Origin of the sequence: Sphingomonas arenae (assembly GCF_016924655.1) — a bacterium.
GTDB classification, from domain to species: domain Bacteria; phylum Pseudomonadota; class Alphaproteobacteria; order Sphingomonadales; family Sphingomonadaceae; genus Sphingomicrobium; species Sphingomicrobium arenae.
This window is the reverse complement of record NZ_JAFFJU010000001.1, coordinates 946453-1002232: the sequence shown is the minus strand read 5'-3', so window position 1 is coordinate 1002232 and position 55780 is coordinate 946453. Positions and strand designations below refer to the sequence as shown.

Here is a 55780-nt window from a genome sequence, read left to right as displayed (position 1 = left end):
CGCCATCACTCGGCGCACCACGGCCGCGGCGGCTTCTTCGCGCCCTTCCGGCACTTCGAACACGAGCTCGTCATGGACCTGCAGCAGCATACGGACGTCGCTGAGGTCCGCATCGCGCAGGGCGCCGTCCATGCGGGCCATGGCACGCTTGATGATGTCCGCGCTGGTGCCCTGGATCGGGGCGTTGATCGCGGCCCTTTCCGACCCCGCCCGATGGCTGGGGTTGGAGGCGCGGATGTTGGGGAAGTGCGTCTTGCGCCCGAACAAAGTCTCGCTGAAGCCGTGCTCGCGGACGAACGAAAGCGTGTTCTCAATGTAGCCGCGGATGCCCGGGAACCGCTCGAAATAGCGGTCGATGATCGCCTTGCCCTCTTCCTTGGAAATGCCGAGCCGCCCGGCCAGGCCCCAGGACGAGATGCCGTACAGGATGGCGAAGTTGACGGTCTTGGCCTTGTTGCGGGTGTCGCGGTCGACGTGCCCGAACAGCTCCTCGGCCGTCATGCTGTGGATGTCCTCGCGTGCCGCAAAGGCCTCCTTGAGCTGGGGTACGTCGGCCATGTGAGCGGCCAGGCGCAGCTCGATCTGGCTGTAGTCGGCGCTCATCAGGACATGGCCGGGCTCGGCGACGAAGGCGTCGCGGATCTTGCGGCCGATCTCGGTGCGGATCGGAATGTTCTGGAGGTTGGGGTCGGTCGAGGACAGCCGCCCCGTCTGCGCCACCGCCAGGCTGAAGCTGGTGTGGACCCGGCCCGTGTCCGGGTTGATCTGGGCCTGCAAGGCGTCGGTGTAGGTGGTCTTGAGCTTGGTCAGCTGACGCCAGTCGAGCACGAGCCGGGCGCAGGCCACGCCTTCGCCCGCCAGCCGTTCGAGCTCGTTGACATCGGTGGAATAGGCCCCGCTCTTGCCCTTGCGCCCGCCTTTCAGCCCAAGCCGTTCGTACAGCACCTGCCCCAACTGCTGCGTGGAGCCGATCTGGAACGGGCCGCACGCCGCCTCGTAGACGCGCTCCTCCAGGCTGGCGATCTCCGTCGCGAAGTCGCGCGACAGCTGCGCCAGATAGTCGCGGTCGACCTTGACCCCGTGCCGCTCCATGCAGGCGATGACCGGCACCAGCGGCTTGTCCACCGTCTCGTAGACGCGGGCGACGTTCTCGACCGCAATGCGCGGCTTCAGCCGCTGCCACAGCCGCAGGGTGATGTCGGCGTCCTCCGCGGCATATTCCGTGGCCTGGGCCAGCGGGACCTTGTCGAAGGTGATCTGGTTCTTGCCGGTGCCGCAGACCGCCTTGAAGCTCAGGCACTCATGCTCGAAGTGCTGCTTGGCGAGTTCGTCGAGGCCGTGCCCGCCAACTCCGCGTCCGGCATCCAGGGCGAAGCTCATCAGCATCGTGTCGTCCAGCGGCGCGACGCTGATCCCGTGCTTGAAGAAGATCGTCTGGTCGTATTTCAGGTTATGGCCGATCTTGAGAACGGCCGGATCCTCGAGCAGACCCTGCAGCAGGGGCAGCACCACGGAGGGCGGAAGCTGGTCCGGCGCCTCGCTGTAAAGGTCCGCGCCCGAATGACCGACGGGGATGTAGCAGGCGCGGTTCGGCCCCGTCGCGAGACTGATGCCGGCGAGCTTCGCCACCACGCAGTCGATGCAGTCCGTTTCGGTGTCGACCGCGACATACCCCTGAGCCTCGGCCTCTTCGATCCAGCGCTGCAGCGCCTTCACGCTGGTGACGGTCTCATACTTCGAGCGATCGACCGTGATAGCTTCGGCCGGTGCCGGTCCCTTGGGAGCGGCTGACGTCATGCCGCCGCTTCCGGTGTTGCTCGCCGGGCTTGTGCCGCCGCCGACCATCCGGTTCATCAGGGTCTTGAAACCCTGGTCCTCCAGGAACTCGCGCAGCGGCTCCTTGGGAATGCCGGTCAGAGCCAGCGCATCGAGCGGCTCGGGCAGCTTGGCGTCGCACACCAGCCGCACCAGCTCGCGTGACAGGCGGGCGGCGTCCGCATGGTCGATGAGCGACTGGCGCAGCTTGGGCTTGGTGATCTGCTCGGCAGAGGCCAGCACGGTCGGAAGGTCGCCGAACTGCTGGATCAGCTGGGTGGCCGTCTTGGGGCCGATGCCCGGCACGCCGGGAACGTTGTCGACGCTGTCACCCATGAGGGCGAGCACGTCGCCGACCTTCTCCGGTCCGACGCCGAACTTCTCGTTCACCTCCGCTTCGGTGATCCGCCGGTCGTTCATCGTGTCGAGCATGTCGACCGAGCCGTCCTTGACCAGCTGCATCAGGTCCTTGTCGGAACTGACGATCGTGACCTTCCAGCCGGCTTCCGTGGCGGCCGTGACGTAGCAGGCGATGATGTCGTCGGCTTCCAGCCCGTCCTGCTCGATGCAGGGGATGGAGAAGGCCCGGGTCGCCGTTCGGATCATCGGGAACTGGGGCACCAGATCCTCTGGCGGCGGCGGGCGATGCGCCTTGTAGCCGTCGTACATCTGGTTGCGGTGGGTGGATTCGGAGGCGTCCAGGATCACCGCCATGTGCGTCGGTCCGTCGGCCTTGTTCAGCCCGTCGGCCAGCTTCCACAGCATGGCGGTATAGCCATAGACGGCTCCGGCGGGCTGCCCATGACGGTTCGTCAGGGGTGGCAGCCGGTGATAGGCGCGGAAGATGTAGCTGGACCCGTCGACGAGGTAGAGGTGGTTCTGGTCGGCCATGAACGGGCGGGTTTAGCAGGGTGGGGCCCAGAGGGAAGCCGCAACTCCGTACATCTCCCTAGGCGTCCGTTGATCCAGATCAAACGCGCGGTCGAGTCGCCGGCGTAGCTCCGCTCCATCAATTCAAAGGAGCAATTCGATGACCGCCCGCATCGACCAACTGGAACTTCTCGCCCGCCAGGAGATCGTCACCGCGCCCGTCCTGCCCGCGCCGATCAGCGAAGGCTGCAAGGACCGGACGTTTGAACTGCCGACAGGCCTGCTGCTCGCCGTTTTCGGCCTGTTCGCGGCCTACCTGGCCGTCATGAGCATCGGGTTCGCCGACGCCGGGCTGGTAGTCCCGATGGCGGTCAACTTCATCTTCGTCGCCGCCTTTGCGGTGGTGCCGATGCTCTGGGCGCGGATGAAGCCGGCCAAGGATGCCAAGGCGCTCAGCTTCGATCGGTTCCTTGCTCGGGGGATCCGGACGGAAACAGGGACTTGCGGCGCCGGCTCGGCATCGATCCAGGTGCTGATGCTCCCGGCGTTCATCTTCCTCTGGGGCATTGCCGTGACCACGATCGCCGCGCTGGTCTGACCGTCCCGACCAAACACGACCAGCGTGAGCCCAAGCGGCGCCGGACCCCTGACCGGCGCCGCTTCCTTTTATCGGCCTCTCGGCGCGACGTGGTCGATGGCGGCCAGCAGATCGTTGAAGGAGCCGGACTCGGGCAGCGGAAAGGCGCGCTTCAGAGCGCCTGCGATCTGCTGTCGTGGCTCGGACAAGCCCTTGTTCCGTGGGCGTTCCTTCAACGAATCGTGCATCAAGAGGCGTTAGCCGAGTTCCTCGAGCGATAGGGGGAACATGAACCAGGCGCACCGTTGAAGCGTGCCCGAACAGCGATGAACGGAAAAAGCTGCGGATCAGGGCGCCAGCACGGTATCCTTCGCTTCCGGGAGCTGCCGGAGATGGTCCAGCGTATAGTGGAGGCCGCGGCTCTCCCTGCGGCTCAAGGCCGAGCGGATGATGAGGTCGGACACCTCCACGAGATTGCGGAGTTCGATGAGGTCGGGCGTCACCCGGAAGTGGCGGTAATATTCGGAGACTTCCTGACGGAGCATGTCGATCCGGCGCTTGGCCCGCTCCAGCCGCTTGGTGGTGCGGACGATCCCGACATAGTTCCACATGAAGCGGCGGATCTCGCCCCAGGTCTGGGCGATGACCACTTCCTCGTCGCTGTTGGTGACGCGACTTTCGTCCCATTCCCGCACTGGCGGAACGGCGGGAATGTCGTTCCAATGACCGAGGATATGCTTGGCGGCCGCTTCCCCGAAGACGAGGCATTCGAGCAGGGAGTTGGAGGCCAGCCGGTTCGCGCCGTGGAGGCCGCTTTCCGTGCACTCGCCGGCGGCATAGAGGCCCGGGGCATCGGTGCGACCATCCAGGTCGACCACGATCCCGCCGCAGGTGTAATGCTGTGCCGGCACCACGGGGATCGGTTCCCGCGTGATATCGATGCCGAGGCCGAGCAGCTTCTCGTAGATGGTCGGGAAGTGGCTGCGCACGAAGTCCGGTTCACGATGGCTGATGTCCAGGTGGACGTAGTCGAGGCCGAGGCGCTTGATCTCGAAGTCGATCGCCCGCGCCACCACGTCGCGTGGAGCGAGCTCGGCCCGCTCGTCGAAGCGCGGCATGAAGCGCTCGCCGGTGGTCGGCAGCTTGAGGTGCCCACCTTCCCCACGCACGGCCTCGGTGATGAGGAAGTTCTTGACCTCGAGATGGTAGAGGCAGGTCGGGTGGAACTGCATCATCTCCATGTTGGATACCCGGCACCCCGCCCGCCACGCCATGGCGATGCCGTCGCCGGTCGCCCCGCGTGGAGCGGTGGAGAACAGGTAGGTCCGCCCCGCGCCACCCGTCGCCAGGACCGTTGCGCGCGCAGTCAGCGTCTCCACCCGGCGCCTCTTCCGGTTGTAGGCATAAAGGCCGTGGATCGCGCCTTCGGTGGAGAAGCGCTCCCCATGCCGTCCGGTGATCAGGTCCACGGCGACCATGTCGGGCAGCAGGGTGATGTTGGGGTTGGCCGCCGCGGCCTTTTCGAGGGCTCGCTGCACGGCCGCGCCGGTCGCGTCGGCAACGTGGACGATCCGGCGATGGCTGTGCCCGCCCTCGCGGGTGAGGTGAAAGGTGTCGCCTTCCGTCGCGAACGGCACGCCGAGTTCCACGAGCCGAGCAATCGCGGACGGAGCGGCGCTGACCACATGCTCGACCACCGCCCGGTCGTTGAGGCCCGCGCCGGCGATCACCGTGTCCTCGACATGGCTTTCGAAGCTGTCCCCGGCCTCCAGCACCGCGGCGATGCCGCCTTGCGCCCAGCCCGTCGCGCCTTCGCCCAGGGCGCCCTTGGCGATCACCGCCACCTTGCGCTGCTCGGCGAGGTTGAGCGCGGCGGTCAGCCCCGCGGCGCCCGAGCCGACCACCAGGACGTCGAACGCCTGCGCCACTAGGCCGCCCCGCTCCGGGTGAGCTGGAGGAACACGTCCTCAAGATCCGGATCGCGGGTGGACACGTCGACGATGCCGAGGCCAGCGCCCTGCAGCGCGGCGAGCACGTCACCGGCGTTGACCCGGTCCTTGCGGTACATGATCTCCAGCGTTCGCTCTCCCGTCATGGCGATCCGGTCGAAGCAGGGCGCCTGCGGGGCCGCGGTCAGGTCGCGGTCCACCGTCACCAGCACCGCCTTCTCCTGCGCCCGGCCGACCAGTTCGCGCGTGGGCTCGTCAGCCACGACCCTGCCATGGTTGATGATTGCGATCCGGTCGCACAGCTGCTCGGCTTCCTCCAGGTAATGGGTGGTCAGGACCACGGTCACGCCAAGGCCATTGAGCTCCCTGACGTACGCCCAGAGCTGCTGCCGAAGCTCGATGTCGACCCCGGCCGTGGGTTCGTCCAGGACCAGGATGGGGGGCGAGTGGACCATGGCCTTTGCGACCAGCAGCCGGCGCTTCATCCCGCCTGACAGCGTACGGCTGTAGGCATGGGCCTTGTCCGTGAGGTGCATGGCGGCAAGCAGCGCGTCGCTCCGTCGCTCCGCGGGAGGTACGCCGTACAGGCCGGCGGTGATCTCCAGGGTTTCGCGCGGGGTGAAGAAGGGATCGAAGATGATTTCCTGCGGAACGACGCCGATCGACAGCTTGGCGTTGCGCGGATGCTGGTCGATGTCGAAGCCCCAGATCTCCACCTGGCCGCCGGTCTTCACGACCATGCCCGCGAGGATGTTGATCAGCGTGGATTTGCCCGCGCCATTGGGTCCGAGCAGCCCGAAGATCTGGCCGCGCGGCACGTCGAAGCTCACGCCGTCCAGCGCACGCTTGCCCCCGGCATAGGTCTTCCCAAGGTCGCGGATGCGGATCGCGGCTTCGCTGTCATTCATGGTTCAGCCGCATAGCCGCGCCCCGGCGCGGGCGGAAGCGCTGCCGGTAAAGAGCGCGTTTACCTTACTCGCTAGAGTGGATTTCAGATTAACCCTGTAGCGGCATGAACCATCGTGCCGTTCTCTCGCTTCCCCTTGCTCGCGGGCCTCGCGCTGTTGCTTGCCACCGGCGCTCCGGCCGAAGCAGTACCGATTGCCGCATCGCCCAAAGCGAAGGCGAGAGCATCGCTGATCTTCCCGCTCACCGTGGTTCGGAAGAACGACATGGATTTCGGCTACCTGGCGGTGACCACCGCCGGGACCGCCGTGATCAACCCGAACACGGGTGCGCTGACCACCACCGGCGGAGTGGTGAGCGTGGGCGGAACGCCGATGCCGGCGACCTTTATCGGCGCGGCCCGCAGCTCGGCGGTGGTAAACATCAAGGTGCCCAACCAGCCACTCACCATCACCCGGGTCGGCGGCACGGAGACCATGACCGTTCGAGATTTCACGCTGCAGGGCTCGGACAAGCGCACGCTGGCCCGGCTGGAGGCGTTCGAGTTCAACGTCGGGGCGACGCTGGTGGTCGGCGCCAACCAGGTGGAAGGCCTGTATACGGGGACCTTCGACATCATCATCCAATACCCTTGAGTCCTGACGAACAGGGTTAAGCCGCTCTGCACCCTTCCTGTTGAACCCGCGGTAGTGCGGCATCCCTACCTTGCGGTTCATCACGGACCAAAGTGGGGTGGACACGTGCGACGGATCTGCGCGCTTGCGGCATTGGCAGGCATGACATGGACGGTGCCAGCGGCGGCGGCGCCGGTTGGCGCCGTTCCTGCGGCAAAGGCGCGGGCGCTGCTGTTGACGCCGCTGACGATCACGCGGGTCCAGGACCTGGATTTCGGGACGGTGATGACGTCCAGCACGGCGGGCATGGTTGCGATCAATGCAACAAGCGGGGCCCGCACCACCTCCGGCGGCGTGACAGGACTATCTTCGGCGCTGGGGCAGCGTGCCCGCTTCGCCGGAGCGGGGACGCCCGGGCAGCAGGTGTTCGTTCTGCTCGTGCCCCCGCCCGTGCTCACGAACGGCACCGGCGACACCATTGACGTCCTCGCGATGAGCCTCGATGGTTCTCCCATTCGCACCATCGACAGCAGCCGTGCCTTTTTCGTGGGGGTCGGCGGCGTGCTATCCGTGGCTGCCGACCAGGCGGAGGGTCTCTACTCCGCCGAGTTCGAGATCTACGCCGATTATCAATAGGTGCGTCGGTTGAAGCGAGCGAAGGGGGTTGCTACCTCCTTCCCATGTCAGAAACCATTCCGCCGCCCGAGGTCATCCGGGTCAAGACGAACAGCGTGAAGTGCGACGGTTCGGGCCAGATCGACCCGTCCCTCGGCCATCCACGCGTGTTCCTTCGCATCGATGAGAAGGGCTTCGTCGATTGCGGCTATTGCGACCGCCGCTTCATCCTGGAGGGCGGGCCGGCGGACGCGGCGGCGGCGTGACCCTGCATGACCCGAGGCGCTTCATCTACCGTGAGGCGCTGGACCCCGACGAGGCGAAGCGCCTGGCCGCGCGCCACCTCGGCGGCTGCGAGGATGGCGAGCTGTTCCTCCAATATCGCGCGTCGGAGGCGTTCGGCTTCGACGACGGTCGGCTGAAGACGGCCGACTACAACACCGGCACCGGTTTCGGCCTGCGCGGCGTCACGGGCGAAACGACAGCCTTCGCCCATGCCAACGAGATCAGCGTCGCCGCGATCGAACGGGCGGCGGCGACCTTGCAGCTGCTCGACCCGGCCAAGGGTTCGCACGCCGCGCCGCCGCCGCGCACCAACCAGGCGATGTATGGCGCGGACGATCCGCTCAGCCTCATCCCGTTCGCCGACAAGGTCGCGCTCTGCCAGCAGATCGACGCCGCCGCCCGCGCCCGCGATCCGCGGGTCGCCCAGGTCAGTGTTGGCCTCCAGGCGAGCTGGAGCGTGGTCGAGATCGTGCGGGCGGACGGCTTCGTCGCGACGGACGTCCGGCCACTCGTGCGCCTGAACGTCTCGATCGTCGCCAAGCAAGGCGATCGGCGCGAGATGGGCTTCCATGGCCTGGGCGGGCGCTACCTCTACGACCGCCTGTTCGACCCGGCGACCTGGAACCGCGCCATCGACATCGCACTGGCGCAGGCGCTGGTGAACCTCGAGGCGGTGGACGCCCCCGCCGGGGAGATGACCGTGGTCTGCGGCCCCGGCTGGCCGGGCGTGCTGCTGCACGAGGCGGTCGGCCACACGCTGGAAGGCGATTTCAACCGCAAGGGCACCAGCACCTTCTCGGGTCGGATCGGCGAGCGCATCGCCGCACCGGGGGTGACGGTGGTGGACGACGGCGCCATGGGCGAGCGCCGCGGCTCGCTGACCATCGACGACGAGGGGACGCCGACGGGGCGCACGACGCTGATCGAGGACGGGATCCTCAAGGGCTACCTCCAGGACCGGCTCAATGCCCGGCTGATGGGCGTGGCGCCCACCGGCAACGGCCGCCGGGAAAGCTTCGCTCACGCCCCCATGCCGCGCATGACCAATACCTTCATGCTCGGCGGGCAGGACGACCCGCAGGAGCTGCTCGGCCGGGTGAAGAACGGCATTTACGCCAAGAGCTTTGGTGGCGGTCAGGTGGATATCACGTCGGGCAAGTTCGTCTTCTCCTGCACCGAAGCCTACAGGATCGAGAACGGCAGGCTCGGCGCGCCGATCAAGGGCGCGACGCTGATCGGCGACGGCCCTACGGTCCTCACCCGGGTCAAGGGCATCGGCAACGACCTGGCGCTGGACGAGGGCGTCGGCATCTGCGGCAAGGGCGGCCAGTCGGTCCCGGCCGGCGTGGGTCAGCCGACTTTGCTGATCGACGGCCTGACGGTCGGCGGGACTGCCGCCTGACCACTCGTCCGGCCTCGGGACAGGTGGACTGGCGCGGGGAGGTGCTGGGCTTCTGGTTCGGCCTTCCCGACGAGCGCTGGTGGAAGGCGGACGCCGCCTTCGACGTGGAGGTCCGCGACCGTTTCGAGGAGCTGTACGAGGAACAGCGGCAGTATCCGGCCGAAACCTTCCTCACGGATCCGCGCGCGGCGCTCGCCGCCGTGGTGCTGTTCGACCAGTTCCCGCGGAACATGTACCGGGGCCATGCCGACCAGTTCGCGACCGACCTGCTGGCGCTCGCCATCGCAAAAGGGGCGGTCGCGCGCGAGTACGACGGGCAGCTCTCCCCACGCGAGCGCGGCATGCTCTACATGCCCTTCCAACATAGTGAAGAGCTGGACGATCAGCGCCAGTCGCTGCTGCTGTTCACCGCGCTAGGCGACGACTACCAGCTCGGCTTTGCGCGGAAGCACCACGACGTCATCGCCCGCTTCGGCCGATTCCCGCATCGCAACGCCATGCTCGGCCGGCAGCCTCGGCCGGAAGAGCTTGCGGCGGGCGACGTGACCCCGTTCTAGTGTCGTCACCCCGGGCTCGACCCGGGGTCTGCCTTCCCTCGCGCACCCCAAGGGAGAGGCGGATCCCGGCTCAGGGCCGGGATGACGGCTTACAGCAAGTGCCTGACGGGCCCGAGATCATACCCCGCCTGTCCGGCGCAGCGTTGCAGTTCCTCCGGGTCGGCTCCGTCCTGCCGCTTGGCCACGGCCCACGCATAGGTGGAGCGGGTTCCGGTTCGGCAGAAAGCCAGCAGTTTGCCATCACCTGCGGCGTGGATCGCGTCGCGCATGGCGTCGACGTCCGCTGGCCCGATGCCGCGCGAGATCGGGATACTCCGATACTCCAGGCCTGCCGCTTCTGCGGCCTGCTGGATCTGGGCGGACAGGGGTTGACCCGGCTCTTCGCCGTCGGGACGGTTGTTGACGATCAGGGTGACGCCATGACGCTGCGCCTCCTCGAGCTGGTCCGGCCGGAGCTGGCCGCAAACAAGGGTCTTGTCGTCAAGCTGCTTGAACATGGTCGGCTCCCCGCTGGACTCCGGTGGGCTCTGACGCGCTACCCCCAGGCTGCTGCTGGCGCCAGCGCTCCCGGATCATTTCGCTCGTCTCGCGGCTGCCGTCGTGACTCCAGCCGGGCTCGCGCAGGAGGTAGCCGAGCTTGTGCCGCCACGGCGCGGACCACAGGTCGCGGGCGATGCCGGCCCACTCGTGCAGGGCCGCCCACAGGATGTTGAAGGAGCCGAGCGGCTTGACGATGCCATAGTTCGGCCGGTCTTCGTCCCGCTCGGGCTCGAAGGTGCCGAACATGCGGTCCCAGACGATGAACACGCCGGCATAATTGCGGTCGAGATAGCGTGGGTTCACCGCATGGTGGACGCGGTGGTGCGAGGGCGTGTTCATCACCGCCTCGAACCAGCGCGGACAGCGTCCGATCACCTCCGTGTGGATCCAGAACTGGTAGACCAGGTTCACGCCGGCGCAGAACAGCACCATCGCCGGCGGGAAGCCGAGGAGGAACAGCGGCATTCGGAACAGGAAGGCGAGGCTGAAGAAGCCCGTCCAGGTCTGCCGCAGCGCCGTGCTGAGGTTATAGCGCTGGCTGGAATGATGGACGACATGGCTTGCCCAGAACCAGCGTACCCGATGCGCGGAACGGTGGAAGACGTAATAGGCGAGGTCATCGAGGACGAAGCACAGGACGAACGCCCACCAGGTCCACGGCACGTTCACCAGCCGAAATTGCCACACCCACGTCGCCAGCGCGAACACCAGACCGCCCAGAAGCAGGCCCGCAACCACGCTGCCGGTGCCCAGCCCGAGCGAGGTGAGCGTGTCCTTGCCGTGGAACAGGGCCTGCCGCCGGGAGCGCGCCACCAGCATCTCCGCCAGCAGAAGCAGGACGAAGCCCGGGATCGCCCAATGCACCGGGTCGGGCAGGTTCATGGCCTCTGCTTACACGAGCCGGGCGGCACTGTCAGGCGGCGTGCGCCCGCACCGCCTCCAGGAAGGCGTCGCCGTAGCGCTGCAGCTTGGTCTCGCCGACGCCCTGCACCCGGCCGAGCTCCGCCAGCGTGCGCGGGCGGGCGGCGGCGATCTCCCTGAGCGTGCTGTCGTGGAAGACGACGTACGGCGGCACCCCCGCGTCCTGCGCCAGCACCCGGCGCACGTCGCGCAGGAGGTCGAACAGCGGATCGGCCGGCCCGTCGTCCGCCCGCCGCCGCTTGCGCCGCGCGGGTGGTACGGCGATCACCACCGGCTCCTCACCCTTGAGGATCGGCTTGGCGCCCGGCCCGAAGCTCAGTCCGCCGTAATCGTCCGCCCGCAGCGCATCGCGCGCCACCAGCGCCCGCGCGACCGGCTTGACCAGCTTCAGCTCCTCTTCCGTGCAGATGCCGAACACGGACAGGCGGTGGTGCCCGAAGCTGTGCACCTTGTCCGTCTCCTTGCCGCCCAGCACGTCGGCCAGGTGAGTGACCCCGAACCGCATCTCCGTCCGGAAGGCGGCGGAGAGGAACTTGCGCGCGACCTCCGTCACGTCAATTGTCGCTGGCGGCTCGAGGCAGTTGTCGCAATTGCCGCAGCTTGCCGGCGGCTCCTCCCCGAAGTGGCGCAGCAGCACCGCGCGGCGGCAGCCCGGCGTTTCCACCAGCGCCGCCAGCGCGTTGAGCTTGTCGAGCTCGAACGCGCGCCGGTCGGGCGGCACCTCCTCGGCGATCCGCTGCCGGGCGAGGGTAAAGTCCTTCGCGGCCCAGAACAGCCACGCCTCCGCTGGCTCCCCGTCGCGCCCGGCGCGGCCGGTCTCCTGATAATAGGCCTCGATCGACTTGGGCGTCGCGGCATGCGCCACAGTCCTCACGTCCGGCTTGTCGATGCCCATGCCGAAGGCGATGGTCGCGGCCATCACCATCTCTTCCGAATTGACGAAGGCGGCCTGGTTGCGCGCGCGGACCTCCGGTGGAAGCCCGGCATGATAGGGTAGCGCGGGCCGACCCGTGTCGCCCAGCTCCGCCGCCAGCTTCTCCGTCTCCTTGCGGCTCGGCGCATAGACGATCGCCGGGCCGGGCCGCTCCGCCAGCAATTGCTTGAGCTGCTTGCCGGTCTGCTCGCGCTGGCGGATGACGTAGCGGATGTTCGGCCGGTCGAAGCCCGCGACGATCAGCCCGTCTTCCGCGATCCCGAGCTGCATCAGGATATCGGTCCGCGTCCGCCGGTCGGCGGTGGCGGTCAGGGCGAGCCGAGGCACCTCCGCATGCTCCTCCAGCAAGCGCCGCAGCTGGCGATAGTCGGGCCGGAAATCATGCCCCCACTCGCTGACGCAATGCGCCTCGTCGATGGCGATCAGCGACAGGTGCACCCGGTCCAGCATCCGCCGGAAGCCTTCGCCCGTCGCCCGCTCCGGCGCCACGTACAGCAGGTCCAGCTCGCCCGACAGGAAGCGCTTCGCCACCGCCTCGCGGTCATCGGCCGAGGTCAGCGATGCCGCCCGGATACCCAGCGCATCCGCCGCCCGGATCTGGTCGTGCATCAGCGCGATCAGCGGCGACACGACCAATGCCGTCCCTTCGCGCGCCAGCGCCGGCAGCTGGTAGCAGAGCGACTTGCCCGCCCCCGTCGGCATCACCGCCAGCGTATGCTGTCCGGCCAGCACGCGCCCCACCACCTGCTCCTGCACGCCGCGGAAGCCATTGAAGCCAAAGGTGGAACGCAGGATGTGGTGCGGGTCGGTCACAGCGGCCCCTTTCGGGCGGCGCCGCGCCGGGCGCAAGCTTGTAAGCGGCCCGTCAGCCGTCCAAACGGCGTGGCAATGACGGTAAGCGTGGACATGGGGCAGGACGGCCACGGCAAGGCCGTCACGATCGATCTTGAGGAGCTGCTGGCGACGCGGCTGCTGGTGCAGGGCAACAGCGGCTCGGGCAAGTCGCACCTGCTGCGGCGCCTGCTGGAGAAGAGCGCCGGCCAGGTGCAGCAGGTGGTGATCGATCCCGAGGGCGATTTCGTCACGCTGGCCGACCGCTACGGCCATGTCGCGGTGGAGGCCGCCGACCTGCACGAGAAGGATATCGCCCGCCTCGCAGGCCGCATTCGCGAGCATCGTGCGTCCGTGGTGCTGAGCCTCGAGGGGCTGGAGGCCGAAGGGCAGATGCGCTGCGCCGCTGCTTTCCTGTCCGGCCTGTTCGATGCCCCGCGCGAGCATTGGTATCCGGCGCTGGTGGTGGTTGACGAGGCCCAGTTGTTCGCCCCTGCCGGCGGCGGCGAGGTGGCGGAGGAGGTGCGGCGAGCCTCGCTGTCCGCGATGACCAACCTCATGTGTCGCGGCCGCAAGCGCGGGCTGGCCGGCGTCATTGCCACCCAGCGCCTGGCCAAGCTCGCCAAGAATGTCGCGGCCGAGGCCTCCAACTTCCTGATGGGCAGGACCTTCCTGGACATCGACATGGCCCGCGCCGCCGACCTGCTCGGCATGGAGCGCCGCCAGGCGGAGATCATCCGCGACCTGCCGCGCGGCACCTTCCTGGCGCTTGGCCCGGCCATCTGCCGACGACCCGTGTCGGTTGCGATCGGCGCGGTGGAGACGCAGGCGCGCTCGATGAGCCCGAAGCTCGTTCCGCTTCCCGAAGCGCCAGCGGAAGGGGAGATGCAGGGGCTCCTGTTCGCTCCCGGCGACGACGCCCCTCCCGTCACGCCGGCCCTGAACCGGGGTTCGCCTGCCCCCTTGCCGTCCGAAGCACTCCTCCAGTCACTGGCCGCCAGCGCCCCCACTCGCGCGGACGCGACCCCGGACAAGACCGACGAGGAAACCGCCACCGTGGTCGCCGACGTCCTGCGCGCCCTCGTCGCCGATCCGGACAGCGGCGGCCGCTCGTCTTCCGTCCTCTACCAGGACTTCACCATTCGCTGCCGCATGGCGGGGGTGATGCGCGCACCGCTCGACCTGCCGGCCTTCACCCGCCGCCTGTCCATGGCCCGCGCCGGCATCTTCGACGCGGCCGACGAGAGCTGGGAGGAGGCACTCCAGGCCGCCGGCGAGCTCCCGGACGACATGCTCGGTCCCTTCCTGCTCCTCGCCCGCGCCGCCCGCGATCGCGAGCCCTGCCCCTCGGACGAGGCCATCGCCGCGAGCTACGGCACCGCCAGCCTGGGCCGCGTCCGGCGCCTTCTGCAATATATCGAAAGCCGCGAGCTGATCGTCACCCGCGTCGACCTGAGCGGCAAGCGCAGCATTGCAATCCCGAGGCTGGGGTGGGCGACCGCGGCGGCCTGAGCTCCGAACACCGGCCGCAGCGACCGAAGCTTTCGCTCTACTCCCTCTTGGAACTCGACTCCCGTCCCGATCGACAGCGATCATGCTCATGGGCGCACAATCAGGACGCAGCGTGGCCGTTCGGGAGTCAGCACTTGGAACTCGCAATCACCCGCCCTCGCATCAAGGCTCTCGCAAAGGGGGTGAAGCGCCGCTGGCGGGATGAGCCCCGGTTACGCGCCGCGGCCGCGCAGGCCGACGCCTTCCTGATCTCCTTCCCCAAGAGCGGACGCACCTGGCTGCGCTTCCTCTTGTCCAGCTATTATGCCGAAGCGGCCGGGCTCGGCTTCCAGCCGGACCTGACCACCACGTTCCGAGTGTTGCCAAACTTCGACTTCGATCCGGTGCGCGGCCTGGGTGCTTCCGTCGAAACTGCAGGCGGCGGGCGGTATCCGCGTGTGCTCGTCAGCCATCTGCCGTTCTCCGAGCGCATCTTCCTCGACCGGCCGATCGCCTTCCTGGTCCGCGACCCCCGAGACGTGCTCGTTTCGGCCTACTTCCATGCAACCCGGCACAAGCATGTCTTCGCTGGGGGAATCGACGAGTTCTTGGAGGACCGGACTTACGGGATCCAGGCCCTCTGTCGCTTCCTCAATGGCTGGGCGGATGCATTGCAGGAGCGCAGGCACCTGGTTCTCAGCTACGAGCAATTGCAGGCCAGCCCCGAGCTGGAGGTCGAGCGCCTGCTCAGGTTCCTCGGAACCGCGCCTGACCCCGAGGTGGTGCGGAGGGCCATCGCCGCATCCCGTTTCGATCGCATGCGCACGCTCGAGCGGGTCGGCGGCATTCCAGGCCACGACTATGATCGGCAAGACGATGCGAGCCTCAGGATGCGCAACGGGGAGGCGAGATCCTTCGGCAAGTGGCTGAATGCGGACCAGGCCGCCCGCGTGCTGGAGCGCTGCCGGGCCGACCTCAGTTCCGAGGCGTGGGCTCTGCTCGGGGCAACCGGCATCCACTAGAGGGGCGGCGGCAGCGCTCTACTCCGCCGCTTCCTGCATCTCCCGTTCGGAAGCCTGCCGCGCCCACAGCTCGGCGTAGAGGCCGCCCTTGCGCAGCAGCTCGGCGTGCGTTCCGCGCTCCGCGACCCGACCCTGGTCCAGCACCACGATCTGCTCGGCCCCGACGATGGTCGAAAGGCGGTGGGCGATGGTGATGGTGGTCCGGTTGCGGGCAACCTCGTTCAGCGTCGCCTGGATCGCTTCCTCCGTGCGGCTGTCGAGCGCGCTGGTGGCCTCGTCCAGGATCAGCACCGGCGGGTTCTTCAGCAGGGTGCGGGCGATCGCGACCCGCTGCTTCTCGCCGCCCGAGAGCTTCAGCCCGCGCTCTCCGACCATTGAGTCATAGCGGTCGGGAAGCGCCGCGATGAAAGTATCGATCGAGGCGCCGCGTGCGGCCGCCTCCACCTCGACCTGTGCCGCTCCGTCTCGCCCGTAGGCGATGTTGTAGCCGATCGTGTCGTTGAACAGCACGGTATCCTGCGGAACGATGCCGATCGCCGCGCGGAGCGAAGCCTGGGTCACGCCGGCAATGTCCTGCCCGTCGATGGTGATCCGTCCCGCATTGGGGTCGTAGAAGCGGTACAGCAGCCGCGCCAGCGTCGACTTGCCCGCCCCCGAGGGCCCAACCACCGCGCAGGTGGTACCCGGAGGCACGTCGAGCGTAATGCCCTTCAGGATCGGTCGCTCCGGGTCATAGCCGAAATGCACGTCCTCGAACCGGACATGACCGCGGCCGACGTGCAGCGTCTCGGCGCCCGGCCGGTCCACCACCTCCGCGGGCGTGTCGAGCAGCCGGAACATGGCATCCATGTCGGTCAGGCCCTGACGGATGGTGCGGTACACGGTCCCCAGCATGTCGAGTGGCCGGAAGAGCTGCATGAGGAGGGTGTTCACGACCACGACCTGCCCCGGCGAGAACTGCCCGCGGCTCCAGCCCCAGACGGTGTACCCCATGGCACCCGCCATCAGCAGGTTGGTGATGAAGCTCTGCCCGATGTTCATCCAGGCGAGCGAGGTTTCGACCTTGACGGTTGAACGGGCGAGCCGCTCGACTGCACGCCCGTACAGCTTCTGCTCGCGTTGCTCCGCGTTGAAGTATTTGACGGTTTCGAAGTTCAGCAGGCTGTCGACGGCGCGGGCCGTTGTTGCCGTATCCTCCTCCGTCCATTGCTCGCGGAGGCGAACCCGCCAGTCCGTGACCGTCTTGGTGAACCAGATGTAGGCGATCACCGCGAGGGCCGTCGCTCCGACCAGGCCTGGGCCGAACTCGGTCCAGAACAGCACGGCCACGATGCTCAGCTGCAGCACCGTGGGCGCCAGGTTGAACAGCAGGAAGTAGAGCATCATGTCGATGCTCTTCGATCCCCGCTCGATGATCTTGGTGACCGCCCCCGTGCGCCGTTCCAGGTGGAAGCGGAGGGACAGCTGGTGGAGGTGCGCGAAGGTCTGTTCGGACAGGTGGCGCGTGGCTTCCTGGCCCACCGTCTCGAAGATGGCGTTGCGCAGATTGTCGAGCAGCACACCCCCGAACCGGGCGGCGGCATAGGCGCAGACCAGCGCCACCGCGATCCCCGCGGCCGCCTCCCGACCGGCGGTCATCCGGTCGATGGCGGCGCCGAACGCCTTGGGCATCACCAGGGTAGTGAGGGTGATCGACAGCACGACCAGGGTGAAGGACCCCACCACCCGCAGCTTGAGCCCGGGTCGATTGTCCGGCCACAGGAACGGGAGGAAGCGCAGCAGGGTGCGAATTCCCGATCCTTCTCGTGCCTGCTGATCTGCGGTGGGCGCCATCTTCTGCTCAGGTAGGCACGAGGGGCCCGCCGGGCAATGCACACCGGGCCGTAACAACGGGAACAAGCCGCCGTGCTGCGCGGTTGACCCCGCAAGTTCGGATCATGAGGTTTCCCAATGGGCCCCGTAAGTTACGTCATCGCTATCCTGGGCTGTGCCGACGGTTCGGCAGCTTGCCAGCAGGTCGCTGTCGTCCCCGCTCGCTACGAAACTCAGGCAGCGTGCCAGGCCGCCACCGCCGACGCCCTGGCAACCAGCAGTGAGTTCGACTTCCCGACCATCGTCGCGCAGTGCCGCGCCGCCAAACCCCAGCCCGCCGCGATCAAGCGCGAGCCGCGCCGCGCGACTGCCGTTGCCCAGCGGCAGGGCTGAACCAACTTTCCGGAGCAGAGCCATGAGCAAGAGCCAGCATAACCCGAACGATGGGCAGTGGACCCAGAACCAGAACAACGAGATGTCGGACGACCCGGGCGACGGCAGCCGCAAGGCGTTCAAGCCTGGACCCACGGGAAGCACGCCGCTCGAAAAGGCTCCGCCGAACGACAGGCAGGACCAGTCCACCATCGAGGCGTTCGGTGAAGAAGGCGCGGGCATCGCGCCCAAGGAGTAGAGCCGGTGGCCGAGACGATCGACATGGTCAACGAGGACCAGCTGCCGGGGCATGAGAGCGAGCTCGAGCCCAAGCCGGACTGGACACCGCGCTATCCGGGCTCCGGCCGGCTGAAGGACAAGGTGGCCATCGTGACCGGGGCCGACAGCGGCATCGGCCGCGCGATTGCGGCGCTCTTCGCTCGGGAAGGCGCGGACGTCGCCATCCTCTACCTGTGCGAACATGACGATGCTCAAAAGACCAAGGCGATCGTCGAGGGCGAGGGTCGCCGGGCCATCGCCATCCCTGGCGACCTCGGCGACAAGCAGTTCTGCGAGCGGGCCGTTCAGCAGGTGGTGGATACGTTCGGCAGGCTCGACGTGCTGGTGAACAACGCGGGGGAGCAGCACCCCGACAAGGACATCCGGGACATCACCGACGAACAGCTGCGGCGAACCTTCCAGACCAACATCTTCTCGATGTTCTACATGGTCCAGGCAGCCCGACCCCATCTCAGATCGGGCGCGGCCATCGTCAACTGCACCTCCGTGACCATGTACAAGGGCGCCGAGATCCTGCTCGACTATTCCGCCACCAAGGGCGCGATCACGGCTTTCACGCGATCGTTGAGCCAGAACCTGATCAAGGACGGCATCCGGGTCAACGCGGTGGCTCCGGGTCCGATCTGGACTCCGCTCAACCCGTTCGGTGGGCAGCCCAAGGAGAAGATCCCGGAGTTCGGGAAAGACACGCCGATGGAGCGCCCCGGCCAACCCAACGAAGTCGCTCCGGCCTTCCTGTTCCTGGCTTGCGAGGATTCCAGCTACATGAGCGGCCAGGTGCTTCACCCCAACGGTGGCACGATCGTCAACGGCTAGTGGGATTTCTCACCAACTCGAGGTGCGAAATCCGCCACCCCGGTCACGATTAGTCTTTTCCGACACTGAAAAGTAAGCACTTTTTCAATTTGGCACGCTCCCTGCAACGAGGATGGCATGGACCCGGTGGTCGGGTCCGCCACGATCAAAGACAGGGAGTTCATCATGTTCGCTTCGACCTCTTCCACCGCTCGCGACATCGCCGTCAGCTTCGCCGGCGCGTTCATCACCGCCATGCTGTTCGTTTCCGCCGCCGTCGGCCCGCTGCCGCTGGCTTGAGAGCGCGGACGATGGACAAGCGCTTTCACCTCAATCGGCGGGACGCCAAGCTGATGGGCGTCGGTGCGGGTCTCGCCGATCACTTCAACATCGACCCGCTGCTCACACGCCTCGGACTGGTCGTCCTGGCCGTAGTCACCTTTCCGGTCGGCGTGCTGCTCTACATCCTGACCGGCTGGCTCGCTTCGGATCGCTGAAGCGAGCCACCCCGGCCCTTAGCGGCCGGCCTTCTCCGGCGAGCGGATGTGCTGGTTCACCTTGGCCGTCATCTGGAACATGCTCAGTCGGTTCTTGCCAACGATCGTTGCCAGGGTCTCGTCCGGCTCGATCTCTCGACCGTCATCCTCGGCCTGCAGCTTATTCTTGTGGATGTAGTCCCAGATCCGGGACGTCACTTCCCCTCGCGCCATGGGGCCTTCGCCGATGATCTCCGCCAGCTCGGGTGAGACATCGACCTCCTGATGCACCGCGTCGGGATTGGTGTCGTCGATCTCGACATGCTTGGACATGATTGTCGCTCCATCCTGTTCTCGGAGCCAACCGGCGGTCTGCGGGTCCGGTTCCTTTCCGTTCGCCGAACCGTTGCCCTTCGCCGCCGTTCGGCTAGGCTTGCCGCTCCGCCCTCGAATGGAGCCGAGTCATGCGCCGCTTCGTCCTTCTTGCCGCTCTGCTCGCCCTGCCCACCGCCGCGACGGCGGCCTTGCCGGTCGGTGCCAAGGCCCCCGACTTCCGCACCCGGGGCGCCCTCGCGGGCAAGCCCTTCACGGTCCACCTGGCCGAACAACTGCGGCATGGTCCGGTCGTGCTCTACTTCTACCCCAAGGCGTTCACCCAGGGCTGCACGCTGGAGACCAAGGCCTTCAGTGATGCCATGCCCGAGTTCCGCAAGGCCGGTGCCCGGGTCATTGGGATGAGCGCCGACGATCTTCCCACCCTGAAGAAGTTCAGCGTCGAGGCGTGCCGGGGCCGCTTCCCTGTCGCTACCGCCTCGCCGGCCGTGATCAAGGCTTATGACGTCAAGCTGCCGGTCGTCAGCATGACCAATCGCACCAGCTATGTGATCGCGCCCGATGGCCGAATCACCTTTGTCCACTCCGACCTGAGCTGGAAGGAGCATGTGCAGAAGACCCTCGCCGCGGTGCAGGCGCTGAAGCGATAGGCGAAGCTGCGCGTCCGCTTTCAAAGCGGCCTCGACAGGCGTATCCTGGCATTCCTTCCAGCAGGAGCAATGCCATGGAAGACCGCCACTACACGGAAGAGCAAGTCACCGGAGCGCGGCAGGAGCATGTCGTTCGCTGGATCCTGGGCGTGTCGCTGCTGCTGATCGTGATCGCCATGTCGCTGGTCTGGGTCATCCCGTCCCTCACGGAGTGAGGGGCCGGGGCGGCACCGGTCCCACGATCGCTCATGACGTCGGAACAGGACCGGTGTTCCGATCGTTCATGACGGAAGCGAAATCAAGATTGGACCCTGCGTGCACCAGACCGCCAACATCATCGAACGCGCCTTTCAGCTGGCGTCCGAAGCCGCCAGCGTCGACGAGATCCGCAAGCAGCTGCGCCAGGAGGGCTATTCCAACGTCGATGCCCATCTGGCGGGCGCGTCCATCCGGGCGGACCTGAAGAAGCGGTTCGCGCGCTAAGCCAGGCGGCAAGCCGAAGTCACTGCGCAAGCGAGCCTTCGGAACTATGCGCTCGTCCGGGCCGCTATACCCTCCTGCTTTCACCAGCAAAGGGCTGAACCATGCGCATCACCAGAACGATCATCGCCGCTGCCGGCTTCGCGGCACTGTCCGCCTGTGGCGGCGGCGGGAACACGGAAGAAAATAATGCGGCCGCAATGGACGCCAACATGATGGCGACCGATCCGATGATGTCCGACCCCAATATGATGGGCGGCGACATGAATGCCGGAATGGGGACCGACATGAACGCGGGGATGAACTCCGGCACGGATGCGGACCTGAACGCCGCCGGCGCCGCTGGAACGACCGGGAACGGCACCGGCACGGACACCGGCACCGGGAACACGGCGGGTAACAGCACGACGCCCCCCACCAACACGCTCTAGTTCCACGGCGAGAGCACGCCGCTTCAACGGGCGCCTGGCTTGCTTCAGGCGCCCCTTTTTTGCCTGAGGCCCAGGATCACGGACCCCTTCAACCTCCAGCGCTTCGTCGACGCGCAGCGCGGCGCATATGAGGGCGCGCTGGCCGAGCTTCATGCCGGTGCCAAGCGCGGGCACTGGATGTGGTTCGTCTTCCCGCAAGCGCGCGGGCTCGGGCGCAGCGCAATGGCGGAGCTTTACGGTATCACCGGGCTGGAGGAGGCACGCGCCTATCTTGCGCACCCCGTGCTCGGGCCACGGCTGCGCGAGAGCGTGGCCGCGGTGCTGGGCCACGCAGGCCAGCGGACCGCCGAGCAGATGTTGGGTCCCGTGGACGCCACCAAGCTGCGATCGTGCCTGACGCTGTTCGAGGCCGCGGGCGGGGGCGAGCCTTTCCCGCAGGCGCTGAGCTTGCTGTTCGCGGGGGAACGCGATCCTGCTACGCTCGTCCTGGTCGCTTGAGGTTGGCGATCTACAGGAGGGTATCATGGCCAAGGGTCAGGTGAAGTCGAACAAGGAAGCGCGCAAGCCCAAGGCGAAGAAGGAGAAGACCATCGCCGCCAATCCGTCTACCAAGGGCACCGTGAAGCGGGACGATTGAGCGCTGCCTTGCCGTCCGGCGCGCGCGCCTTACCTTGAAGCGAACGGATCGGCGCGCCGGCCCGCGGTGAGGAGACAGTCGCATGCAATGTCCGGTGGACGGAACCACGCTGCAGATGAGCGAGCGTTCGGGGATCGAGATCGACTATTGCCCGCAATGCCGGGGCGTGTGGCTGGATCGCGGCGAGCTGGACAAGATCATTGCCCGGAACGCCGAGGCGGAGATGCCGGCCGCGCCCGCCGCGCCGCAGGCTCCCCCGCCGCCGCAGCAACCGGGCGGCCCATGGAGCCAGCCCGGCTATCCGCCGCAGCAGGGCTATGATCCGCGGTATGGGCACAAGCCGTACAAGCGGAAGAAGAGCTTCCTGGAGCAGATCTTCGACTAGGGCGCGTTGCCCGTGAGCGGCGAGCGCGTCCGCATCCTGGTCGACGCCGACGCCTGCCCGGTGAAGGAGGAGGTCTACCGCGTCGCGTGGCGGCGCGAGGTACCGGTGGTCGTGGTCAGCAATCAGCGGCTGCGCGTGCCGGACCATCCGCTGGTCAAGCGGGTGGTGGTCAGCGACAAGTTCGACGCCGCCGACGACTGGATCGCGGCCGAGGCGAACGCGCGGACGGTGGTGATCACCGGGGACATCCTGCTCGCGGACCGCTGCCTGAAGGCCGGCGCGACCGTGCTGGGGCACAACGGCAAGCCCTTCACTAGCGCCAGCATCGGTGGTGCCATCGCCACGCGAGCGATCATGGCCGGCCTGCGGGCGGGCGGAGATGTGGTGGGCGGGCCGGCGCCGTTCGCGAAGGCGGACCGCTCGCGGTTCCTGCAGGCGCTGGATGAGGCGTTGGTGCGGGTGGAGCGCGCCTAACAACGCGAATTCGGGCGGACGAGACTCGCGCCTCTCATGGTGAGAAGCTGAACGAATTCACCGTTTTGCCTCGACCGCGCCTGGTCCAGTCAGGGGCACTTGCATCGGCTCGCCGCTCGACGCGCCCCGGTCACCCCTTAACTTAACGGCGCCTAAACCGGGTCAAAATCCGTTCATCTGCGCGCAAGCTTGGCCTGAACAGTCGGCGCCCGAGCGGTTCAAGCGGGGGCTGCATCACGCAATCTTTCCAGCGAGATGGAAGACGCTCTGACCGCCCGACACGCCATGACCAAGAGGGCCGGACGAATAGTTGCGAACGCATCGGGCCGGCCCCTTTTTAAGGAGCAAGAACAGTGAAGACTTTCGGACGATCGACGATTCCATTGCTGTTGGCCGCGGCTGCGGTGCCAGCCTGGAGCAGCCTCTCTGCGCAGGTGCAGGAACAGGTCGGGGGCGCGGACGCCATTACCGTGACTGGCGAGCTGCCGGCCGATCTGACCGGGTTGCCCAAGGGACCTGAGGTGAAGGGCATCATCTCCGCGCGCAGGGGCGGTCAGATGCAGGTCACTGGCGCCGACGGCAGCAGCACGGCGATCCTTGTTTCGCAAGCCACCGACATCCGGTCCAGCGGAGGCTTTCTCGGCCTCGATCGCGACAAGCTTGGTGCCGACGCGCTGCTCAACGGGCTGCCGGTCACCGTCAAGACGGTGCAATATGGCGGCGGCCTGGTCGCGACCCAGGTGAGGCTCAAGAACAAGAACCTGGCGACCGCTTCGATGATCCGCAACGGAACGGCGCAGCGGTTCGGTGAGCACGACACGGCCATTGCGAAGAATGCGGCGGCGACCGAGGCGCTGCGCGGTCGCGTGGGCGACATCGACAAGTATAACGTCAAGGGTACGACCAACATCTACTTCGACACGGGCAAGTGGAACCTGTCGCGTGAGGAAGAGACCCAGCTTTGCGCGGCTGCGGAGCAGGCCAAGGCGATGGACAACGCGCTGCTGCTCGTTGTCGGCTATACCGATGCGGTCGGCGGCGAGGACTATAACCAGGTCCTCAGCGAGCGGCGCGCCGCCAAGGTCGTCAACTATCTGCAGCAGAAGTGCGGATGGGCGCCCTATCGCATGCTGAGCCCCACCGGCATGGCCGAAGCGGACCCGGCGGCGGACAACACAACCGCCGAAGGCAAGGCCCAGAACCGCCGCGTCGCGGTGAACATCCTGGTGAGCAAGGCCGTCGAAGGTCTCGAACAGCAGGGCGGTTGAGCTTAGCGCCACCGAGCACAAGCGCAGGATTGCCCCGCGATCCTGCGCTTGTGTCGTAGAGATGGCGCTAACCCGACGGCCCTGCCGCGAAGCGGACAGAACCGACGGCGCGGATTCACTCCGCACCGCAGCCCGCCTGACCCGCGAATGTTCACAATGTTCACGGTCGTGGCGAGTTTTCGGACTGTAAAAGTGTGAATGAATGCGAACGGGTCATCATGGGAGATGATCGAGCAAACGGGACCCTACTAGTCAATCGAGACTCGTTGCCGAACCAGAACAGCGATACCTTCACGTCGCAAGCATCGGCGGCGCGATAGGCAGTCGAAACATAATGACCGAGCTCCGCCCCCGTTACGTGGTGCCCGGACCAGCGCCCTTTGCATATGCGGATCCGGCGAAGTTCGCGCGTTGGTGCGGTTGAGGTGATTGGGCCTCGGTCGCAACGCAAACCCCAACTAAGCCAACTACGATCCTGCAGTTTAGCCGCACATGTTCTGAATAGACTTATAGTTTACCACTCCCCTATGAACAACATAGACCTCGGGAGGCGGCACGTGTTGCGTAACTCTGATGAGCTCGGAAGTGTTTGGGAGCAGGCTTCGGTTCCAGTCATTGTCCGACGCAGTAAGAAGGGGCAGTTGCACTGGGTGCGCCTGCCGTACTCGGAAACCAACCGATCTTGGTTACGCAATGGTCGTCGGAGTCGGCCCGACTGGGTGAGTCAAAGTAGACGTTGGGAGATCCCGAAAGCTTGGTTCAACGACTTCGTTGAGAGATCGCTTCGGAAGTTCGGCAGAGTTTTCATCATCCAGCCATTTCGTGAGCAGGAGAAGTGCGCCCCGGCTTGCATGAATGCCGAAGGGCACGAGTGTCAGTGCTCTTGCATGGGAGCAAACCATGGGGCGGGAAACGACGGCAGCTGGTTCGAGGTGAGCGAGGCCTTTGCCACACGTTGGAACCAAGAGGAGTGGGCCTGTCGCCTTCTGGTAGCTAAATGAAGACGGCCTCTCTCACGCCCGCCGAGAAGAGAATTGCCAAGAAGCTTCTCTCTGAAGGGCGAGCCTATCAAGACGTTCAGCAGCTAATAAACACCGGTAGAACCCCGACTATCAACCCCGGTCGGCTCGCCGGTTGGGCTGCTTGGGACGTCGAAGCTGCATCTGACGAGGAAGTTGCTCGTTACCGATACGAAAAGTCGTTAGTCGATCTGAAGAGCGGCCTTTCTCCGATAGATGACGAGCGTCTTTTTCGTGCCCGAGAGGCAATGATGTCGGCTGTACAAATTTTAACAGTCCCAATACCCTCTTTAAGGTTCACATCTTTCCTGTTCTTAGCCAGATAGCTTGGACATATCTGCTACATGAATACTACGAGCGAAAAGGTGTGGTGGTAACTAATGCCGACGGCAATTCGCTTCTGCTAAGCCAGATGCTCAATCGAGAGGACTGTCCGCTTTCGAGTGACGTTAAGAAGAACTTGGTTGCGCTCAAGACACTAAGAGATAGCGTGGAGCACAAGATGCTCTCATCAATCGGACGTTCGTATTGGCCGTTGTTCCAGGCGAATTGTCTAAACTTCGACCAAGCTATTAGGAAGTTGTTTGGTGATTCCCTAGGTTTAGAGAGCTCTCTTTCGCTGGCCCTTCAGTTCGGAAAAATGCAGCTCCAGCAGCTTGCGCAGCTACAAAAGTACGATCTGACCCCTCAAATCGAGGCGATCGATGCTCAGATTTCGGAGGCAGTAGGCCTTACAGGAGCAGAAGGTCCAAGCTACATGTTCAAAGTGAATTACACGTTTGAGAAAGCGACTAAGGGGGAGGCCCATATTGTCTTCACTGAAAACAACAAAGATGCAAATAAGATTTCGACTGTTCTTACCAAAAAAGTTGTAGGCGACGAGCTTTGGCCGTACAAACCTTCTGTCGTTGTCGAAAAGGTGCGGCAAGCCACTGGCGTGGACTTTAGCTCACATCACCATCAATTAGCCTGGAAAAAATATGGAGCCAGGCCTAGGGGAGGCGCAAAAAACCCCTCAGACTGCAAAAAAGACTTTTGTTACTACCACGCAGCGCATCGAGATTATACATACTCTGACAAGTGGGTGGAATTTCTGATAACAGCCGTGAACAACCAAGAAGAGTTTGCCGCCCTAAAGGCGTTCAAACCACAGAAGTAGCACTCCCCCAACCGACCGGGAGCGCCGTAGCGTCCTGATCCTTGCAGCCCCTCTCAATAGCGAGCGCCTCAGTCCGCGACGCGGACGTATATCTCGCCACCTTCGCGATACCGCTCGCTCATCTCTGCCATTCCAGCTTCGGCCTCCTCGACCGCAATGCTCTGCTCCAGCGGAGCATTCTGCTTCGCGGCGAACTCCCTCACCTCCTGCGTGATCTTCATCGAGCAGAACTTCGGGCCGCACATGGAGCAGAAGTGGGCGGTCTTGGCGCCTTCCGCCGGGAGCGTCTGGTCGTGGTAGGCTTCGGCGGTGTCGGGATCGAGGCTGAGGTTGAACTGGTCGCGCCAGCGGAACTCGAAGCGGGCGCGGCTGAGCGCGTCGTCGCGGAGCTTGGCGGCCGGGTGGCCCTTGGCGAGGTCGGCGGCGTGGGCGGCGAGCTTGTAGGTGACGACTCCGACCTTGACGTCGTCGCGGTCGGGGAGGCCGAGATGCTCCTTGGGCGTGACGTAGCAGAGCATGGCCGTGCCGAACCAGCCGATCATCGCCGCGCCGATGCCGCTGGTGATGTGGTCGTAGCCGGGCGCGATGTCGGTGGTGAGCGGCCCCAAGGTGTAGAAGGGTGCCTCGCCGCAGACGGCCAGCTGCTTGTCCATGTTCTCCTTGATCTTGTGCATCGGCACGTGGCCGGGGCCCTCGATCATCACCTGGCAGTCGTGCTCCCACGCCTTCTTCGTGAGCTCGCCGAGCGTATAAAGCTCCGCGAACTGCGCTTCGTCGTTGGCATCGGCGATGCTGCCGGGGCGGAGGCCGTCGCCTAGGCTGAAGCTGATGTCATAGGCCTTCATGATCTCGCAGATCTCGTCGAAGCGCTCGTAAAGGAAGCTCTCGCGATGGTGGGCGAGGCACCACTTGGCCATGATGGAGCCGCCCCGGCTGACGATGCCGGTGACGCGCTTGGCGGTGAGGGGCACGTAGGGCAGGCGGACGCCGGCGTGGATGGTGAAATAGTCGACGCCCTGCTCGGCCTGCTCGATCAGGGTGTCGCGGTAGATCTCCCAGGTGAGGTCCTCGGCGATGCCGCCGACCTTTTCCAGCGCCTGGTAGATGGGGACGGTGCCGATCGGCACGGGCGAGTTGCGGATGATCCATTCGCGCGTGTCGTGGATGTTGCGGCCGGTGCTGAGGTCCATGACCGTGTCCGCGCCCCAGCGGGTGGCCCAGACCATCTTGTCGACCTCGGCGGCGACGTCGGATGCGACGGCAGAGTTGCCGATGTTGGCGTTGATCTTGACCAGGAAGTTGCGGCCGATCGCCATCGGCTCCGACTCGGGGTGGTTGATGTTGGCCGGGATGATGGCGCGGCCGCGGGCGATCTCGTCGCGGACGAACTCCGGCGTGACATGGTCGGGGATGGCGGCGCCGAAGCTCTCACCATCACGCAAAGTCGTCTCGCGCAACTTCTCGCGGCCGAGGTTCTCGCGCACGGCGACATATTCCATTTCGGGCGTGATGATACCGCGGCGGGCGTAATGCATCTGGGTGACGTTGGCGCCCGGCTTTGCGCGGCGGACGCGCTTGCGGACGTTGGGGAAGGGCTGGACGCCCCCGCTGCGGTCGGGGCCGAGCTGGCCGTTGTCCTCTGGCCTTACCTCGCGCTGCGCGACTTCCTCCACGTCGCCGCGCGAGCGAATCCAGTCGCGGCGCAGCTCGGGGAGGCCGGCCATGATGTCGATGCGGGCGTTCGGGTCGGTGTAGGGGCCGGACGGATCGTAGACGGTGACTGGCGGCTCGCCGGAGGAGGGTTCGAGCATCACCTCGCGCATGGCGACCTTGAGCGGGCCGACGTGGATCTTGCGGCTGCCACGGATGGGGCCGGTGGTGACTTTGAGTTCGGTGCGCGCGGGGACGTCGGCCATGGGTGTTCCTCTCCAATGGAGGGAGCACGGGCGAGCCGCTCTCCCTCCCTACGCCGGTGTGAGCCGGATCAGGTTCAGCGGGTCGGACGGAGTTGCACCGCCCCTCTCAGCCGTACGGCTCCCCGGGGATGAGTCGGCTTAGAAAGGAAGGCGGATGCCGGATCAAGTCCGGCATGACGAAAAAGGGTATGCGTCTTCCCTTCGCGCGATGGGCAGGCCAGTAGACGCGCATGAGTTTGAGCCATCTCGACCGCCTCGAGGCCGAAAGCATCCACATCATGCGTGAGGTGGTGGCCGAGTGCGAGAAGCCGGTCTTCCTTTATTCGATCGGCAAGGACAGCAGCGTGATGCTGCACTTGGCGATCAAGGCCTTCTTCCCGTCGAGGCCGCCATTCCCTTTTCTGCATATCGCGTCGGGCTGGGACTTCCGGGCGATGCTGGAGCACCGCGACCGGATGGCGCGCGACCTAGGGATGGACCTCATCGTCTGGCACAATGAGGAGGCTGCGGCGGCGGGGGTGAACCCGTTCGACACGCCGACGCCGACCTACACGCGGCTGATGCTGACGGAGGCACTGACCGCGGCGCTGACGGCCGGCGGCTATGACGCGGCGTTCGGTGGCGGGCGGCGCGACGAGGAGAAGGCGCGGGCCAAGGAGCGCATTTTCTCCTTCCGCACGGCCCAGCATCGCTGGGACCCGAAGAACCAGCGGCCTGAGCTGTGGAACCTGTACAATGCGCGGAAGAACCGGGGCGAGAGCGTGCGGGTGTTTCCGCTGTCCAATTGGACCGAGCTCGATATCTGGCAGTATATCCAACGGGAGGGCATCCCGATCGTGCCGCTCTACCTCGCCGCTCCGCGCCCCACCGTGGTGCGCGACGGGACCATGCTGATGGTCGACGACGAGCGGATGCAGCTTCGGCCGGGGGAAGAGGTGATTGAGCGGGTGATCCGCTTCCGCACCATGGGCTGCTACCCCCTGACCGGGGCCACGGAGAGCGCCGCCACCACCCTGGATGACGTCATTGCGGAAATGGCGGCAGCGCGGACGTCGGAGCGCGAGGGCCGGGTGATCGACCGCGACCAGAGCGCGAGCATGGAGCGGAAGAAGCAGGAGGGCTATTTTTGAGCGTCTTCGTCACTCCCGCGGAGGCGGGAGTCCATCTCGTGTCATCGCCTCCCGGGTTGCAGGTTCGGGAGATGGATTCCCGCCTGCGCGGGAATGACGAGGGCTATTGATGGACCTCCTCCGCTTCATCACCTGCGGCAGCGTGGATGACGGCAAGTCGACGCTGATCGGGCGGCTGCTGTACGACAGCAAGCTGATCTTCGACGACCAATTGGCCGCGCTGGAGGCGGACAGCAGGCGGGTGGGCACGCAAGGCGAGGACATCGACTTCGCGCTGCTGGTGGACGGGCTGTCGGCCGAGCGCGAGCAGGGCATCACCATCGACGTCGCGTATCGCTTTTTCGCGACGCCGCACCGCAAGTTCATCGTCGCCGATACGCCGGGACACGAGCAATACACCCGCAACATGGTGACCGGCGCGTCCACGGCGGACGCGGCGGTGATCCTGGTCGATGCGCGCAAAGGCATGCTGACGCAGACGCGGCGGCACAGCTTTCTCGCCAAGCTGATCGGCATCCGCCACTTCGTGCTGGCGGTGAACAAGATGGACCTGGTCGACTATGACCGGCTCGCCTTCGACAGCATCGTCGCCGATTACATGGTGTTCGCGCGGGACGCCGGCGTGGCGGAGTTCACCGCCATTCCGCTGTCTGGCCTGAAGGGCGACAACGTCATGGAGCGCTCCGCCGCCCTGCCCTGGTACGAGGGGCCGAGCCTGCTGGAGCACCTCGAGCAGTTGCCGGTGGACGATGCGGCTGCGGCGCGCGGACCCTTCCGGCTGCCTGTGCAGTGGGTCAACCGCCCGAACCAGGGTTTCCGCGGCTTTTCAGGGCTGATCGCCGAAGGGATGGTGAAGCCGGGCGATTCGGTGCGGGTGCTGCCGTCGGGACGGACGACGCAGGTGTCGCGGGTGGTGACCTACGACGGCGACCTGGAAAGTGCGCAGGCGGGCCAATCGGTCACGCTGACGCTGGCGGACGAGGTCGACTGTTCGCGCGGGAGCGTGATCGCCGCCGCCGATTCACCGCCCGAAGCGGCCGACCAGTTCGAGGCGGACCTGGTGTGGATGGCGGAAGACCCGCTGCTGCCCGGCCGCGGTTACTGGCTGAAGCTCGGGACGCAGACGGTCACCTCGACGGTTCAGCCGCCCAAGTACGAGGTCAACGTCAACACGCAGGAGCAGCTGGCGGCCAAGACGCTCGGCCTTAACGGCATCGGGGTGGTCGAACTCGCAACGGACGCGCCGCTGGTGTTCGAGCCCTACGCCAGTAGCCGGACGCTCGGCGGGTTCATCCTGATCGACAAGATCAGCCATGCGACCGTCGGCTGCGGGATGCTGCACTTCGCACTGCGCCGGGCGCAGAACATCCATTGGCAGGCGATCGAAATCAGCCGCGAGGCGCATGCGCGCCAGAAAGGGCAGAAGCCAGCGGTGATCTGGCTGACGGGCCTCAGTGGCGCGGGCAAGTCGACCATCGCCAACCTCGTCGAGAAGAAGCTGTACCAGCTGGGCAAGCACAGCTTCCTGCTGGATGGCGACAACGTCCGCCACGGCCTCAACCGCGACCTGGGCTTCACCGAGGCCGACCGGATCGAGAACATCCGGCGGGTCGGCGAAGTCGCGAAGCTGATGGCGGACGCCGGCCTGATCGTGATCACCGCCTTCATCTCGCCGTTCCGGGCCGAGCGGGAGATGGTGCGGGCGATGCTGCCGGAAGGCGAGTTCATCGAGGTGTTCGTCGATGCGCCGCTGGCCGAGGCGGAACGGCGGGACGTGAAAGGGCTGTACGCCAAGGCTCGCGCCGGACAGCTCAAGAACTTCACTGGCATCGACAGCCCTTATGAGGCTCCCGAGCACCCCCAAATAAGAGTCGACACGACCGTCATGTCGGCAGAGGAAGCCGCAGAGTCGATCGTGCGCGAGGTGCTGGCGCGCGGTTGAGGCGAGCCCCGGGTCCGCTATCGAAGAACCCGGCAGTGCGACAGGAGGCCTCGTGCGACCAGTCGATCTGCTTTGGACCAGCGGATGGGATTCCACCTACCGTCTGCTGGACCTGGTTCTCCGGGAGCGCCGCGCAGTCCAGCCCTTTTATGTCGTCGATCGCGATCGGCCCTCGTCCGACATCGAACTGGCTGCACAGGACCGCATCAGGGCGGCGCTGCGGCAGAAGGATGCCGAGGCGGCGGACCGGGTCCAGCCGACCATCGTCGTGGACCGGCACGAGTTACCCGAGGACGAGGACGTCGCCGACGCTTTTCAACGGCTGAAGCAGCGGTCCTACATCGGATACCAGTATGATTTCCTGGCCAAGCTGGCCCGGACGCACGGCCTGCGTGAGCTGGAGCTATCGGTTCACCGGGACGACAAGCTGGTGAAGCACCTGGAGGGTCAGGTGGAGCAGTCGGACGGCTCGTGGAGGGTTGCGGCTACTGCTCCGGAGGAATTGGACCCGCTGCGTCATTTCCGCTTTCCCCTCCTCACGATGACCAAGCTGGACATGCGCCAGCGGGCGGCGGAGGGCGGCTTCCTGGACCTGATGGAACTGACCTGGTTCTGCCACTACCCCGTCAATGGCGAGCCGTGCGGCAGTTGCAACCCATGCCGGGCGACCGTTGCCGAGGGGCTTGCTTCGCGGGTCCCATGGAAACGGCGGCTCCGCGCGGCGCTGATCGGTCCGGTACGGCCGTTGGTCCGAGCAATCCGGGAGAAGCGGGAGCGGGCCCGAAGGGGCTGACCGCGGCTTTACAGGCCCTTTCGGCCAAAACCCCGTGGGCCCGGACGAGCCGCGGCGATGGTCGGCGCAGGTCGGGGTGAGGCCGCCGCCAGGGGAGCAGGTCGCCGCTCCGGCACGGGATCCGGCCGAGGATCAACCTTTCCGAGAGCGTCAAATTCGAGCAGCAAGGCCTGCGTCGGGTCTGCACGCCCGGCGCGGCTCGGACCGAAGAAGCCGCGAACCGAGCGGTCGCCGGGAGTCTCTCCGAAACTGTTGCCGTCACTGACCACCGGGCCCCGGTTCAGCAGATATTTGAGGATCCCGCTCAACGTGTCGCCAACGGCGGTCGCACTCGCCGAGGCATTCCAGACCTCCACCTCATAGCCGAGGAAGGGCAGCATCCCGCCGGTCGAAAGCGACACGTTACCGTCCTCCATCGAATGGGGCGCGGTCCAGGTCCAGAGCATCAGGGGCAGCTCGCCATTGGCGAGGCAGCCGGTGAGGCGGTGGACGTCGGCTGCCGGCATGATGGTGTCGGTGCCGGCATTCAGGACGGCTACTGCCTGGCGGTCACCGGCGAGAAGGCCGACGACGAGGCTGATCACCGCCGCGGTCTGGCGAACATCTTCGTAAGGGCTGCTGCGGGTGTCGAGGTCCGTCGAGACCACCAGCTGGCACCCCGCTCCGGCAAACGCATCCAGGCCGTCGCGGAACCAGAAGCTGCGCGAAAGGGCGCTCTTGATGCAGTAGTTGGGGATCGGCTCCTCGTGGAACGCGAGCTCGACCAAGGCGGCGCGGCCTCGTAGCCGAGCGCTTCCGTTCTCCGCCGGTTCGATCGTCCATCCGCCCTCCGGGTCGAGCGCAGCACAACCTTCGCGCAGCCTGTCCCAATCGGGGCACAAGGGTCCGCCGAGCGCCATCACGAGCGTCGGCAGCCGATCTGTTCGTGGCCGCTCGTCGGCGTAGGACGGAGGCGGCGCGAAGCCCATCGCCTGCGCGAACTTGCCTCCGCCCTGCCGGGCGAGGATGGTCGCGAACGTCCGCTCGAGGTCCGCGTGAATGTTCATCATCTCGGCCGGCGAGCGCACACGCGGGGTCTCGAGGGTGGAAACGGGTGCCGCGCCCGCAACTGCTGCCGGAACGGTCGCCCGGCCGCAGCGCCCCAGCACCTGGTCGATGCTGGTCGTCCGGCGCTCGCGGGAGAGGCAATGCTCGAGCGCTTCGGTGATGTTCGCGACGTCGTACCAGCGGCCGCCGGGAGCAATCTGCACCTGAGCGCCGGGCGCCTGCTCGATCACCAGGGCCGCGCAGGCAATCACCGCGATCCGCTTCGCCAGTTCGGGGTTCTCGGTGGACGGCGGCGTGAGCGCCAGGTGCAGCTGGTGGGGTGGAGCACCGGCCTCAAGCGGGAGCGGACGCTCGTGCAGGGCAATGCTCATCATCACCATGCCGTCCGCCCCCCGGCCGAGGATCGTCTGTGGTCGCTCGAGCGTGGCGCGGTCCTTGGGTCCGCCCGTGTCCTCGTCGCCGCAGCGCCACGACCAGTCCGGTAACGCGCGCTTCAGGTCCGTCCGCAGGCGCGCAACGGGAAGCACGACCGGATGATCGAGGGCAATGAACGGCATGCCTTGGCTCTCCGCCGGGGTCCTTTCGGGCGGAGCCTAGGCCGGGATGGCTAAGATTGACTTAACCTACCAGCTGTAGCCGACACCCGCGGCCAGGAACCACTGGTTGGCGCTGCCACGGTCGGCGACGATGGGCGAGCGCTTGAAGTCGCCCACGAGGCGCTTGTAGCTCGCCGTGCCGAACAGGCCCCAACCCTTGCGTGCGTCGCCGGTGAGCGAGTGCGCGACCAGCAGCCCGGTCTGCCAGTTCTTCATGCCGCCGTCGGGGTCGTAGGTCGCGAGTCCGCTCGCGAGGGAGCCTGCGGGCGTGATCCCGAAGTAATAGTCGGCGTAGTCGTTCGACACGAAGTCGGCCGATGCGGAGATGCCGACGAACGTGCTCAGCGACAGCGGCGTTCCGAAATCGATCGTCGGAGTGATGACGACGCTCTGGTGCGCGTTCCCGACGTCCTTCACGGCATCGACCCGGAAGCTCAACGCGTCATACGGGTTGGTCAATCCCTTGACGGTCACGCCGGCAAAGCCACCCACCTCAATCCCGACCTTGCGGTCGCCCAAGGCATCGACGGCATCGTCCTTGACCTTGCCGGTGCGATTCAGGCGAACCCCGACGATCGGACCGGCGTCGAAGTCGAGCTTGGAACCACCGGGAACAACATCGGCATAAAGGTAGGTGCCGCGGCTGAAGAGGCTGATGCCGCCGGTGCGGGCACGAAAGACCAGGCCGGGGACGGGGCGGTAGTCGTCCGACCCCTCGTAATCGGGGACCAGGGCTGCACCTAGCCCGACGTTCAGATAGTCGCGCTGATCGTTGGGGTCTGGAAGCTCGGTCGGAGCCGTGCCTTCCTGGGCGAAAGCCGGCGTTGCCGCCACCAGTGCTGCGGCCGCAAGAACCCAATAACGCATCAACATTCCCCCCTTTGTTACGGGACCGAGATCAACCTCAGGAAACGCAAACGTGAGGGTGCGGCGGTCGTTCCGAAGCTGGTCCTTAGGCCTAGTCGCCCGCGCCGGGCTCCGCCGAGAAATACTTGTCGTACTTTCCTTCCTCGCCCTTGTGCTCGTCGGCGTCCGCCGGCGTCTCCTTCTTGCGCGTGATGTTGGGCCACTGGGACGAGAAGGTGGAATTGAGTTCCAGCCACTTCTCAAGGTTGCCTTCCGTATCCGGGAGGATGGCTTCGGCCGGGCATTCCGGCTCGCACACGCCGCAGTCGATGCACTCGTTGGGGTTGATGACGAGCATGTTCTCGCCCTCGTAGAAACAGTCCACCGGACAGACCTCGACGCAGTCCATGTACTTGCAGCGGATGCAGGCGTCGGTGACGACGTAGGTCATGTGTGCTCGAGCTCCCTTGTTGAGGGAAGCGCTATGCCGGGCCGCTGGTTCCGTCAACGGGGTGGGATTGCACCAAGAGCTGATGCGGAGGGAGGTCCGGCGGCCACGTGGAGCGAACCTCAGCGGCTAGGCCGACCGAACCCAAGCGCTCACGCTGAGCTTGTCGAAGCGTCTCTCCGAACCCTTCGACAGGCTCAGGCGGAGCGCGGGACCTTGCTCCTGGTCAACTCCGGCAGGCTCAGGGTGAGCGCGGGGGTTCGTGGATCTCCTCGTAACAGGCCCGCGCCTCTGGTGCCGGACCGCGCCGGGTGGGGAGCGCGAGCACCTTCAGGATCCGGACTTGTCCCCGCAACGGCATGGCCACGGTACTCCCCACACGGACCGTGTCGCTGGGCTTCTCGACGCGGCGACCGTCGATGCGGGTGCGGCCTTCGTCTATGAGGGCTTGGGCCTGGGTGCGGCTTTTGATCAGGCGGATGAAGTAGAGGTACTTGTCGATGCGCATGGGCAATCTTCGACCCTGTGGCGCTCACCCTGAGCCTGTCGAAGCATATGGAGAGACGCTTCGACAAGCTCAGCGTGAGCGCTAGTGGATTTCACCCCTTCAGCCCCGCGAGTGCCGCGAAGGCGTTGCCGGGGCGAGGGGCGGCGGGGACTTCGCGTGCCGGGCGATGGCCGCGCCACTTCCAAGCCTCGCCGGACGCGCGGAAACCGACGTCGGCCATCAGCCGGGCAAGAGCCTCGTCGGACAGGCCGAGCGAGGTTGCGAGCGTGCGATCGATGGGATCGGCTTCGCCCGCGGCCCGAGCCTTGTGGGCGTGGGCAGCGAGGCGGTCGGCGAGGTCGACGCGCAGCCAGATCGGGCCGAGCCGCCGGAACGCGAGGGCGGCCCCGCGCGGGTCTGAAGACGGAGGCAGCGTCGAGGCACCGGGCGAGGCGAGCGCGGGCATGGGCTGCCGGTCGCGGACCGACAGCAGGGCCGCCCGCCAGCGCTGCGCCTCGGGTTTGAGCAGGCTCGGCGCGAACGCATCCAGCGCTCCCAGGCGCACCCGCAGGCGGTAGAGCGCCGCCCGGCCGTCCTTGTCGAGCTGACTGATCGGCTGCGCCAGCGCACGGCGTGGCAGGAGGCCGCCGGCATCCGCCAGCATTGCGGTCAGCGCCCGCACCGCGGGTGCGTGCTTCCGGTCGGCGGAGGCTGCCGCAAGGCGCTGGAGGTCGGTCAAGTGCCGGCGGACCATGGTTGCGAGCCATGCCTCCATTCGCCCGCGCATCGCGTCGCGGCGCGGCCCGGACAGCCGGTCGAGCGCACGCACCGGTTTCACCATCGGTTCCGTCAGGGCGCGGCCGGGAGCAAGGCGGGCGAGTAGGTGGCCGTTCCAGCTGATGCCGACCTCGCTTCCTGCGTCCGAGAAGAGCGCGAACGCATCGTCGGGCGCGTCGATCAGCTCGCGGGCGCGGCGGTCCAGCTCCTCGCCCAGACGCCGTTCGGCCGCTGCAAGCAGCATGCGCTTGTCAGCCAGCCGGGCGGTGGGATCGACCTTGAAGTCGAAGCCGGCGAGATGGCCGATCGGCTCAGGGCCAACGCTGACTTCGCCGTCGGCCGCCACCGTCACCGGCAGCGCGTCGGCCCCGCGTGCGCCGATGTCGCGGACAAGGACCGCGGTCCGGCGATCGACGAAGCGTTGGGTCAGCCGTTCGTGCAACGCGTCGCTCAGCCTTGATTCGACGGCGCGGGTCCGTTCGGCCCACTTCGCGGGATCGGCGAGCCAGTCGGAGCGGTGCGCGATGTAGGCCCAGCTTCGCACCCCGGCGAGCCGATCGGCCAGAGCTTCGATGTCCCCTTGCACATTGTCGAGGCGAGCGACCTCCGCGGCGAACCAGTCGTGCGCGATGTGGCCGCCTTCGCCGATGTAGCTGAAGATCCGCCGAACCATTCGGGCATGGTGCATCGGGCCGACCTTGCGGAAGTCCGGAAGGCCGCAGGCCGCCCACAGACGACGTGCCTGCAAGCCGCGCCGGGCGGCGATCGCCGGGTCTTCGGCCAGCTGCTTCAGCACGGCCAGGTCGATCGACAGCGGCGCGGACCGAAGCAGCGGATCCTCGCTCTTGGCTTCGAGGCTGGCGATCAGCGCACGGACGTCGGTGAAGTCGAGCTCGGCGGAGCGCCAGTAGAGATGGTCGAGCGGGCGGAAGCGATGCTCCTCGATGGAATGGACCTCGCCCTCCTCGAAGGCCGGTCCGCTCTCCCCACCCAGGCTGAGGGTGCCGAAGCTGCCGTCGCGCTGGTGACGGCCCGCACGGCCCGCGATCTGCGCCATCTCGGGAATGGTGAGCCGGCGATCACGGCGCCCGTCGAACTTCTCCAGCCCGGCGAAGGCGACATGGGTCACGTCCATGTTGAGGCCCATGCCGATGGCGTCGGTGGCGACGAGGTAATCGACCTCGCCGCGCTGGAACATGGCGACCTGGGCGTTGCGGGTGGCCGGGGACAGGGCACCCATGACCACGGCCGCGCCGCCCTTGAAGCGGCGCAGCATCTCGGCCAGCGCATAGACCTGCTCGGCGGAAAAGGCGACGATCGCGGACCGTGGCGGCAGTCGCGACAGCTTGGCCGAGCCCGCATAGCTCAGGGTCGAGAAGCGTGGGCGGCCGACGATCTCGGCCTCGGGAACCAGCGCCCGAATCATAGGCCGCAACGTGTCGGACCCGAGGATCAGGGTTTCCTCCCGACCACGGGCCCGAAGGAGGCGATCGGTGAAGACGTGGCCGCGCTCCGGATCGGTGCCGAGCTGCGCTTCGTCAACCGCGCAGAAGGCGAACTCCTGATCCACCGGCATCGATTCCACCGTGGACAGCCAGTAGCGCGCCGTCGGCGGTGCGATCCGCTCCTCACCGGTCAGCAACGCGACCTGCGCCTCGCCCTTGAGCTTCACGACCCGGTCATAGACCTCGCGCGCCAGCAGTCGGAGAGGGAAGCCCATGACTCCGCTGGAGTGGGCACACATGCGTTCGATGGCGAGATAGGTCTTGCCGGTGTTCGTGGGTCCGAGGATCGCCCGGACCGGCGCGTGATGGGCTCCGGCCATGGGACTAGATGTGGCCATCCAGCGATAAAGCGCAAGCGCCGGATTGGGTTCTCTGCTAATCCCAGCAAGGGTTTAGTTTGACATTAACCCTGTTCGGCCGAGAGAGTCGGTCGGTACAGGAGGGGAGTCGGGGCTCCCTGACGCGGAGGGGCATTTTTTGCACCAGATGGTGAGCGGGGCAGGGATGGGCGGCGCGGCCGTGCTGCGCGCACCGGCGTTCGGCACCCGCACGCGTCCGCTCCAGGGCCGGCGGGCGACCGACATCGACCTGGTCGTCGATCTCGGCAGCAATCTCTTCTCGCGCCGGTGGTGGCGCGGCCTTGGCACTTTGCTGCTGCTGTGCGGCACCGTCGCGTTCCTGGCGCCCGGCTTCGAGCCGCTCGCCGGGGGCACTCCCGCGCCCATGGGCGAGGTCGAAGCGGAGCAGATGGAAGCGCTGGCCATCGCTCCGCTGAATACCGGTTCCCAGACCGGGCTGCGGATGGCGGAAACGGCCGCGGTGGAGCCGTTGAGCCAGGCGCCGGAACGCCCGACCGTTGAACTCTTCGCCACCTTCAATCGGGGTGACTCCGTTGCAGACCTGCTGCAGCGAGCCGGAGCCGCGTCGAACGAGGCGGCCGCTGCGGCGCGGCTGATCGCACGCGCGGCGCCGAGCGGGATTTCGCCCGGAACGACGATCGCCGTTACCCTCGGCCAACGTCTGGATGGCAGTTCGCGGCTGATCGAACGGCTATCGCTGCGCGCCGGCCTGGCGCTCAAGGTCACGGTGCAGCGCTGCGCGGGCGGGTTGGAGCTGACGCGCATTCCGATCGCGGTCGATACGACCCCGCTGCGTATCCGCGGGCGGGTGGGTGACGGGCTCTACTGGGCGCTGCGGGCCGCCGGAGTCTCGCAGGGAGCCGCCGCCGACTACCTCAAGGCGCTTGCCGGCCAGATCGACGTCGGCAGCGAGGTCAGCCCGGACGACAAGTTCGACCTCGTGATCGCCAACAGCCGCGCCGCGACGGGCGAGAACGTGCCCGGCGCGCTCCTCTATGCCGGTCTCGATCGGGTCGGCGCGAGCGATTTCCAGCTGATGCGCTGGCCGGTGGGCGGGCGCATGCAGTGGCTCGAGGCGAGCGGCGTCGGCCGCCAGACCAGCGGCATGATCTATCCCGTGCAGGGACGGATCACCTCTGGTTTCGGGCTGCGCGTCCACCCGATCCTGCGCTTCGCCCGGATGCACAAGGGCATCGACTTCGGTGCCCATTGGGGATCGCCGATCGTGGCAGCGGCCGACGGGCAGGTGCTGCGCGCCGGTTGGGCCGGCGGCTACGGCCAACAGGTGCGGCTGGCGCATGGCGGCGGGATCGTCACCACCTACAGTCACATGAGCCGTATCGTCGCTCCGGCGGGAAGCATCGTCCGCCAGGGCGAGCTGATCGGCTACGTCGGCTCGACCGGCCTGTCGACCGGTCCGCACCTCCACTATGAAGTCTACCGGGATGGCGTCCCGGTGAACCCGCTGGGGGTCCGGTTCGCCAGCCGGGCGCAGCTGGAGGGTGCAGAGCTGGAGGCATTCCGCAATCGCTTGCGCGCGCTGCTCAGCGTCGGGGTAGGCGGCTGAGGGAAGCTCGCCGTGGCCGGGTTCTACTTGGAGGCGAGCCGGCTAGCGTCGACACACGGCCGCATCCTCTCCCGAGGACAGGCGGGTGGACCAGAACTGGCTCGACGTGCTGATGATCACGCCTGTGGTCCCGCACTTCCGTAGCTGGAAGCGGACCTTACGGGAGCGAAAGTCGAGCGACACTCGCCGGAATGTCGACAGCAAGTCGGTTCCCAGCAGCAGTGCGGGCTCCTCCTTGAGCCCGAAGACGGTGAAGGGCGGCACATCGGCAAAGGCAATCGGCACGTTGCGCAAGGTGACCGACCCCAAGCGGAGCTCGGCGATGCGCGCGAGTTGCAGTTCAACCGTGACGCCGGTGACGCCCGTCGCGGAAAGGGTGAAGAACTTGTTGCGGTTTCCGCGGATCAGCCGGTCCCGCAAAGCCAGATTGCCGATCGTGATCTCGGATCCCGTATCGATCACCGCATCGAGCGGCAGGCCGGCGGCGCGCACTTCCGTGAGGATCAATTGTCCGCGCTGGCGGCGCGCCGTGATGACGATCGCGCCATCCATGTACTCGGCCGGCCGGCGCGCATCCTCGGCCTTGATCACACGCTTTTCGAAGTCCAGCATCAATCGCTGTCGAACCAGGGCATCGATCCCGATCATGCCCTGCCCACCCAGGTCGAATTCGCGCAGCGCCGGCAGCTCCAGGTCGTGAAGAGTGCTCTGCCCGAGCGACAGCTCGCCCACCAGGACACGGCCAACTACCGCACTTCCCGTCATCCCGTGCAGCGTGACGGGCGTTCCAACCGGCAGTCTCAGGTCTCGCGCGATGTTCAACCCGATCACCGAGGTGTCTGCGCCGCTGTCGACGAGAAACTGGTATGGACCGCGCCCATTGACCCGCACCTCCACGGTCATGCGGGTCTCGATCTTGCGGGCATTGATGTCCTCGCCGCCGATCGCGAGACTGTTGTCCAGCACCGCCGGCGGCAGCGGGGGCATCTGGCGAGGCGGCACGGGCTGCGGTTTGGGCAGCGAGCGCGACGGAGTGGCGTCACCCGCACCGCTGGCCGCGACGGAGCAGGTCAGGGCGCAGGCCAGCGCCAGAATCCTGAGCGGTGTAAGCACTCGCGCCCACTCCAGCGAAGAGCGCTCGACAATACCCCCGCTAAGGTTTGATGACTAGCCGCAGTCGCCGTGAGGGCTCGCGCCCGGTACGCGCTTTACCGCCCGTGACCGCGCCAGCGCTTGATGGTGCGCTGGATGATGTCCGCCTCGCCCCCGGTCTCACGCCACAAAGCGGCGAAGCTCGGGTCGCTGGAGGCTGGCCGCTTCTCCGGCTCAAGGTCGTCGAAGCGGACGCGGATGGGGATTGCGACGCCTTCACCGCAGACGATGCATTCGCGGTTGCGGAGCGCCGGGATTGCATCGAGGAAACCACGCGCGCCTTCCGGCATGGCCGCTCGGACGCAAGCCTGGTCGCGATCGTTGTTGAGACGCATGGAGATGATCGTGCCGCACTGCGACAGCACGCCTTCGGCCAGATCGGACGGGCGCTGCGTGATCAGGCCCAGCGACACGCCATACTTACGACCTTCCTTGGCAATCCTCTCCAGGATGCGGCGCACGGACTGGCCGGCCGCATTCTCGTCTTTGGGAACGTAGCGATGCGCCTCTTCGCAGACGAGCAGGATCGGCCGCTGCGCTTCCGTTCGCGACCAGATCGCATAGTCGAACACCATGCGCGCGAGCACCGACACCACGACGCTGGTGATGTCGGAAGGCACGCCCGACACGTCGACGATGCTGATCGGCTTGCCGTTGGCGGGCAGGCGAAAAAGCTTGGCGATGAAGCTGCCCATCGTGTCCGACACCATCATGCCGGAGAACATGAACGCGTAGCGCGGATCGGCCTTCAGCTCGTCGAGCTTGGTCTTGAGCCGCTGGAACGGCGTGGTGTCCCCGGCCCGGTCAAGCTTGCCCATTTCGTTGACCAGGATCGCATTAAGGTCGGTCAGCAGATAGGGAATGGGCGAATCCACCGTCACCTTGCCGAACTGCTCCGCGGCCTTGGTCTTCATGCGGGCGGCGAGCAGGCACTTGGCGAGGATGTCCGCGTCCCGCTGCCGCTCGGCTCCGTCGGTCGTCAGGAGCACTTCGCAATGCTCCTCGAAGTTCATCAGCCAGTAGGGCAACTGGAGGTTGTCGACGTTGAACAGCTCGCCGCAACCCTTGAACGCGGCCGAATATTCGCCGTGCGGGTCGATCATCACGATGTGACCCTCGGGAGACAGCTGCGAGATCCGGTGCAGGATCAGCGCGACCGACGTGGATTTGCCGGTACCGGTGGAACCCAGGATCGCGAAGTGCTTGGACAGCATCGGATCGACATAAAGCGCGCCGCGGATGTCGTCGGTCGGGTAGACGGTGCCGATCTCCACGTGGGCGTCGTCTGCAGCCGCGAACACGGAGCGGAGGTCGTCCGTGGTCACCGGGTGCACCGCCGAGCCCGGAATCGGGTAGCGGGTGACGCCGCGCCGGAAGTTGCGCATTCCGCCGCTTTGCAGGCGCTCGCCCTCGCCGAGAAAGTCGATCGCTGCGCGAACGGTGCCGTCCTCGCCCGACCGCATGGTGCGCACGTTGGCGATCAGCCACGACGCGCCCACGGCCATCTTCACCTGGCTGCCGACCTGGCCGGACATGGCGACCGACGGATCCTTGTGATCTGCGAGGGTGTTCAGCCGCTCCGGGTCCATGCGGATCTGGGAGCCCGATCCGGCAATCTCCAGCACCTGGCCGATGGGCGCCTGCTTCTCGCTCGACGTCGGCACATGACCGCCCGTCGGCGCATCATCCGCATAGGTCGAAAGCTCGTCGAGAAACTGCTTGAGTTCGACGTTGTCGGTCACCGTGCACCCACTCCCACAAACACTGGTTCGGGCAACCGGTTAACGTGACGCTCGTAAAGATTCGCTAAAGCCTCCGACGGAACAGCGCGGCCGCACCCCAGCCGAGGCCGAGGGAGAGCAACACGGCGGCAAGTCCATAGAGCAGGCTGTAGCGCCGCGCGGCGATGCCGATGCTGCGCTCCACGCCTGCCTGGCTGACCTCGATCTCCTTGGTGGCGACCGCCAGGACCTTGCCCCGGTCAATCAGGAAGGTTTCGGCGGTGTAGGTTCCGACCGGCACCTGGCTCGGGATGAAGATGCGGGCCCGGTAGAGCACCCCTTCACTGATCTCCACGCCCGACGGGTTCTCGCTGTAGAGGCCGGCGCGCCGCTTGAGGTCGAGCAGCCCGGCTTCGAACCGGCGGGCCTTGTCTGGCTGTGCGCCGCCGCCCGGCGAGAGCTGGAGATTCTCGAGGCCGAGCTCGTAGACGGCCGCCGTCCGCTCGTCGATCAGGTCGGGCAGCGGCCGTGACGAGGCCACCGAATAGAAGCTCGGCGCCGAGCGGAAGCGGTTGGAATCCGCGTTCATCCAGATGCCCGCGATCTTCTGCTTCTCGCGCAGCACGATGGGCTGCACCGGCCCGCGCAGCACCACCGCGACATCGGCCGGGCGATTGGGCGTTCGGCCGCCCGGGTAGAGGATGGCGCCGAACAACAGGAGGTCGGCACCGGTGAAGCTGTAGCGGATCTCGACCGCCCGGTTGGACACGTCCGGCACCAGCTTGGGCGCCGCCTGTCCCAGCAGGAACGGCGCGGCGACCGCCAGGGCAATGGGAGCGAACCGCCTCACAGATACTCGATCGAGAAGATCTCGTCGGGGCGGTAGGTCAGGCCGAGGGCCATGCGGAGCGCCACGGAGATGATGATTAGTGCCAGCGCCAGCCGCAGCAGGTCGGGCTTCAATCGGGTGGTCAGCATGGCGCCATATTGCGCACCGATCACGCCGCCGACGAGCAATAGCCCCGCCAGCACGATGTCCACCGACTGGGTGGTCAGCGCATGGATCATGGTGGTGGCGGCGCTGACCGCCAGAATCATGACCAGGCTGGTGCCGACCACCACGCGGGCCGCCATGCCCAGCAGGTAGATCATGGCGGGGACGAGGATGAACCCGCCGCCGATTCCGAGCAGGACGGTCAGGATCCCTGCCGCGAAGCCCAGCAGGACCGGCGCGATCGGGGAGATGTAGAGGCCGCTCTGGTAGAAGCGCCAGCGCAAGGGCAGCCCCGCGACCCAACGGTTGTGGCGCGGCTTGGGCTCGGTCCGCTCGGCCGGGGTGATCCAGCCGAGCGCGACGGCGGCGTCCCGGAGCATCAGCACGCCGATGCTGCCCAGCAGCAGGACGTAAAGGATGCCGATCACCGTATCGATCTGCCCGCTGGCCTGCAGCAGCCTGAAGATGCCCGCGCCCGCGAGGCTGCCGAACAACCCACCGACGATCATCACCAGCCCCATGCGCAGGTCCACGCCGCCCCGCCGCATGTGGGCGAGGGCCCCCGACACGCTCGCCCCGGTGATCTGGGTGGTGGCCGACGCCACCGCCACCGTTGGCGGGATGCCGTAGAAGATGAGCAGCGGCGTCGTCAGGAACCCGCCGCCCACCCCGAACAGTCCTGACAGCACTCCCACGAGGCCGCCGAGAGCCACGATGAAGAGAGCGTTGACCGACATGCCGGCGATCGGAAGGTAGATGTCCATGCGTGCGCCGGACGCTAGCGGCAAAGTGCGGCGGTGCTAAGCCCCCCGACGGCAACCCCTCGCTCGTCCTGAGCGGAGCGCAGCGCAGTCGAAGGGCGTTCATGAGCGACGCCGTTCGACTACGTTCGCGCTGCGAACTCCGCTCAGGACGAGCGAACAGCTGGATCGAACCGCGCAACCAAGGGGTTCTCCCCGCAAAGGAGAGCGGCAACATGCAATATCGGCGGCTTGGCGACAGCGATCTCACGGTTTCGGAAATCAGCCTCGGATCCTGGCTGACCTATGGCGTGGGCGTGGAAGCGGACAAGGCGCGCGCCTGCCTGGAGACCGCGTTCGAGCAGGGCATCAACTTCATCGACACGGCCAACGTCTACGGCCGCGGCGCGGCCGAGGAGTTCCTCGGCGAGGCGCTCGCCGGGCGGCCGCGCGATAGCTACGTGCTCGCGACCAAGCTGTTCTTTCCGATGAGCGACGAGGACAGGGGCCTGTCCCGCGACCAGGTGGAAAAGCAGCTCGATGCCTCGCTCGAGCGACTGCGGACCCCCTACATCGACCTCTACCAGTGTCATCGCTACGACTGGGACACGCCGCTGGAGGAGACCATGGAGGCGCTGACCGCCGCGGTGGATAGCGGCAAGGTGCGCTACATCGGCTTCTCCGAATGGCCGGCCGAGCGCATCCAGGCGGCCATGGACCTCGGGTACAGCGCCAAGTTCGTGTCCAGCCAGCCGCAGTACAGCCTGCTGTGGCGCCAACCGGAGGCGGAGGTCATCCCCGTGTGCCGCCGGTACAACATCAGCCAGATCGTCTGGTCGCCGCTGGGCCAGGGCGTGCTGACCGGCAAATATGAACCGGGCAAGCCGCTGCCCCAGGGCACCCGGGCGACCAGCGAGGAGATGAGCGGCTGGATGGACCGGCTGCTCCAGCCGCAAGTGCTGGACGCCGTACAGCGGCTGAAGCCGGTGGCGGCCGAGGCGGGGCTCAGCCTGACGCAATTCGCGCTCGCCTGGGTGCTGCGCGAACCCAATGTGGCGAGCGCCATTACTGGAGCGTCGCGGCCGGAGCAGGTGGTCGAGAATTGCGGCGCGTCCGGCGCAAGGGTCGACCCCGCACTGTTCGCCCGCGCCGAGGAGATTGTCGCGGAGGCACTCACCGAAGACGCCTGACGATTTGCTCAGTCCTCGCGAGAGGGCTAGGCGCGGTCAAAATATGGACCCCCGCTTCGCCCACGTCACGGACTGGATCTTCGACCTCGACAACTGCCTGTATCCGGCGTCGACCCAGCTGTTCGCGCTGATTGACGAGCGGATGGGGGCGTACATCCAGCGGCTGCTCGATTGTGACCCGGTCGAGGCGCGGCGCGTGCAGAAGGCGCACTTCCACGCGCATGGGACGACGCTGGCGGGCCTGATGGCGGAGCATGGCGTCGACGCGCACGAGTTCCTCGAAGACGTGCACGCCATTCCGCTCGACCGCATCGCTCCCGACCAGCGGCTGGCGCGCGGACTGGGCCGGCTCCCCGGGCGCAAGTTTGTCTTCACCAACGGCGATGCGCCTTATGCCACGCGGGTGCTCCAGGCGATCGGTGTGCACGAGCATTTCGTCCATCTGCATGACATCCATGCGAGCGAATTAAAGCCCAAGCCCAACCCGCACGGCTACCGCCTCTTGTGCGAGCGGTTCGGCATCGATCCGACCCGCGCGGTGCTGGTCGAGGACATGGCCCAGAACCTGCGGCCGGCGAAGACGCTGGGCATGACCACCGTGTGGGTCGACAACGGCTCCGAGCGCGGCAATCACGATTACGATCCGGCCATCGTCGACCTGCGCATCGCGGATGTCGGCGAATGGCTGCACGACATGCTGGGAGATGACGAGTGACCGATCTTCAGGGGACCATCGAGCGCGCCTGGGACGAGCGGGACGGGATCGGCGCGGAGACCAAGGGCGAGGTGCGCCAGGCCGTCGACCGGGCACTGGCGCTGCTCGATTCCGGAGAGGCGCGGATCGCCGAGAAGGTCGACGGCGACTGGACCGTCCACCAATGGCTCAAGAAGGCCGTGCTGCTGAGCTTCCGCCTGAACCCGATGGAGATGATCCCGGGCGGCCCGGGCGCGTCGCACTGGTGGGACAAGGTGCCGAGCAAGTTCGCCGGCTGGAGCGAGGCCGAGTTCAAGACCGCCGCCTTCCGCGCGGTTCCGGGCGCGATCGTCCGCCGCGGCGCCTACATCGCACCCGGTGCGGTGCTGATGCCCAGCTTCGTTAATATCGGCGCGCGCGTCGGCGAGGGCACCATGGTCGACACTTGGGCGACGGTCGGCAGCTGCGCCCAGATCGGGCGCAACGTCCACATCTCCGGCGGCACGGGGATCGGCGGCGTACTCGAGCCGCTGCAGGCGGGACCGGTGATCATCGAGGACGATTGCTTCATCGGTGCCCGTTCGGAGGTCGCCGAGGGTGTGGTGGTCGAGCAGGGCGCGGTGCTGTCCATGGGCGTGTTCCTGGGTGCCAGCACCAAGATCGTCGATCGCGCGAGCGGCGAGGTCATCTACGGCCGCGTTCCCGCCTATTCGGTGGTGGTGCCCGGCGTCCTGCCCGGCAAGGATGGCGGCCCCGGCCTCGCCTGCGCGGTCATCGTCAAGCGCGTGGACGAGCGGACCCGGTCCAAGACCAGCATCAACGAGCTCCTGCGCGACTGACCATAAGCCGAGCTTATCGCGAGCCTTCCGCTATTCGTTGGCGGCTTCGCTCGAACGCGCTTAGCTGCAGCCTAGCTGTTTGGACGCAAGCTTCGGGACACCACCCGACTGTTCGGAGCGCAAGGGAAGCCGATGATCAACCGAGTCATGACCGCGCGCGAATGGTCGTTGCTTCTGCTCCTGGCGCTCATCTGGGGCGGCGCCTTCGTCTTCATCCATGTCGTGGTGCGATCACTTCCGCCACTGACTTACGTGTGGCTGCGAGTGTTGTTCGCGTCCGCAGCCTTGTGGCTCTACTTCGCCGTCCGCCGCGAGAGCATCGCCTTGCCGCGCGAAGCCTGGGTGCCGATCATCGGCATGGCCCTGCTCAACAATCTGGTGCCCTTCGCGCTGTTCGGCTGGGCTCAGACTCAGATCGCCAGCGGCCTCGCCTCGATCCTCAATGCCACCTCCCCAATCTGGGGCGTCATCGTGGCTCACTTCTTCACCCGGGATGAGCCGCTGACGCCGCTGCGAACGCTCGGTCTGCTGCTCGGGTTCGGCGGATTGCTGGTAATGCTCGGGCCGGACATCGCCGGAGCCGACGGAACCCTGATGGCGGAACTGGCCTGCGTCGTCGCTGCCCTGCTCTACGCGGTCGCGGGAGTCTGGGCCCGCCGGTTCCGCGCACTCGGGGTCACGCCGACCGCAGTCGCGACGGGACAGCTCACCGCCGGCGCCGTCCTGATGACGCCGGTAGCGTTGCTGGTGGACCGTCCGTGGCTGCTGCCCGCTATGCCGATCGAGGGCTGGGGAGCGCTGATCGCACTTGCGGTATTGTGCACGGCGATCGGCTACATCCTCTATTTCCAGCTGATCCATTCCGCAGGAGCCACCAACGCCTTGCTGGTGACCCTGCTGGTCCCGCCCGCTGCCATCCTGCTGGGCGGCCTGCTGTTGGGCGAGGTGCTGGCGGGCCGCGATCTCGCGGGGCTGCTGCTGATCGGGCTCGGCCTTGCGGCGATCGATGGGCGATTGATGCCGCGCCGGGTTACCGCGCTTCCTTGAGGAGCGCGGCGGCTTCCGGGCCGGTCCAGTCGAGGTCGCCCGTGTAGCGCCAGATCTCCTTGCCGTCGGAGCCGTAGAGCACCGTCGTCGGCAGGATGCTGGCGCCCAGCGCGGAGCTCATCGCCATGTCGGCGTCCTGGAAGGGCTCGAGCGCAATCTCCTTGTCGCCGAGGAACGCCTTCACCTTCGCCTGGTCGCCCATGTCCTGGGACAGGGCCATCACTTGCGGCGCTCCGGGGCGATCGGCCAGCGCATCCAGCGTCGGCAGTTCCTTGACGCAGGGCGCGCACCAGGTGGCCCACAGGTTCACCAGCACCGGCTTGCCCCGGAACTCGGCGAGGCTGGTCTCTTCGCCGTCGGGGTTGCGGAACGTCACTGAAGGCGCCGCCTTGCCCGCCTGACTCCGGTCCAGCCCGGCTTGCGGGCCGGTGGGCGCGGCAGCGGCGGGGGTGCCTTGCTGCTCCGCGGCCTTTTGCCTATCGCAGCCGGCGAGGGCCAGGAGCCCGGCGAGGAGGATGATCACGCGCATGGCGGGAGGGATAAGAGGCCGGACCGCCGCTGTCACGCTGGCCTTTCTGCTGCTGGCGGGCTGCGGGCGCATCGGCGAGCTCGAGCCTCCGCCCGGCGGCTCGCTGCCGGTGAAACCGAAGCTCGCGCGAACCACGCCGACCCCGGAAGAGCTGCTGACGCCGCCGCCTTATGCCCAGCCGGAGCGGGTGGACGAAATCCTCCGTCGCTCGGAACCGCGGCGGGCCGACCGCTTTGACCTGCCGCCACCCGACGGAGGCGCCGCGCCCGCGGCGGAAACCGACGGCGAGGCCGAAAACAGAACCGACGATCCAGGACCCGCGACCCCCCAATGACCATCAAACCGCTTCGCAAGGCCGTCTTCCCGGTGGCCGGCCTCGGCACCCGCCTGCTCCCCGCGACCAAGACCATGCCCAAGGAGATGCTGACGGTGATCGACCGTCCGCTGATCCAATATGCCGTGGACGAAGCGCGCGAGGCAGGGATCGAGCAGCTGATCTTCGTTACCGGGCGCGGCAAGTGGAGCCTGGTCGACTATTTCGACGTCAGTTTCGAACTGGAGGCGACCATGCGCGAGAAGGGCAAGAGCCTCGCTCCGCTGGAGCCGTCCCGCGTGCCGTACGGCGAGTTGATCTCGGTCCGCCAGCAGCAGCCTCTGGGTCTTGGCCATGCGGTCTGGTGCGCGCGGCACGTGGTCGGGGACGAGCCGTTCGCCGTGCTGCTGCCGGACGACCTGATGGCGGGCACTCCCGGTGCCCTCAAGCAGATGGTGGACGCCTACAACCGGGTCGGCGGCAACATCGTCTGCGCCGAGGAAGTCGCACCCGAGAAGACCGGCAGCTACGGCATCGTCACTCCCGGTGCGAGCGACGGCAACCTCACCGAAGTCCGCGGTCTGGTCGAAAAACCGGAGCCGGAGGTTGCTCCGTCACGCCTGGGGGTGATCGGCCGCTACATCCTGCAGCCCGAAGTGATGCGCGAACTCGATGCGCAGGAGACTGGCGCGGGCGGCGAAATCCAGCTCACCGACGCCATGGCCAAGCTGATCGGCAAGCAGCCGTTCCATGCCGTGAAGGTCGACGCCGTGCGCCACGACTGCGGCGACCGGCAGGGCTATGTGCTGGCGACGCTCGCACTTGCGCTGCAGCGGGAGGATCTCGGCCCGGTGGTGCGGGAGTTCATGCAAGGGTCAACGTCACCCCGGACTTGATCCGGGGTCTGCCTTCCCTTGCAGCTCACGAGAAAGAAGGCAGGCGGGCCCCGGGTCAGGCCCGGGGTGACGGTTACGCGCTAACCATCCCCGCCAGCCGCCGCAGCTCCGCTTCGGTCGCATAATAGCGGTCCTTGAGCTCACCCAATTCGATCGCCCGCTCGACCACGCGTGCATCAAGCGCAGCCATGTCCTCACGCAGTTCCGCGAGGGATCGGGCACTGGCGAGGCGGCGTTCGATGCGCGCGGTCAGCACTTCGAAGTGGAACGGCTTCAGGATGACGTCGTCGGCGCCGGCCTCATAGGCCCGGACCGCCGCCGTGGGATCGTCCCGCCCGGCGATCAGCATCACCGGCAGGTCGGCCCACGCCGTCTCGCCCCGGATTGCACGGGTAAGGTCCGGCCCGGACATGCCGCTCATCTGCAATTCGGAAAGCACCAGGTCCGCGCCGACCCGCTGAAGCTCGCTGAGCGCGCTGGCGCCCGTGTCTGCCACGGAAATGCGGTAGCCTTCCTCGCCAAGGCGGCGGGCCAGCAGCGCCAGGTGCGAGCGGTTGCCGCTCACCACCAGGATGCGTGGGCCGTTGCGAGCGGAGGAAGGAGCGTCCGGAGCCATGGGCCGACTCTCGCTCCAAAATAGTTAACGCAACGCTAAGAACTGACCCGGAGCCGATGCTTCAGGGCTCCAGCTCGACATCCCAGTAGAGGTAATCGCGCCAGCTGGAATGGAGGTAGTTGGGCGGAAAGCTCTTGCCGTGGTCCTGCAACTGCCAGCTGGTCGGCCGGATCGGCTCGCGGTGGATCGGCATCCCGGCTTGCCGGGGAGTGCGTCCGCCCTTCTTGAGGTTGCACGGAGCGCAGGCGGTCGCGACATTCTCCCACGTGGTCCGTCCACCCTGCGCCCGGGGAATGACATGGTCGAAGGTCAGTTCCTTGTGGCTGCCGCAATAGACGCAGCGAAAGCGATCGCGCAGGAACAGGTTGAAGCGGGTGAAGGCTGGATATTCGTTCGGGCGGACGAACTGGCGCAGCGCGATGACGCTGGGGAGCTTGAGCGTATGGGTGGGCGAATGGACCTCGCGATCATAATGGGCGACCACGTCCACGCGCTCGAGGAACATTGCCTTGACCGCCGTCTGCCATGGCCAAAGGCTCAGCGGATAGTAGGAGAGCGGGGTGTAATCGGCGTTGAGCACCAGCGCCGGGCAGCTGTCGGGGTGGCGGATGAGATCGGGTTGGTACACGAGTGCGCGCGCCTCCAGGTCGGTTCTGACCGAACCTGCACCCTCCGGCCCCGTCGCACGCAAGGGGAGAGGCCGTTGTCGGCCGCTTGCCCTGCCCTGCCGGATGCCAACCCGGCGTGACGGGATGATGAATCGGCCATTGCGGATTCATCGTCAAGAGGGACGGTCCAGCTGGTGATCAGTTCCCGCTTCGCGCCATCTCCTACCGGGCGCCTGCATCTCGGCCATGCCTACAGCGCGGTTCTGGGCCGCCAGGCCGCGGATCGCTGGCTGCTGCGGATCGAGGACCTCGACCCGGGCCGGAGCCGTCCCGAGTTCGTCGGCGGCATTCTCGAGGACCTCGATTGGCTCGGCCTCAGCCATGACGGCGAGCTACTGGTCCAGTCGCAGCGCACCATGCTCTACGCAGAAGCACTGGAGCGCCTGAAGGCAGACGGGCTGGTCTACCCCTGCTTCTGCACGCGTGCGGATATCGCCGCCTCGCTGACCGCCCCGCATGGTGACGCGGGGTCGGCCTATCCAGGCACCTGCCGTGGCCGCCCGGATGATCCCGAGCGTCGCGCCACTACGCCGCACAGCTGGCGGCTGAACAGCGCCGAAGCCATCGCCCGCGCCGGCCTGCCGGGCTGGCGGGAGGCGGACGAGACCGCCTTCTCCTCCGATCCCGCGCAGATCGGCGACGCCATCCTCGCCCGCAAGGACGCGCCATCCTCCTACCATCTGGCCTGCGTGATCGACGACGCCGCGACGGGAGTCACCCACGTCGTGCGCGGAGCGGATCTCAGGCCATCCACGCCGGTCCAGCGGCTCCTTCAGGTGCTACTCGGCCTGCCCGAACCGACCTACCTCCACCACCCGCTCGTCACTCACCAGGATGGCCGCCGCCTTGCCAAGCGCGACCAGGCCCCGACCTTGGCGGCGATGCGCGAAGCGGGGGTGAATGGCCGGGAACTGGCCCGAAGCCTTGCTACCGGCGTTCTCCCGTCTGGCTTTCGGCTGCTCACACCCTAGATAGAGGGCATCATGTCCACCATTCTCATCATCCTCCTGCTCGTGGCGATGGCCGCGACTGCCTACGTCCTCGTGCGGGGCGTTATCGCCATGGCGTCGGGTAAAGTCGGCAACCAGGAGCAGCAGCAGCAATGGATGCGCAAGCGCGTCCTTTACCAGGGCATTGCGATCTTCATCGCCGCCCTGATCCTGATCCTGGCCGGCGGCGGGCGCTAAGCTGGTCAAGCTCAACAAGATCTACACCCGCACGGGCGACGGCGGCACCGCCGGCCTGGTCGACGGCAGCCGCGCCAGCAAGGCCGGGCTGCGGCTCACCGCCATCGGTGAGGTGGACGAGGCGAACTGCGCCGTCGGCGTCGCCCTGACGCTGGTCGAGGGGGCCACCGCCGACCGGCTCACCCGCATCCAGAACGAGCTGTTCGACCTCGGAGCGGACCTCGCCACGCCTGGCGAGATGGAAGGCGCCCTCCGCATCGTTCCACGTCAGGTGGAGCGGTTGGAGGAGGAGATCGACGCGATGAACGCCGATCTTGCACCGCTGACAAGCTTCATCCTGCCCGGTGGATCACCGGCCGTCGCGGCACTTCACCTCGCTCGCGCAGTGGTCCGGCGGGCTGAGCGGGCCGCGGTGGCGCTTGCGGAAGCCGAGCAGCTCAACGCCCAGGCCCTTGCATACCTCAACCGCTTGTCCGACCATCTCTTCGTTGCCGCCCGCTGGGAGGCGGCGCACGCAGGAGGCGACGTGCTGTGGCAACCCGGCGCCACGCGCCAGAACTGACCGGGCCGACACTTGCCGGCCGCCTCTGCGCGACACGGCAGCTGACGCTCGACCTCGCGGCGCCGCTCAGTGATGCGGACGCAACGATCCAGCCGCATCCCGACGCATCTCCCGCCAAATGGCACCTGGCGCACACGACCTGGTTCTTCGAGACCTTCGTGCTGCGCGATCATGTGCCCGGTTACCAGCCGTTCGACGAACGCTGGGCCTATCTCTTCAACAGCTATTACGAGGGGGAAGGAGAGCGCCTGGCCCGGGCGCGGCGGGGAATGATCAGCCGGCCCAGCCTGGACGACGTGCGGGGCTGGCGCGCCCACGTCGACGAGGCACTGGACCGGGCTCTGCCGGACCTCGCTCCCGGGGTGCTGGGCCTGATCGAACTCGGCATCCAGCATGAGCAGCAGCACCAGGAGCTGTTCCTGACCGACATTCTGGCGAGCTTCGCCGAGAACCCGCTGGAGCCCGCGTATGGCGCGCTCCCGCCCCCCGCCTGCTACGCCACCGAACCGCTGACCTGGCTGCCCGGCCTTACCGGCGTGGTCGAGGTGGGGGCGGGGGGCCACCCCTTCGCCTTCGATTGCGAGCGGCCGCGCCATTCCGTGCTGCTGCACCCCCACGCCGTCGCCCAGCGCTGCGTTACCAACGGCGAGTGGCGGGAGTTCATTGCGGCCGGCGGCTACGAGACGCCCGCGCTGTGGCTCAGCGAGGGGTGGGACTGGGTGCAGCGTGAAGGCATCCGCGCCCCGCTCTACTGGCATGAGGACGGCTCCGCCTTCACGCTCGGCGGCCTGCGTGAAGTCGACCGTGCTGCACCTGTCGCGCACGTCTCCTACTATGAAGCGGATGCCTTCGCCCGCTGGGCCGGTGCCCGGCTGCCGACCGAGGCGGAGTGGGAGAGCCTGGCCGCGTCCGCCAACCCGGCCATGGGTCATCAGCTGGATGCTGCCGGGCCCGTGGTTCCACGCCCGGGCGGCGGGCTGTTCGGCGACGTCTGGAACTGGACCGGTTCGGCCTATCTGCCCTACCCGGGCTTCCGGCCGGTCGAGGGGACCGTCGGCGAATATAACGGCAAGTTCATGTGCGGGCAGTTCGTCCTGAAGGGCGCGAGTTGCGCCACGCCGCGGGGGCACAGCCGCGCATCCTACCGCAATTTCTTCCCGCCTTCGGCCCGCTGGCAGTTCACGGGAGTGCGCCTTGCCCGCGACCTCTGACGACGCCGACCCTCAGTTCCGGACTGACGTTCTGCGCGGCCTCGCGAGCCACCCCAAGGCGATCCCCGCGCGCTGGCTGTACGACCAGCGCGGGTCGGAGCTGTTCGACGCGATCACGCGGTTGCGCAGCTATTATCCGACCGCCACCGAGACGGCCCTGCTCCGCGACATCATGCCGGAATTGGCGGAGCGGGTCGGGCCCGGGCGGGCGGTTGTCGAGTTCGGGGCAGGGTCGCTCACCAAGACGCCGATCCTGCTCGAAGCCATTCGCCCGGCGCTCTACGTGCCCGTGGACATCTCCGGCGACTACCTGCGCGCCAGTGCCGTCGAACTCGAGGCCAAGCTGCCGGGCCTCCCCATCCACCCGGTCGAGGCGGATTTCGCCACGCCTATCGACCTTCCGGCGGAGGTCCCGGGCCATGCGGTGCTCGGCTTCTTTCCCGGTTCGACCATCGGCAACTTCGTTCCGCATAGTGCCACCGACCTGCTGCGCCACTTCCGAGCCACGCTGGGCACCGGCGCCTTGTTGCTGATCGGCATGGACCGCGTGAAGCCGATCGACCGCCTGATCGCCGCCTACGACGAGCCGGAGGGCGTCACCGCCGCGTTCAACCTCAATTTGCTTCACCGCATCAACCGGGAGCTGGACGGCACCATCCCCGTGCAGAAATTCCGCCATCAAGCGCGCTGGAACGACATCCTCAGCCGGGTCGAGATGCACCTGGTCGCAACCGGGGCCGTTGAGTTCAGCGTGGCCGGACAGACCTTCCGCCTGGCCGACGGCGAGAGCATCCACAGCGAGAACAGCCACAAGTACGGACCGCGCGGCGGGCGCATGCTGCTGCTGGCGGGCGGGTGGACCCCGGTTGCCGAATGGACCGACCCGGCACGTGACTTCGCAGTCGTGCTGGCCGAAGCCCAGCCGGAGCGCTTTGCCCCTTAGGGCCGTGTTGCTCCCGTCACACTCCCCGGCTAAGCCGCCCTCATGCTCCTGGCGCTCTTCAACATCGCCGACCTGCTGCTTCGGGTCCTGACCTGGATCATCATCCTCCAGGTCATCCTCAGCTGGCTCATTGCCTTCAACGTCATCAATACGTCCAGCGAGGGCGTGCGGCGCTTCCTCGTCGGGCTCGAGCGTTTCCTCGACCCGCTCTACCGGCCGATCCGCCGGATCATGCCGGACTTCGGCGGCCTGGACCTCTCGCCCGTGGTTCTCCTGCTGGCGATCTCCATCGTGCGGATGCTGCTCGCCGGGCTCGCCGCGGACATCGCAATCTGACATGGCCGCGGCGCTGATCGACGGCCGCGCGGCGGCGGAGGCGCTGCGGCAGCGGCTGGCGATCACGGCCGACTTCTTCCGCGCAAGCACCGGGCGAGCGGCGGGCCTGGCGACTGTCCTGGTGGGCGAAGACCCGGCCAGCGGAGTCTACGTCCGCTCCAAGGGCAAGGCGACCCGCGAGGCGGGAATGCAGAGCTTCTCGCATCAGCTTCCGGTCGACACGCGCGAGGCGGACCTGCTGGCGCTCGTCGAGCAGCTGAACCGCGATGAGCAGGTGGACGGCATTCTCGTCCAGCTGCCTTTGCCAGACCAGATCGATGCGGCGCGGGTGATCGATGCGATCGATCCGGCCAAGGACGTCGACGGCTTCCATGTGGTGAATGCAGGCCGGCTCGCGGTCGGGGCGGATGCGCTGGTGCCCTGCACGCCGCTCGGCTGCCTGCACCTCCTGAAGGAGCAGCTGGGGGACCTGAGCGGCGCGGAAGCCGTGGTGATCGGCCGTTCCAACATCGTCGGCAAGCCCATGGCCATGCTGCTGCTCGGCGAAAGCGCGACCGTGACCATCGCGCACAGCCGAACCCGCGACCTGCCGGCCATCTGTCGCCGCGCCGACATCCTGGTGGCGGCGGTCGGCCGTCCCGAGATGGTCCGCGGCGACTGGATCAAGCCCGGCGCCACCGTGATCGACGTCGGCATCAATCGGGTCGCAGCCGATGAGGACGGCAAGACCCGGCTGGTCGGCGATGTCGCCTTCGACGAGGCGCGGGAGGTCGCGGGCGCGATCACGCCGGTGCCTGGCGGCGTCGGGC

59 protein-coding genes, 1 pseudogene and 1 riboswitch (2 of these 61 running past the window's edge) are annotated in these 55780 nt (G+C 66.9%); of the genes and pseudogenes, 39 read left to right on the top strand and 21 right to left on the bottom strand.

Features of this window, described 5'->3' with window-relative positions; all coding sequences use genetic code 11:
* Positions 1-2706, bottom strand: the 5' portion of a protein-coding gene (gene polA, locus JT720_RS05070) for a DNA polymerase I (RefSeq protein ID WP_205479792.1). Its footprint begins 84 nt before the window's first position; only the first 2706 of its 2790 coding nucleotides appear in the window; the start codon lies at positions 2704-2706; its stop codon lies beyond the left edge, outside the window.
* Between the two features lie 139 nt (positions 2707-2845).
* On the opposite strand from polA, the gene JT720_RS05065 reads away from it, so the two are divergent.
* Positions 2846-3283, top strand: coding sequence for a hypothetical protein (locus JT720_RS05065; protein WP_205479791.1), 438 nt, complete (start codon positions 2846-2848; stop codon positions 3281-3283).
* Between the two features lie 326 nt (positions 3284-3609).
* Here JT720_RS05065 and nadB read toward each other — a convergent pair whose 3' ends face one another.
* Positions 3610-5190 carry an L-aspartate oxidase gene (nadB, locus tag JT720_RS05060; protein ID WP_205479789.1) on the bottom strand — a complete coding sequence of 527 codons (1581 nt, stop codon included), beginning with the start codon at positions 5188-5190 and terminating at the stop codon, positions 3610-3612.
* Positions 5190-6119, bottom strand: coding sequence for an ABC transporter ATP-binding protein (locus JT720_RS05055; RefSeq protein ID WP_205479787.1), 930 nt, complete (start codon positions 6117-6119; stop codon positions 5190-5192). Before JT720_RS05055 ends, nadB begins: the two co-directional genes overlap by 1 nt.
* 114 nt (positions 6120-6233) lie before the next feature.
* Between JT720_RS05055 and JT720_RS05050 the strand changes: the two genes are divergently transcribed.
* The 5 genes from JT720_RS05050 to JT720_RS05030 all read left to right on the top strand — a co-directional run bounded on the left by JT720_RS05050 (position 6234) and on the right by JT720_RS05030 (position 9590).
* Positions 6234-6752, top strand: a complete 519-nt coding sequence (locus JT720_RS05050) for a DUF4402 domain-containing protein (RefSeq protein WP_205479785.1) — start codon at positions 6234-6236, stop codon at positions 6750-6752.
* A 105-nt stretch (positions 6753-6857) separates the two neighbouring features.
* A complete protein-coding gene (locus tag JT720_RS05045) occupies positions 6858-7367 on the top strand; it encodes a DUF4402 domain-containing protein (protein WP_205479783.1) in 510 nt (169 codons plus the stop codon).
* Positions 7368-7411: 44 nt separating this feature from the next.
* Positions 7412-7612 (top strand): zinc-finger domain-containing protein, encoded by a 201-nt coding sequence (locus JT720_RS05040; RefSeq protein ID WP_205479782.1) that lies wholly within the window; start codon positions 7412-7414, stop codon positions 7610-7612.
* A complete protein-coding gene (gene tldD, locus JT720_RS05035) occupies positions 7609-9033 on the top strand; it encodes a metalloprotease TldD (protein WP_205479780.1) in 1425 nt (474 codons plus the stop codon). Before JT720_RS05040 ends, tldD begins: the two co-directional genes overlap by 4 nt.
* Before the next feature lie 23 nt (positions 9034-9056).
* Entirely contained in the window at positions 9057-9590 is a 534-nt protein-coding gene (locus JT720_RS05030; RefSeq protein WP_336511938.1) for a DUF924 family protein, read from the top strand.
* Between the two features lie 89 nt (positions 9591-9679).
* Here JT720_RS05030 and JT720_RS05025 read toward each other — a convergent pair whose 3' ends face one another.
* From JT720_RS05025 to recQ, 3 genes are read right to left on the bottom strand one after another with little or no spacing between them, the layout of a single operon-like run.
* Positions 9680-10087 carry a protein tyrosine phosphatase family protein gene (locus JT720_RS05025; protein WP_205479779.1) on the bottom strand — a complete coding sequence of 136 codons (408 nt, stop codon included), beginning with the start codon at positions 10085-10087 and terminating at the stop codon, positions 9680-9682.
* Complete coding sequence (locus JT720_RS05020) at positions 10071-11012, bottom strand: sterol desaturase family protein (RefSeq protein WP_205479777.1); 942 nt, start codon at positions 11010-11012, stop codon at positions 10071-10073. The genes JT720_RS05025 and JT720_RS05020 overlap by 17 nt, the downstream gene beginning before the upstream one ends.
* A gap of 31 nt (positions 11013-11043) precedes the next feature.
* Entirely contained in the window at positions 11044-12798 is a 1755-nt protein-coding gene (recQ, locus tag JT720_RS05015; RefSeq protein WP_205479776.1) for a DNA helicase RecQ, read from the bottom strand.
* Between the two features lie 75 nt (positions 12799-12873).
* Here recQ and JT720_RS05010 point away from each other — a divergent pair, with 75 nt between their 5' ends.
* Together JT720_RS05010 and JT720_RS05005 are read left to right on the top strand one after the other, a co-directional pair.
* Positions 12874-14328: a helicase HerA domain-containing protein gene (locus JT720_RS05010; RefSeq protein ID WP_205479774.1), complete on the top strand. Its 1455-nt coding sequence runs from the start codon at positions 12874-12876 to the stop codon at positions 14326-14328.
* Between the two features lie 134 nt (positions 14329-14462).
* Positions 14463-15329, top strand: a complete 867-nt coding sequence (locus JT720_RS05005) for a sulfotransferase domain-containing protein (RefSeq protein WP_237219652.1) — start codon at positions 14463-14465, stop codon at positions 15327-15329.
* Positions 15330-15347: 18 nt separating this feature from the next.
* On the opposite strand, the gene JT720_RS05000 is transcribed toward JT720_RS05005, so the two are convergent.
* Positions 15348-17162, bottom strand: a complete 1815-nt coding sequence (locus tag JT720_RS05000; RefSeq protein ID WP_205479773.1) for an ABCB family ABC transporter ATP-binding protein/permease — start codon at positions 17160-17162, stop codon at positions 15348-15350.
* Between the two features lie 117 nt (positions 17163-17279).
* Between JT720_RS05000 and JT720_RS04995 the strand changes: the two genes are divergently transcribed.
* The 5 genes from JT720_RS04995 to JT720_RS04975 all read left to right on the top strand — a co-directional run bounded on the left by JT720_RS04995 (position 17280) and on the right by JT720_RS04975 (position 19105).
* A complete protein-coding gene (locus tag JT720_RS04995) occupies positions 17280-17534 on the top strand; it encodes a hypothetical protein (RefSeq protein ID WP_205479772.1) in 255 nt (84 codons plus the stop codon).
* A 22-nt stretch (positions 17535-17556) separates the two neighbouring features.
* Complete coding sequence (locus JT720_RS04990; RefSeq protein ID WP_205479771.1) at positions 17557-17772, top strand: hypothetical protein; 216 nt, start codon at positions 17557-17559, stop codon at positions 17770-17772.
* Between the two features lie 23 nt (positions 17773-17795).
* Positions 17796-18629: an SDR family oxidoreductase gene (locus tag JT720_RS04985; protein ID WP_237219760.1), complete on the top strand. Its 834-nt coding sequence runs from the start codon at positions 17796-17798 to the stop codon at positions 18627-18629.
* Between the two features lie 117 nt (positions 18630-18746).
* Positions 18747-18908, top strand: a complete 162-nt coding sequence (locus JT720_RS04980) for a hypothetical protein (protein ID WP_205479769.1) — start codon at positions 18747-18749, stop codon at positions 18906-18908.
* A gap of 11 nt (positions 18909-18919) precedes the next feature.
* A complete protein-coding gene (locus tag JT720_RS04975; RefSeq protein WP_205479768.1) occupies positions 18920-19105 on the top strand; it encodes a PspC domain-containing protein in 186 nt (61 codons plus the stop codon).
* Between the two features lie 18 nt (positions 19106-19123).
* Here JT720_RS04975 and JT720_RS04970 read toward each other — a convergent pair whose 3' ends face one another.
* Positions 19124-19417, bottom strand: a complete 294-nt coding sequence (locus JT720_RS04970) for an SWIB/MDM2 domain-containing protein (protein ID WP_205479767.1) — start codon at positions 19415-19417, stop codon at positions 19124-19126.
* Between the two features lie 131 nt (positions 19418-19548).
* On the opposite strand from JT720_RS04970, the gene JT720_RS04965 reads away from it, so the two are divergent.
* The 9 genes and pseudogenes from JT720_RS04965 to JT720_RS04925 all read left to right on the top strand — a co-directional run.
* Complete coding sequence (locus JT720_RS04965) at positions 19549-20067, top strand: peroxiredoxin (RefSeq protein ID WP_205479766.1); 519 nt, start codon at positions 19549-19551, stop codon at positions 20065-20067.
* Between the two features lie 74 nt (positions 20068-20141).
* Entirely contained in the window at positions 20142-20282 is a 141-nt protein-coding gene (locus tag JT720_RS04960; RefSeq protein WP_205479765.1) for a hypothetical protein, read from the top strand.
* Positions 20283-20382: 100 nt separating this feature from the next.
* A complete protein-coding gene (locus JT720_RS04955) occupies positions 20383-20550 on the top strand; it encodes a hypothetical protein (protein WP_205479764.1) in 168 nt (55 codons plus the stop codon).
* Between the two features lie 101 nt (positions 20551-20651).
* A complete protein-coding gene (locus JT720_RS04950; RefSeq protein WP_205479763.1) occupies positions 20652-20978 on the top strand; it encodes a hypothetical protein in 327 nt (108 codons plus the stop codon).
* 39 nt (positions 20979-21017) lie between these two features.
* Positions 21018-21476: a DUF1810 domain-containing protein gene (locus JT720_RS04945; RefSeq protein WP_237219651.1), complete on the top strand. Its 459-nt coding sequence runs from the start codon at positions 21018-21020 to the stop codon at positions 21474-21476.
* Positions 21477-21697: 221 nt separating this feature from the next.
* Entirely contained in the window at positions 21698-22000 is a 303-nt protein-coding gene (locus JT720_RS04940) for a TFIIB-type zinc ribbon-containing protein (protein WP_205479762.1), read from the top strand.
* 6 nt (positions 22001-22006) lie between these two features.
* Positions 22007-22474: a YaiI/YqxD family protein gene (locus tag JT720_RS04935; protein WP_205479761.1), complete on the top strand. Its 468-nt coding sequence runs from the start codon at positions 22007-22009 to the stop codon at positions 22472-22474.
* A gap of 353 nt (positions 22475-22827) precedes the next feature.
* Positions 22828-23742: an OmpA family protein gene (locus JT720_RS04930; RefSeq protein WP_205479760.1), complete on the top strand. Its 915-nt coding sequence runs from the start codon at positions 22828-22830 to the stop codon at positions 23740-23742.
* A gap of 1299 nt (positions 23743-25041) precedes the next feature.
* Positions 25042-25920: pseudogene (locus JT720_RS04925) on the top strand (DUF3644 domain-containing protein); the annotation flags it as partial.
* A gap of 68 nt (positions 25921-25988) precedes the next feature.
* Here JT720_RS04925 and thiC read toward each other — a convergent pair.
* On the bottom strand, positions 25989-27836 hold the full coding sequence (gene thiC, locus JT720_RS04920) for a phosphomethylpyrimidine synthase ThiC (RefSeq protein ID WP_205479758.1): 1848 nt from the start codon (positions 27834-27836) through the stop codon (positions 25989-25991).
* Positions 27837-27864: 28 nt separating this feature from the next.
* A riboswitch (TPP riboswitch) is annotated at positions 27865-27971 on the bottom strand.
* A 95-nt stretch (positions 27972-28066) separates the two neighbouring features.
* Between thiC and cysD the strand changes: the two genes are divergently transcribed.
* From cysD to JT720_RS04905, 3 genes are all read left to right on the top strand, one after another.
* On the top strand, positions 28067-28966 hold the full coding sequence (gene cysD, locus JT720_RS04915; RefSeq protein WP_205479756.1) for a sulfate adenylyltransferase subunit CysD: 900 nt from the start codon (positions 28067-28069) through the stop codon (positions 28964-28966).
* A gap of 109 nt (positions 28967-29075) precedes the next feature.
* The gene (gene cysN / locus JT720_RS04910) at positions 29076-30908 is read left to right on the top strand and encodes a sulfate adenylyltransferase subunit CysN (RefSeq protein ID WP_205479755.1); all 1833 of its coding nucleotides are present in this window, start codon (positions 29076-29078) and stop codon (positions 30906-30908) included.
* A gap of 52 nt (positions 30909-30960) precedes the next feature.
* A complete protein-coding gene (locus JT720_RS04905; protein WP_205479754.1) occupies positions 30961-31701 on the top strand; it encodes a hypothetical protein in 741 nt (246 codons plus the stop codon).
* Positions 31702-31709: 8 nt separating this feature from the next.
* On the opposite strand, the gene JT720_RS04900 is transcribed toward JT720_RS04905, so the two are convergent.
* The 5 genes from JT720_RS04900 to JT720_RS04880 form a co-directional block, all read right to left on the bottom strand.
* The gene (locus JT720_RS04900) at positions 31710-33305 is read right to left on the bottom strand and encodes a hypothetical protein (RefSeq protein ID WP_205479753.1); all 1596 of its coding nucleotides are present in this window, start codon (positions 33303-33305) and stop codon (positions 31710-31712) included.
* 66 nt (positions 33306-33371) lie between these two features.
* Positions 33372-34211, bottom strand: a complete 840-nt coding sequence (locus JT720_RS04895) for a MipA/OmpV family protein (RefSeq protein WP_205479752.1) — start codon at positions 34209-34211, stop codon at positions 33372-33374.
* Between the two features lie 91 nt (positions 34212-34302).
* Complete coding sequence (gene fdxA / locus JT720_RS04890; RefSeq protein ID WP_205479751.1) at positions 34303-34641, bottom strand: ferredoxin FdxA; 339 nt, start codon at positions 34639-34641, stop codon at positions 34303-34305.
* 238 nt (positions 34642-34879) lie between these two features.
* On the bottom strand, positions 34880-35146 hold the full coding sequence (locus tag JT720_RS04885) for an RNA-binding S4 domain-containing protein (RefSeq protein WP_205479750.1): 267 nt from the start codon (positions 35144-35146) through the stop codon (positions 34880-34882).
* A 91-nt stretch (positions 35147-35237) separates the two neighbouring features.
* A complete protein-coding gene (locus JT720_RS04880) occupies positions 35238-37727 on the bottom strand; it encodes a helicase-related protein (RefSeq protein ID WP_205479749.1) in 2490 nt (829 codons plus the stop codon).
* Positions 37728-37893: 166 nt separating this feature from the next.
* On the opposite strand from JT720_RS04880, the gene JT720_RS04875 reads away from it, so the two are divergent.
* Positions 37894-39333 (top strand): M23 family metallopeptidase, encoded by a 1440-nt coding sequence (locus JT720_RS04875; protein WP_205479748.1) that lies wholly within the window; start codon positions 37894-37896, stop codon positions 39331-39333.
* 42 nt (positions 39334-39375) lie between these two features.
* Here the strand turns inward: JT720_RS04875 and JT720_RS04870 are convergent, their stop codons facing one another.
* The 4 genes from JT720_RS04870 to JT720_RS04855 form a co-directional block, all read right to left on the bottom strand.
* A complete protein-coding gene (locus tag JT720_RS04870; RefSeq protein ID WP_205479747.1) occupies positions 39376-40446 on the bottom strand; it encodes an aspartyl protease family protein in 1071 nt (356 codons plus the stop codon).
* Positions 40447-40541: 95 nt separating this feature from the next.
* A complete protein-coding gene (locus tag JT720_RS04865) occupies positions 40542-42074 on the bottom strand; it encodes an ATP-binding protein (protein WP_205480186.1) in 1533 nt (510 codons plus the stop codon).
* A 217-nt stretch (positions 42075-42291) separates the two neighbouring features.
* Positions 42292-43056 carry a TIGR02186 family protein gene (locus JT720_RS04860; RefSeq protein WP_205479746.1) on the bottom strand — a complete coding sequence of 255 codons (765 nt, stop codon included), beginning with the start codon at positions 43054-43056 and terminating at the stop codon, positions 42292-42294.
* A complete protein-coding gene (locus JT720_RS04855) occupies positions 43053-43964 on the bottom strand; it encodes a sulfite exporter TauE/SafE family protein (RefSeq protein ID WP_205479745.1) in 912 nt (303 codons plus the stop codon). Before JT720_RS04855 ends, JT720_RS04860 begins: the two co-directional genes overlap by 4 nt.
* 212 nt (positions 43965-44176) lie before the next feature.
* Between JT720_RS04855 and JT720_RS04850 the strand changes: the two genes are divergently transcribed.
* From JT720_RS04850 to JT720_RS04835, 4 genes are all read left to right on the top strand, one after another.
* Positions 44177-45130: an aldo/keto reductase family protein gene (locus JT720_RS04850; protein WP_205479744.1), complete on the top strand. Its 954-nt coding sequence runs from the start codon at positions 44177-44179 to the stop codon at positions 45128-45130.
* 43 nt (positions 45131-45173) lie between these two features.
* A complete protein-coding gene (locus JT720_RS04845; RefSeq protein ID WP_205479743.1) occupies positions 45174-45845 on the top strand; it encodes a pyrimidine 5'-nucleotidase in 672 nt (223 codons plus the stop codon).
* Positions 45842-46663 (top strand): 2,3,4,5-tetrahydropyridine-2,6-dicarboxylate N-succinyltransferase, encoded by an 822-nt coding sequence (gene dapD, locus JT720_RS04840; protein WP_205479742.1) that lies wholly within the window; start codon positions 45842-45844, stop codon positions 46661-46663. Before JT720_RS04845 ends, dapD begins: the two co-directional genes overlap by 4 nt.
* A 132-nt stretch (positions 46664-46795) precedes the next feature.
* Positions 46796-47710 (top strand): DMT family transporter, encoded by a 915-nt coding sequence (locus JT720_RS04835; protein WP_205479741.1) that lies wholly within the window; start codon positions 46796-46798, stop codon positions 47708-47710.
* Here the strand turns inward: JT720_RS04835 and JT720_RS04830 are convergent.
* Positions 47694-48239: a TlpA family protein disulfide reductase gene (locus tag JT720_RS04830; protein ID WP_205479739.1), complete on the bottom strand. Its 546-nt coding sequence runs from the start codon at positions 48237-48239 to the stop codon at positions 47694-47696. The two genes, JT720_RS04835 and JT720_RS04830, sit on opposite strands and share 17 nt — an antisense overlap.
* On the opposite strand from JT720_RS04830, the gene JT720_RS04825 reads away from it, so the two are divergent.
* Entirely contained in the window at positions 48226-48573 is a 348-nt protein-coding gene (locus JT720_RS04825) for a hypothetical protein (RefSeq protein ID WP_336511937.1), read from the top strand. The two genes, JT720_RS04830 and JT720_RS04825, sit on opposite strands and share 14 nt — an antisense overlap.
* The gene (locus JT720_RS04820) at positions 48570-49448 is read left to right on the top strand and encodes a UTP--glucose-1-phosphate uridylyltransferase (protein ID WP_205479736.1); all 879 of its coding nucleotides are present in this window, start codon (positions 48570-48572) and stop codon (positions 49446-49448) included. The genes JT720_RS04825 and JT720_RS04820 overlap by 4 nt, the downstream gene beginning before the upstream one ends.
* 73 nt (positions 49449-49521) lie before the next feature.
* Here the strand turns inward: JT720_RS04820 and JT720_RS04815 are convergent, their stop codons facing one another.
* Positions 49522-50064: a response regulator gene (locus JT720_RS04815; protein ID WP_205479734.1), complete on the bottom strand. Its 543-nt coding sequence runs from the start codon at positions 50062-50064 to the stop codon at positions 49522-49524.
* A 61-nt stretch (positions 50065-50125) separates the two neighbouring features.
* A complete protein-coding gene (locus JT720_RS04810; RefSeq protein WP_205479732.1) occupies positions 50126-50692 on the bottom strand; it encodes an HNH endonuclease in 567 nt (188 codons plus the stop codon).
* A 171-nt stretch (positions 50693-50863) separates the two neighbouring features.
* On the opposite strand from JT720_RS04810, the gene gluQRS reads away from it, so the two are divergent.
* The 7 genes in view from gluQRS to folD are tightly spaced (at most 42 nt apart) and all read left to right on the top strand, a layout consistent with a single transcriptional unit that may run on beyond the window.
* The gene (gene gluQRS, locus JT720_RS04805) at positions 50864-51703 is read left to right on the top strand and encodes a tRNA glutamyl-Q(34) synthetase GluQRS (protein ID WP_205480184.1); all 840 of its coding nucleotides are present in this window, start codon (positions 50864-50866) and stop codon (positions 51701-51703) included.
* Positions 51704-51715: 12 nt separating this feature from the next.
* A complete protein-coding gene (locus JT720_RS04800) occupies positions 51716-51919 on the top strand; it encodes an HIG1 domain-containing protein (protein WP_205479730.1) in 204 nt (67 codons plus the stop codon).
* 1 nt (position 51920) lies between these two features.
* A complete protein-coding gene (locus JT720_RS04795) occupies positions 51921-52481 on the top strand; it encodes a cob(I)yrinic acid a,c-diamide adenosyltransferase (RefSeq protein WP_205480182.1) in 561 nt (186 codons plus the stop codon).
* Positions 52451-53692 carry an ergothioneine biosynthesis protein EgtB gene (egtB, locus tag JT720_RS04790; protein ID WP_419555384.1) on the top strand — a complete coding sequence of 414 codons (1242 nt, stop codon included), beginning with the start codon at positions 52451-52453 and terminating at the stop codon, positions 53690-53692. The genes JT720_RS04795 and egtB overlap by 31 nt, the downstream gene beginning before the upstream one ends.
* Positions 53676-54635 carry an L-histidine N(alpha)-methyltransferase gene (gene egtD, locus JT720_RS04785; protein WP_205479728.1) on the top strand — a complete coding sequence of 320 codons (960 nt, stop codon included), beginning with the start codon at positions 53676-53678 and terminating at the stop codon, positions 54633-54635. The genes egtB and egtD overlap by 17 nt, the downstream gene beginning before the upstream one ends.
* Before the next feature lie 42 nt (positions 54636-54677).
* On the top strand, positions 54678-54971 hold the full coding sequence (locus tag JT720_RS04780; RefSeq protein ID WP_205479726.1) for a YggT family protein: 294 nt from the start codon (positions 54678-54680) through the stop codon (positions 54969-54971).
* A gap of 1 nt (position 54972) precedes the next feature.
* A protein-coding gene (gene folD, locus JT720_RS04775; protein WP_205479725.1) for a bifunctional methylenetetrahydrofolate dehydrogenase/methenyltetrahydrofolate cyclohydrolase FolD crosses the window boundary here: on the top strand, positions 54973-55780 show its 5' portion. It continues 83 nt past the right edge of the window; 808 of the gene's 891 nt are visible here — the first part of the coding sequence; its start codon is at positions 54973-54975; its stop codon lies off the right edge, out of view.

Excerpts from the sequence above, each read along its gene's own strand:
- JT720_RS04990 (WP_205479771.1), top strand. The coding sequence starts at position 17,557 with ATGAGCAAGAGCCAGCATAACCCGAACGATGGGCAGTGGACCCAGAAC.
- JT720_RS04830 (WP_205479739.1), bottom strand. The coding sequence starts at position 48,239 with ATGCGCGTGATCATCCTCCTCGCCGGGCTCCTGGCCCTCGCCGGCTGC.
- JT720_RS04845 (WP_205479743.1), top strand. The coding sequence starts at position 45,174 with ATGGACCCCCGCTTCGCCCACGTCACGGACTGGATCTTCGACCTCGAC.
- JT720_RS05040 (WP_205479782.1), top strand. The coding sequence starts at position 7,412 with ATGTCAGAAACCATTCCGCCGCCCGAGGTCATCCGGGTCAAGACGAAC.
- JT720_RS04960 (WP_205479765.1), top strand. The coding sequence starts at position 20,142 with ATGGAAGACCGCCACTACACGGAAGAGCAAGTCACCGGAGCGCGGCAG.
- JT720_RS04970 (WP_205479767.1), bottom strand. The coding sequence starts at position 19,417 with ATGTCCAAGCATGTCGAGATCGACGACACCAATCCCGACGCGGTGCAT.
- JT720_RS04850 (WP_205479744.1), top strand. The coding sequence starts at position 44,177 with ATGCAATATCGGCGGCTTGGCGACAGCGATCTCACGGTTTCGGAAATC.
- JT720_RS04780 (WP_205479726.1), top strand. The coding sequence starts at position 54,678 with ATGCTCCTGGCGCTCTTCAACATCGCCGACCTGCTGCTTCGGGTCCTG.
- JT720_RS04985 (WP_237219760.1), top strand. The coding sequence starts at position 17,796 with ATGGTCAACGAGGACCAGCTGCCGGGGCATGAGAGCGAGCTCGAGCCC.
- JT720_RS04965 (WP_205479766.1), top strand. The coding sequence starts at position 19,549 with ATGCGCCGCTTCGTCCTTCTTGCCGCTCTGCTCGCCCTGCCCACCGCC.
- JT720_RS04950 (WP_205479763.1), top strand. The coding sequence starts at position 20,652 with ATGCGCATCACCAGAACGATCATCGCCGCTGCCGGCTTCGCGGCACTG.
- JT720_RS04995 (WP_205479772.1), top strand. The coding sequence starts at position 17,280 with ATGGGCCCCGTAAGTTACGTCATCGCTATCCTGGGCTGTGCCGACGGT.
- JT720_RS04800 (WP_205479730.1), top strand. The coding sequence starts at position 51,716 with ATGTCCACCATTCTCATCATCCTCCTGCTCGTGGCGATGGCCGCGACT.
- JT720_RS04975 (WP_205479768.1), top strand. The coding sequence starts at position 18,920 with ATGGACAAGCGCTTTCACCTCAATCGGCGGGACGCCAAGCTGATGGGC.
- JT720_RS05055 (WP_205479787.1), bottom strand. The coding sequence starts at position 6,119 with ATGAATGACAGCGAAGCCGCGATCCGCATCCGCGACCTTGGGAAGACC.
- cysD (WP_205479756.1), top strand. The coding sequence starts at position 28,067 with ATGAGTTTGAGCCATCTCGACCGCCTCGAGGCCGAAAGCATCCACATC.
- JT720_RS04885 (WP_205479750.1), bottom strand. The coding sequence starts at position 35,146 with ATGCGCATCGACAAGTACCTCTACTTCATCCGCCTGATCAAAAGCCGC.
- JT720_RS04880 (WP_205479749.1), bottom strand. The coding sequence starts at position 37,727 with ATGGCCGGAGCCCATCACGCGCCGGTCCGGGCGATCCTCGGACCCACG.
- JT720_RS04980 (WP_205479769.1), top strand. The coding sequence starts at position 18,747 with ATGGACCCGGTGGTCGGGTCCGCCACGATCAAAGACAGGGAGTTCATC.
- JT720_RS05000 (WP_205479773.1), bottom strand. The coding sequence starts at position 17,162 with ATGGCGCCCACCGCAGATCAGCAGGCACGAGAAGGATCGGGAATTCGC.
- JT720_RS04865 (WP_205480186.1), bottom strand. The coding sequence starts at position 42,074 with ATGGACCCGGAGCGGCTGAACACCCTCGCAGATCACAAGGATCCGTCG.
- JT720_RS04900 (WP_205479753.1), bottom strand. The coding sequence starts at position 33,305 with ATGCCGTTCATTGCCCTCGATCATCCGGTCGTGCTTCCCGTTGCGCGC.
- JT720_RS04835 (WP_205479741.1), top strand. The coding sequence starts at position 46,796 with ATGATCAACCGAGTCATGACCGCGCGCGAATGGTCGTTGCTTCTGCTC.
- JT720_RS04815 (WP_205479734.1), bottom strand. The coding sequence starts at position 50,064 with ATGGCTCCGGACGCTCCTTCCTCCGCTCGCAACGGCCCACGCATCCTG.
- JT720_RS05065 (WP_205479791.1), top strand. The coding sequence starts at position 2,846 with ATGACCGCCCGCATCGACCAACTGGAACTTCTCGCCCGCCAGGAGATC.
- JT720_RS05020 (WP_205479777.1), bottom strand. The coding sequence starts at position 11,012 with ATGAACCTGCCCGACCCGGTGCATTGGGCGATCCCGGGCTTCGTCCTG.
- JT720_RS04855 (WP_205479745.1), bottom strand. The coding sequence starts at position 43,964 with ATGGACATCTACCTTCCGATCGCCGGCATGTCGGTCAACGCTCTCTTC.
- JT720_RS05025 (WP_205479779.1), bottom strand. The coding sequence starts at position 10,087 with ATGTTCAAGCAGCTTGACGACAAGACCCTTGTTTGCGGCCAGCTCCGG.
- thiC (WP_205479758.1), bottom strand. The coding sequence starts at position 27,836 with ATGGCCGACGTCCCCGCGCGCACCGAACTCAAAGTCACCACCGGCCCC.
- JT720_RS04820 (WP_205479736.1), top strand. The coding sequence starts at position 48,570 with ATGACCATCAAACCGCTTCGCAAGGCCGTCTTCCCGGTGGCCGGCCTC.
- JT720_RS04875 (WP_205479748.1), top strand. The coding sequence starts at position 37,894 with ATGGTGAGCGGGGCAGGGATGGGCGGCGCGGCCGTGCTGCGCGCACCG.
- JT720_RS04895 (WP_205479752.1), bottom strand. The coding sequence starts at position 34,211 with ATGCGTTATTGGGTTCTTGCGGCCGCAGCACTGGTGGCGGCAACGCCG.
- cysN (WP_205479755.1), top strand. The coding sequence starts at position 29,076 with ATGGACCTCCTCCGCTTCATCACCTGCGGCAGCGTGGATGACGGCAAG.
- JT720_RS04825 (WP_336511937.1), top strand. The coding sequence starts at position 48,226 with ATGATCACGCGCATGGCGGGAGGGATAAGAGGCCGGACCGCCGCTGTC.
- JT720_RS05010 (WP_205479774.1), top strand. The coding sequence starts at position 12,874 with ATGACGGTAAGCGTGGACATGGGGCAGGACGGCCACGGCAAGGCCGTC.
- JT720_RS04940 (WP_205479762.1), top strand. The coding sequence starts at position 21,698 with ATGCAATGTCCGGTGGACGGAACCACGCTGCAGATGAGCGAGCGTTCG.
- fdxA (WP_205479751.1), bottom strand. The coding sequence starts at position 34,641 with ATGACCTACGTCGTCACCGACGCCTGCATCCGCTGCAAGTACATGGAC.